The 57,079-nt window shown below is 64.2% G+C and carries 48 protein-coding genes (2 of these 48 cut by a window edge); 27 read left to right on the top strand and 21 right to left on the bottom strand.

Going from position 1 to position 57,079, the window contains the following annotated elements; all coding sequences use genetic code 11:
• Together FSY59_RS14530 and FSY59_RS14525 are read left to right on the top strand one after the other, a co-directional pair.
• On the top strand, positions 1-765 hold the final stretch of the coding sequence (locus tag FSY59_RS14530) for a ligand-gated channel protein (RefSeq protein WP_148729201.1). The gene continues 1,257 nt to the left of window position 1, outside the view; 765 of the gene's 2,022 nt are visible here — the last part of the coding sequence; its start codon lies off the left edge, out of view; the stop codon is at positions 763-765.
• Between the two features lie 81 nt (positions 766-846).
• Positions 847-1,815, top strand: coding sequence for a siderophore ABC transporter substrate-binding protein (locus FSY59_RS14525; RefSeq protein WP_148729200.1), 969 nt, complete (start codon positions 847-849; stop codon positions 1,813-1,815).
• A 112-nt stretch (positions 1,816-1,927) separates the two neighbouring features.
• Here FSY59_RS14525 and FSY59_RS14520 read toward each other — a convergent pair whose 3' ends face one another.
• From FSY59_RS14520 to FSY59_RS14510, 3 genes are all read right to left on the bottom strand, one after another.
• Entirely contained in the window at positions 1,928-2,359 is a 432-nt protein-coding gene (locus FSY59_RS14520; protein WP_003050626.1) for a hypothetical protein, read from the bottom strand.
• Between the two features lie 100 nt (positions 2,360-2,459).
• The gene (locus tag FSY59_RS14515) at positions 2,460-2,864 is read right to left on the bottom strand and encodes a hypothetical protein (protein ID WP_003050630.1); all 405 of its coding nucleotides are present in this window, start codon (positions 2,862-2,864) and stop codon (positions 2,460-2,462) included.
• Between the two features lie 99 nt (positions 2,865-2,963).
• Positions 2,964-4,385: a heavy metal sensor histidine kinase gene (locus tag FSY59_RS14510; RefSeq protein ID WP_148729199.1), complete on the bottom strand. Its 1,422-nt coding sequence runs from the start codon at positions 4,383-4,385 to the stop codon at positions 2,964-2,966.
• Positions 4,386-4,431: 46 nt separating this feature from the next.
• Here FSY59_RS14510 and FSY59_RS14505 point away from each other — a divergent pair, with 46 nt between their 5' ends.
• Entirely contained in the window at positions 4,432-4,773 is a 342-nt protein-coding gene (locus FSY59_RS14505; RefSeq protein ID WP_034377416.1) for a DUF5713 family protein, read from the top strand.
• 10 nt (positions 4,774-4,783) lie between these two features.
• On the opposite strand, the gene FSY59_RS14500 is transcribed toward FSY59_RS14505, so the two are convergent.
• Positions 4,784-5,473, bottom strand: coding sequence for a heavy metal response regulator transcription factor (locus tag FSY59_RS14500; RefSeq protein WP_003050636.1), 690 nt, complete (start codon positions 5,471-5,473; stop codon positions 4,784-4,786).
• A 148-nt stretch (positions 5,474-5,621) separates the two neighbouring features.
• Here FSY59_RS14500 and FSY59_RS14495 point away from each other — a divergent pair, with 148 nt between their 5' ends.
• The 6 genes from FSY59_RS14495 (at position 5,622) to FSY59_RS14470 (ending at position 15,520) form a co-directional block, all read left to right on the top strand.
• A complete protein-coding gene (locus FSY59_RS14495) occupies positions 5,622-6,884 on the top strand; it encodes a TolC family protein (RefSeq protein ID WP_148729198.1) in 1,263 nt (420 codons plus the stop codon).
• Positions 6,885-6,895: 11 nt separating this feature from the next.
• Complete coding sequence (locus FSY59_RS14490; RefSeq protein WP_148729197.1) at positions 6,896-8,191, top strand: efflux RND transporter periplasmic adaptor subunit; 1,296 nt, start codon at positions 6,896-6,898, stop codon at positions 8,189-8,191.
• Positions 8,192-8,324: 133 nt separating this feature from the next.
• Positions 8,325-11,447 (top strand): efflux RND transporter permease subunit, encoded by a 3,123-nt coding sequence (locus FSY59_RS14485; RefSeq protein ID WP_148729196.1) that lies wholly within the window; start codon positions 8,325-8,327, stop codon positions 11,445-11,447.
• 228 nt (positions 11,448-11,675) lie between these two features.
• Positions 11,676-11,858, top strand: coding sequence for a hypothetical protein (locus tag FSY59_RS14480; protein WP_043375463.1), 183 nt, complete (start codon positions 11,676-11,678; stop codon positions 11,856-11,858).
• Positions 11,859-11,883: 25 nt separating this feature from the next.
• Positions 11,884-14,118: a phosphocholine-specific phospholipase C gene (locus FSY59_RS14475; RefSeq protein WP_187427921.1), complete on the top strand. Its 2,235-nt coding sequence runs from the start codon at positions 11,884-11,886 to the stop codon at positions 14,116-14,118.
• A gap of 70 nt (positions 14,119-14,188) precedes the next feature.
• Entirely contained in the window at positions 14,189-15,520 is a 1,332-nt protein-coding gene (locus FSY59_RS14470) for a D-serine ammonia-lyase (RefSeq protein WP_148729194.1), read from the top strand.
• Between the two features lie 13 nt (positions 15,521-15,533).
• On the opposite strand, the gene FSY59_RS14465 is transcribed toward FSY59_RS14470, so the two are convergent.
• The 6 genes from FSY59_RS14465 to purU all read right to left on the bottom strand — a co-directional run bounded on the left by FSY59_RS14465 (position 15,534) and on the right by purU (position 23,594).
• The gene (locus FSY59_RS14465; RefSeq protein WP_148729193.1) at positions 15,534-16,805 is read right to left on the bottom strand and encodes a sorbosone dehydrogenase family protein; all 1,272 of its coding nucleotides are present in this window, start codon (positions 16,803-16,805) and stop codon (positions 15,534-15,536) included.
• Between the two features lie 52 nt (positions 16,806-16,857).
• Positions 16,858-18,405 carry an FAD-linked oxidase C-terminal domain-containing protein gene (locus tag FSY59_RS14460; RefSeq protein ID WP_003050665.1) on the bottom strand — a complete coding sequence of 516 codons (1,548 nt, stop codon included), beginning with the start codon at positions 18,403-18,405 and terminating at the stop codon, positions 16,858-16,860.
• Between the two features lie 138 nt (positions 18,406-18,543).
• Positions 18,544-19,662 (bottom strand): ABC transporter substrate-binding protein, encoded by a 1,119-nt coding sequence (locus FSY59_RS14455; protein WP_148729192.1) that lies wholly within the window; start codon positions 19,660-19,662, stop codon positions 18,544-18,546.
• A gap of 156 nt (positions 19,663-19,818) precedes the next feature.
• The gene (locus FSY59_RS14450; protein ID WP_034377304.1) at positions 19,819-21,738 is read right to left on the bottom strand and encodes a UvrD-helicase domain-containing protein; all 1,920 of its coding nucleotides are present in this window, start codon (positions 21,736-21,738) and stop codon (positions 19,819-19,821) included.
• 80 nt (positions 21,739-21,818) lie between these two features.
• Positions 21,819-22,721, bottom strand: coding sequence for a LysR substrate-binding domain-containing protein (locus tag FSY59_RS14445; RefSeq protein ID WP_003050675.1), 903 nt, complete (start codon positions 22,719-22,721; stop codon positions 21,819-21,821).
• Between the two features lie 24 nt (positions 22,722-22,745).
• Complete coding sequence (purU, locus tag FSY59_RS14440) at positions 22,746-23,594, bottom strand: formyltetrahydrofolate deformylase (RefSeq protein ID WP_003050678.1); 849 nt, start codon at positions 23,592-23,594, stop codon at positions 22,746-22,748.
• Positions 23,595-23,645: 51 nt separating this feature from the next.
• Between purU and FSY59_RS14435 the strand changes: the two genes are divergently transcribed.
• A complete protein-coding gene (locus FSY59_RS14435) occupies positions 23,646-26,348 on the top strand; it encodes a GGDEF and EAL domain-containing protein (RefSeq protein WP_003050681.1) in 2,703 nt (900 codons plus the stop codon).
• A gap of 24 nt (positions 26,349-26,372) precedes the next feature.
• Here FSY59_RS14435 and FSY59_RS14430 read toward each other — a convergent pair whose 3' ends face one another.
• On the bottom strand, positions 26,373-27,269 hold the full coding sequence (locus FSY59_RS14430; RefSeq protein ID WP_050874045.1) for a ChaN family lipoprotein: 897 nt from the start codon (positions 27,267-27,269) through the stop codon (positions 26,373-26,375).
• 147 nt (positions 27,270-27,416) lie between these two features.
• Between FSY59_RS14430 and FSY59_RS14425 the strand changes: the two genes are divergently transcribed.
• Positions 27,417-28,517 (top strand): AbrB family transcriptional regulator, encoded by a 1,101-nt coding sequence (locus tag FSY59_RS14425; protein ID WP_003050686.1) that lies wholly within the window; start codon positions 27,417-27,419, stop codon positions 28,515-28,517.
• Positions 28,518-28,525: 8 nt separating this feature from the next.
• Positions 28,526-28,759 carry a hypothetical protein gene (locus FSY59_RS14420; protein ID WP_148729191.1) on the top strand — a complete coding sequence of 78 codons (234 nt, stop codon included), beginning with the start codon at positions 28,526-28,528 and terminating at the stop codon, positions 28,757-28,759.
• 84 nt (positions 28,760-28,843) lie between these two features.
• Here the strand turns inward: FSY59_RS14420 and FSY59_RS14415 are convergent, their stop codons facing one another.
• From FSY59_RS14415 to FSY59_RS14405, 3 genes are all read right to left on the bottom strand, one after another.
• Positions 28,844-29,143, bottom strand: a complete 300-nt coding sequence (locus FSY59_RS14415) for a DUF3567 domain-containing protein (protein ID WP_003050692.1) — start codon at positions 29,141-29,143, stop codon at positions 28,844-28,846.
• Positions 29,144-29,428: 285 nt separating this feature from the next.
• Positions 29,429-30,577, bottom strand: a complete 1,149-nt coding sequence (locus tag FSY59_RS14410) for a DUF3108 domain-containing protein (protein WP_148729190.1) — start codon at positions 30,575-30,577, stop codon at positions 29,429-29,431.
• Between the two features lie 25 nt (positions 30,578-30,602).
• A complete protein-coding gene (locus FSY59_RS14405) occupies positions 30,603-31,394 on the bottom strand; it encodes an IclR family transcriptional regulator (RefSeq protein ID WP_003050698.1) in 792 nt (263 codons plus the stop codon).
• A gap of 109 nt (positions 31,395-31,503) precedes the next feature.
• Here FSY59_RS14405 and FSY59_RS14400 point away from each other — a divergent pair, with 109 nt between their 5' ends.
• The 3 genes from FSY59_RS14400 (at position 31,504) to FSY59_RS14390 (ending at position 34,696) form a co-directional block, all read left to right on the top strand.
• Positions 31,504-32,574 (top strand): fumarylacetoacetate hydrolase family protein, encoded by a 1,071-nt coding sequence (locus tag FSY59_RS14400; protein ID WP_003050700.1) that lies wholly within the window; start codon positions 31,504-31,506, stop codon positions 32,572-32,574.
• A 24-nt stretch (positions 32,575-32,598) separates the two neighbouring features.
• Entirely contained in the window at positions 32,599-33,621 is a 1,023-nt protein-coding gene (locus FSY59_RS14395) for a TraB/GumN family protein (RefSeq protein WP_255439451.1), read from the top strand.
• Between the two features lie 100 nt (positions 33,622-33,721).
• Positions 33,722-34,696, top strand: a complete 975-nt coding sequence (locus tag FSY59_RS14390) for a tripartite tricarboxylate transporter substrate binding protein (RefSeq protein ID WP_003050706.1) — start codon at positions 33,722-33,724, stop codon at positions 34,694-34,696.
• 110 nt (positions 34,697-34,806) lie between these two features.
• Here the strand turns inward: FSY59_RS14390 and FSY59_RS14385 are convergent, their stop codons facing one another.
• Positions 34,807-35,709 (bottom strand): LysR family transcriptional regulator, encoded by a 903-nt coding sequence (locus tag FSY59_RS14385; protein ID WP_003050708.1) that lies wholly within the window; start codon positions 35,707-35,709, stop codon positions 34,807-34,809.
• A 178-nt stretch (positions 35,710-35,887) separates the two neighbouring features.
• Between FSY59_RS14385 and FSY59_RS14380 the strand changes: the two genes are divergently transcribed.
• The 5 genes from FSY59_RS14380 to FSY59_RS14360 all read left to right on the top strand — a co-directional run bounded on the left by FSY59_RS14380 (position 35,888) and on the right by FSY59_RS14360 (position 41,442).
• A complete protein-coding gene (locus tag FSY59_RS14380) occupies positions 35,888-36,607 on the top strand; it encodes a pirin family protein (protein WP_148729188.1) in 720 nt (239 codons plus the stop codon).
• A gap of 85 nt (positions 36,608-36,692) precedes the next feature.
• Positions 36,693-37,370, top strand: a complete 678-nt coding sequence (locus tag FSY59_RS14375) for an isochorismatase family protein (protein ID WP_003050713.1) — start codon at positions 36,693-36,695, stop codon at positions 37,368-37,370.
• 157 nt (positions 37,371-37,527) lie between these two features.
• Positions 37,528-39,417, top strand: coding sequence for an amidohydrolase (locus FSY59_RS14370; protein ID WP_148729187.1), 1,890 nt, complete (start codon positions 37,528-37,530; stop codon positions 39,415-39,417).
• A gap of 2 nt (positions 39,418-39,419) precedes the next feature.
• Positions 39,420-39,827 carry a DoxX family protein gene (locus FSY59_RS14365; protein ID WP_148729186.1) on the top strand — a complete coding sequence of 136 codons (408 nt, stop codon included), beginning with the start codon at positions 39,420-39,422 and terminating at the stop codon, positions 39,825-39,827.
• Positions 39,817-41,442, top strand: coding sequence for an MFS transporter (locus FSY59_RS14360; RefSeq protein WP_148729185.1), 1,626 nt, complete (start codon positions 39,817-39,819; stop codon positions 41,440-41,442). The genes FSY59_RS14365 and FSY59_RS14360 overlap by 11 nt, the downstream gene beginning before the upstream one ends.
• 64 nt (positions 41,443-41,506) lie before the next feature.
• On the opposite strand, the gene FSY59_RS14355 is transcribed toward FSY59_RS14360, so the two are convergent.
• The 5 genes from FSY59_RS14355 to FSY59_RS14335 form a co-directional block, all read right to left on the bottom strand.
• Entirely contained in the window at positions 41,507-42,052 is a 546-nt protein-coding gene (locus FSY59_RS14355) for a RidA family protein (protein WP_019043123.1), read from the bottom strand.
• Between the two features lie 18 nt (positions 42,053-42,070).
• On the bottom strand, positions 42,071-42,568 hold the full coding sequence (locus FSY59_RS14350; RefSeq protein WP_003050729.1) for a cytochrome c: 498 nt from the start codon (positions 42,566-42,568) through the stop codon (positions 42,071-42,073).
• 30 nt (positions 42,569-42,598) lie between these two features.
• Entirely contained in the window at positions 42,599-44,194 is a 1,596-nt protein-coding gene (locus FSY59_RS14345; protein ID WP_148729184.1) for a flavin monoamine oxidase family protein, read from the bottom strand.
• Between the two features lie 298 nt (positions 44,195-44,492).
• Positions 44,493-46,103, bottom strand: coding sequence for a sensor domain-containing diguanylate cyclase (locus FSY59_RS14340; RefSeq protein ID WP_148729183.1), 1,611 nt, complete (start codon positions 46,101-46,103; stop codon positions 44,493-44,495).
• A 144-nt stretch (positions 46,104-46,247) separates the two neighbouring features.
• Entirely contained in the window at positions 46,248-48,311 is a 2,064-nt protein-coding gene (locus FSY59_RS14335; protein ID WP_043375424.1) for a molybdopterin-dependent oxidoreductase, read from the bottom strand.
• Positions 48,312-48,473: 162 nt separating this feature from the next.
• Between FSY59_RS14335 and FSY59_RS14330 the strand changes: the two genes are divergently transcribed.
• Entirely contained in the window at positions 48,474-49,634 is a 1,161-nt protein-coding gene (locus FSY59_RS14330) for an ABC transporter substrate-binding protein (protein ID WP_003050740.1), read from the top strand.
• A gap of 84 nt (positions 49,635-49,718) precedes the next feature.
• The gene (locus tag FSY59_RS14325; protein ID WP_003050742.1) at positions 49,719-50,930 is read left to right on the top strand and encodes a M20 aminoacylase family protein; all 1,212 of its coding nucleotides are present in this window, start codon (positions 49,719-49,721) and stop codon (positions 50,928-50,930) included.
• Here FSY59_RS14325 and FSY59_RS14320 read toward each other — a convergent pair.
• Positions 50,917-51,951: an AraC family transcriptional regulator gene (locus FSY59_RS14320; protein WP_019043623.1), complete on the bottom strand. Its 1,035-nt coding sequence runs from the start codon at positions 51,949-51,951 to the stop codon at positions 50,917-50,919. The two genes, FSY59_RS14325 and FSY59_RS14320, sit on opposite strands and share 14 nt — an antisense overlap.
• A 157-nt stretch (positions 51,952-52,108) precedes the next feature.
• On the opposite strand from FSY59_RS14320, the gene FSY59_RS14315 reads away from it, so the two are divergent.
• From FSY59_RS14315 to FSY59_RS14295, 5 genes are all read left to right on the top strand, one after another.
• Entirely contained in the window at positions 52,109-52,957 is an 849-nt protein-coding gene (locus FSY59_RS14315) for a TauD/TfdA family dioxygenase (protein WP_148729182.1), read from the top strand.
• 118 nt (positions 52,958-53,075) lie between these two features.
• Positions 53,076-54,134 (top strand): 3-keto-5-aminohexanoate cleavage protein, encoded by a 1,059-nt coding sequence (locus tag FSY59_RS14310; protein ID WP_019043622.1) that lies wholly within the window; start codon positions 53,076-53,078, stop codon positions 54,132-54,134.
• Between the two features lie 17 nt (positions 54,135-54,151).
• On the top strand, positions 54,152-55,120 hold the full coding sequence (locus FSY59_RS14305; RefSeq protein WP_148729181.1) for a tripartite tricarboxylate transporter substrate binding protein: 969 nt from the start codon (positions 54,152-54,154) through the stop codon (positions 55,118-55,120).
• A gap of 107 nt (positions 55,121-55,227) precedes the next feature.
• Positions 55,228-56,199: a quinone oxidoreductase gene (locus FSY59_RS14300; protein ID WP_148729180.1), complete on the top strand. Its 972-nt coding sequence runs from the start codon at positions 55,228-55,230 to the stop codon at positions 56,197-56,199.
• A 250-nt stretch (positions 56,200-56,449) separates the two neighbouring features.
• Positions 56,450-57,079 carry the 5' portion of a porin gene (locus tag FSY59_RS14295; protein ID WP_148729179.1) on the top strand. 576 nt of this gene lie beyond the right edge of the window, so only the first 630 of its 1,206 coding nucleotides appear in the window; the start codon lies at positions 56,450-56,452; its stop codon lies beyond the right edge, outside the window.

Below are 57,079 nucleotides of genomic sequence, written 5' to 3'. Positions count from 1 at the left end.
CCGCGCCTGTATGGCGTGTGGAATCTGGCCCCGCAGTGGACGGTCAAGGGCGGTGTCTCCACGGGCTTTCGTGCGCCGTCGCTGCGTCAGACCGTGGGTGACTGGGGCCAGAGCAGCCGTGGCGGCAATATCTACGGCAACCCCGACCTGAAGCCCGAAACCTCGCTGACCAAGGAAATCGGCGTGCTCTACGACAGCGGCGCCGGCACCACGGCAGGGCTGACGGTGTTCGACAACGAGTTCGAGGACAAGATCACCCGCGTGGCCTGCCCCAGCTGCGGCCCGCTCAACAGCTCGGGCCGCGTGCCCACCACGAACATCAATGTGGACAACGCCATCACGCGCGGCCTGGAGGCTTCGCTGGGCACCCAGCTGAGCCGGGCGCTGCGCCTGAAGACCAACTACACCTTCACCAAATCCGAGCAAAAGAGCGGCGAGTTTGCCGGCATGCCGCTGAACCAGCTGCCACGCCATCTGTTCAATGTCTCGCTGGACTGGAGCCCCACGGCCCAGCTCAACGGCTGGCTCAAGGCTTCCTACCGCGGCGAGGAAAGCGCCCCCACGGGCGGAGCGTCCTCGGGCAGCTTCACCCAGAAGAGCTACACCATGCTGGATCTGGGCGGCTCCTACAAGCTCAACAAGACTGTCACGCTGTACGCGGGCATCTACAACCTGCTGGACAAGCAGGTCATCTATGACGGCGTCAATTACGACACCGTGCTTGATGGCCGCCGCTACTGGCTGGGCATGAACGTCAAGTTCTGATCCTGGTCATCGCAGCCCGTTGCCGCAATCCGCGGCAAGGGCTGCCGGTCTTTCCTCTGTTTCCGCTTTTCAAGGTACTTCATGCAACCACTAACCAGCCGTCGCGCCACCATCGTGGCCCTGCTGATGATGGCCGGCGCCGCCTGGGCGCAAACGCCGCAGGCCCTGTCGTCTGCGACCCTGCCCGCCCGAATCCAGGTCCAGCATGCCCGGGGCGTGACCGAGCTGCCCCAGGCTCCCCGGCGCGTGGTGGTGTACGACCTGGCTTCGCTGGACACCATGCAGGCGCTCAAGCTGCCGGTGACGGGCGTGCCCAGGGCCCATTTCCCCACCTATCTGGCCAGCTATGCCGATGCCCGTTACCAGGTGGCGGGCTCGCTGTTCGAGCCGGACTACGAGGCGCTGAGCCGCATCCGCCCCGATCTGATCGTGGTGGCCGGCCGCTCGGCCGGCAAATACGAAACGCTGAGCCGTATCGCGCCCACGCTGGACCTGAGCACCTCGGGTCATGACTTGCTGGGCGATATGCAGCGCAATGTGACCGCACTGGCCAGCCTGTGGGGCAAGCAGGTGCAGGGCGCGCAGCTCATGCAGCAGGTGCGCAGCGACGTGGACGCCACCCGCGCTGCCGCGGCCAAGGCCGCGCCAGGCCTGCTGGTGCTGGCCGTCAACCGGAATATGAGCGGACAGACGCCGGGTTCGCGCTTCGGTCTGCTGCATGACGTGCTGGGCATCAAGCCTGCCCTGCCCGCAGATCCGGCGCAGGCGCGCGGCATTGCGCTGAAGATGGAAGATATCGCCAGGATTGACCCCGAATGGCTGTTCGTGATCGACCGCAATGCGGGCACGGGCAGCACCAAGGACAAGGACGGCAAGCCGGTCGTGCCGTCGCGTGAGCTGTTCGACAACGACACCATCAAGAACACCCGTGCAGGCCGCAAGCAGCAACTGGTGTTTGTCGATCCGCAGCTTTGGTATTTGCTGGGCAGCAGCGGCCCCCAGGCCATGCAGGCCAATGCGCAGCAGATTCGCGCCGCGCTCGAACGCTAGGCTTTTTGAGAGAGCATCAATTTAATAGCTGCTTTGGCCAATAAACAAAGGGTTTCAATGCATAAAAGCATTGAAACCCTTTGTTTTCATGCGCAGCAAGCTATCAAAAGTATCAGGCAGCGGGCTCCGAAGGCTCGGGCGGCAGCAGCTGCTTGCCAATCAACTGCCAGGCCTTGGCGGCATCGGCCTGGCCTGCGAACAGATGGCAGCTGGCGGCAGTCATGGCGATGCGGCCATTTTCGGGCTCCAGGTCAAAGGCCAGCTCGCATTGCGCTGCGGCGTTGGCCCACATCAGCAATGCGCTGCGGTTTTCTTCCTTCTGCAAGGCATGGGCCTCGGCCATCCAGGCCTGTGCCAGACGAAAGGCGGCTTCCGGCTCGTTCATATCGGCCTTGTGCGCCAGATAGAACTCCTTGCCGGCGGCCTGCCAGAATGCGCGGGCCTGCTCGAAGTCCTGTGTGGCAATCTTCTGGGCCTGCTGCACCAGCGCGTTGCCGGCCTGCAGATGGGCCTGATAGGTGGATGCGTCTTGATCTTGGGACATGGCGCTTATTGTCCTCATTGCCTGGCCTTGCGGAGCGCGACCGTGCGCATCTCCCCTGAACGGCCCCGGGGCATTGCCGCCGCCTGCCAGCGGCTTGCCGCTAGTAGCGGAAGTCCAGCTGATGCGGGCCCTTGCCGATCTCTGCCGCCTGGGTCTTGCTTACGCCCTCCCTGGTGGTGGCGGTGATCTTATAGCTGCCGGCAGGCAGCTGTACTAGGCAGACCGGGCCGTTGGCCGTGAAGCGGCTGCTGTCCTTGCCGGAGCTGACCTCGACCGCCACATTGGCCAGATAGGCGCCGTCCTTTTGCGCAAACAGCAGCGACAGCGGGTAATCCTTCATCGCGGCGCGCATGAGCGTGGATTCGTCCTCGCCGATGCCGCCGCAGCTGTAGCGCAGCGCGCCGGCCTGCTGCATATCGGGAATCCGGCCTTGAGCCAGAGCGGGCAGGCCGAGACCGGCACTGGCGGCCAGAACCAGGCAGGCAGCGTTTCTCAAGCAATGCATGGTGTTTCCTTTCAGCGATACACGGGCGGCCATCTTGCGGCCTGACCGCGCAGCTCCATGTCATCCCTGCTCGGCGCTGCGTGTGGGCCTCATCGGCTTTTACGCCCGGTTGCCGGATGAAACAGGCGCCGGTGCTTGTGCATCCTGGCCCGCAGGCAGGCTCAGCCCGATGCTGGTGACAGAGCGGTCGGAGTACGCAAACGCCTGTCCGCCATGCATGCGCGCGATCGCGGCCACGATGGACAGGCCCAGGCCGTGGTTGCGATCGGCCTGGCTGCGGGCTGCGTCCGAGCGGTAGAAGCGGTCAAACAGTCTGGGCAGATGTTCTGCGGCAATGGCCTGGCCCTGGTTCTGCACCGCCAGCGTGACCTGGCCGGCCTGCGGCATGCTGATCTGAATCTCTATGCAGCTGCCCGGCGTGGCATAGCGCGTGGCATTGCCCAGCAGATTGGACAGTGCCCGGCGCAGCAATCGCGCATCGACCTGAGCCTGCGCATCGCCCTGCACCCGCACCTGCAGATCGGCCTCCTGCAGCGCGGCCTCGTGGTACTCCACCACTTCGTCCGCGAGGCTGGCCAGGCTGGCCACCTGGATGCGGTGCGCGCTTTCGCCGCGATCGGCGTGAGAGAGAAACAGCATGTCCGCCACGATGCCGGCCATGCGCTGCAGATCCTCCAGATTGGAAGCCAGGATGTCGCGCAGCTCGCCCGCATCGCGGGGCTTGCGCAGAGCCAGCTCGCAGCTGCTGATGAGCGTGGTCAGCGGGGTGTTGAGCTCATGGGCCACATCGGCGTTGAAGGCTTCCATCTGGCGGTAGGCCACGGCCAGTCGCTCCAGCAGCGCGTTGAACTGGGCAATCAGCGGACGCAGCTCCTGGGGCTGGTTACTGTCGTCGAGTCTGGTCTGCCAGTCACGGCTCAGATCCTTGGCGCCCAGTTGCCGGGTCTGCTCCACCAGCGAATGCAGAGGCGCCAGCCCGCGGCGCACCAGCCAGGCGCTGAACATCGACACCAGCAGCGCACCGCTGACGGCAGCCAGGCCCAGAATCCAGGCCAGCTGGCGCAGCAGGGCATCGTCGGGGCGGCGGTCCAGCATCAGCAGTACCTGCACGACCTGCTGCTCCTGCTGATCCACATGGGCTGGCAGCACGACGCTGAAGCTGCGCCGGGCGCTGTGAACATCGTCGAGGGGCTGGTGCAGTTTCTCGAACAGCAGCGTGCCGTCGGCATAGCTGACACGGATCGACATATCCTCGTGGCCTGTGAGGAAGTCGGACAGCATGTGCTGCATGCTGGAGGCGGAGCGATTGGCACGCGCCTGTTGCAGAAGATGGGTGACCGTGACCTGCTTTTGCTCCAGGCTTTCCTGCTGGCGCTGTGCCAGGGCCAGCCAGCTGCCCCAGTACACGGCCACGCAGACCAGACCCAGGCCCAGCATGGTCTGCAGGGCCAGCGAGCGTGACAGCCGCCGGCTCAGGTTCGGGATCCGGGCTGCGCAGGAAGGAGTGGAATCAGTGGTCATGGTGGCTGCTATGCTGGACGATTGATTGTTTGCGGAGGAAGAAACCATGAGTCCTGCCAATGCCATCCTGAACCACCATGCCTTCTTGCAGGAGATGTACGAGGACAGCTATTTCCCCGAGGAGCTGGTGCGCAAGGGGGAGGATATTCTGCGAGAACTGTGTCTGCAGATCGATCAGCAAAAGCCGCAGAATCTGGAGCAGCTGTATCGCTTGAGCCATGCGGCGACCGAGCGCTTCAACGATCTGCAGCAGGCGTTCGAAGAGCAGGGCAGCGAGATGGAGACGGCGGCACGTGAATGCATTGCGGCTGATTTCGAGGCCATTGCCAGGGCTTATGGATTTGCAGATGCGGATGTGCAAGAGCTGATCGCCCCACGCGAATGGTAGGCGCCGGGGCTCAGGCCTCGGGGCGCAGCTCCAGCACATAGCCCATGCCGCGCACCGTGTGCAGCAGGGGCTGCTCGAAGGGCGCGTCGAGCTTGAGGCGCAGGCGGCGCACGGCGACCTCGACGACATTGGTTTCGCTGTCGAAGTTCATGTCCCAGACCTGGGAAGCCAGTTCGGTGCGCGACAGCACTTCGCCCTGGCGCCGCAGCAGCAGGCTCAGCAGATTGAACTCCTTGGCCGTCAGGTCCAGCCTCTGTCCCGCACGCGTGGCGCGGTGGCGCAGCAGATCCAGCTCCAGATCGGCCATGCGCAGCACCGTGGCCTCGGGCGTGGCCTGGGCCTGAAGGCCGCGGCGCAGCAACGCATGAATGCGGGCCACCAGTTCCGAAAATGCGAAAGGCTTGACCAGATAGTCGTCGGCGCCTGCCTGCAGGCCTCTGACGCGGTCTTCCACCTGGGCGCGAGCCGTGAGCATGAGCACCGGCGTCTGGCGCGACTGGCGCAGGGCGGCCAGCACGGCCAGACCATCGATGCCGGGCAGCATGCCGTCCAGAATGATGAGATCGTAGGGCTGCTCCGTGGCCAGGTGCAGGCCGTCGATGCCGTTGTGCGCGGCATCGACCACAAAGCCTTCCTCGCCCAGGCCTTTTTGCAGGTACTCGGCGAGCTTGGTTTCGTCTTCGATGACTAGAAGCTTCATGCCGCAGATTGTCGAGCAAGTCGGCCGCTGGCGAAGATGACAAATTTGTCATCTTGAGGTCAGAACCCTGTGGGGGCCGCCACGCTAGATTTGCCCCGCCTGTACAGGACTGCCAACCGAGGGGCTGGCATGCAGGCGGAGCATCACCATGACATTCATCACCAAGGCGGCCGCTGCGTTGCTGGGCAGCGGCCTGGGCCTTTTCGTGCCCTGCAGCTGGGCGCAACAGCCTGCGCCCGTCACGGCAGTGGCTGCCGCCCCCATCAGCCTGCAGGCCGCGCTGGCACTGGCCATGGAGCGCAACCCCGGTCTGCGGGCGGCGGCCCAGGCCCTGGCGGCCAGCGAAGGGGCATTGATTCAGAGCCGTGCCAGACCCAATCCCGAGCTGGCCTATTCGCAGGAAGACACGCGCCGCGAAACCCGCTCCATGACGCTGCAGTGGAACCAGTCCATAGAAATCGGCGGCAAGCGCGAGGCCCGCATGAAGGCGGCCGAACATGGCCGCGAGCTGGCCCGGGCCGAGCTGGAGGCCGCCCAGGCTGGCCTGCGTGCCGATGTGCGCACGGCTTTTGCCAATGTGCTGGCTGGCCAGCAACGCGTGCAGCTGCATCAGAAGACGCTGGAGATCGCCAGCAGTGCCCGCGATGCCGCGGCCAAGCGCGTGCAGGCGGGCAAGGTGGCGCCGCTGGAGGAAACCAAGGCCCGTGTGGCCGAGAGCAGTGCCGAGCTGGCGCTGGCCCAGGCGCGCTCCGGTCTGCGTGTGGCGCGTCAGCAACTGGCAGCGCTGTGGGGAGCGCAGCCTGCGGCATTTGGCAGCGCGGTGGGTGAGCTGGCGCAGCTGCCGGTACTGCCCGATGAAGGCCCGATGCTGCAAAGGCTGGAGCATTCGCCGCAGATGCTGCGTGCGCAGCAGGCCGTCTTTCAGGCCAGGTCCGTCGCAGAGCTCGAGCGTGCCAAGCGTCTGCCCGATCCCAGCGTGAGTCTGGGCATGAAGCGTGCGCAGGAAGTGGGCCGCAATCAGCTGGTGGTGGGTATCTCTGTGCCGCTGCCGATTCTGGACAGCAACCGCGGCAATCAGTTGCAGGCGCTGCGTCTGGCCGACAAGGCCGAGGACGAACTGCTGGCCACCCGCCAGCAGATGCATGCGCTGCTGCAGCAGCAGCGCGAGCAGCTGCAGACCAGCCGGGCCCAGGCCGAGCAGCTCGCGCAGCAGGTCTTGCCGGCCGCCGAATCCGCTTACGAAGTCGCTGCCAAGGGCTTTGCCCTGGGCAAGTTCAGCTATCTGGAAGTGCTGGATGCCCAGCGCACGCTGGCCGAGGCACGCAGCCTCTATCTGGAGCAACTGGTGGCCACCCACCAGGCGGCCGCCGACATCACCCGCCAGCTGGGCGATGTGCCCGGTCTTGAGTAAGAACACGCATCATGAATTCCACCTCCCCAAAGCCCCGTCGCACGGCGATTGCGATTGCCATCATTCTGGCGCTGGGCGCGGCAGCTGCCGCCGCCATCGTCTACGGCACCCGGCCAGCGGCCGTGGAAGGCCAAGGCCATGAACATGGCGCTGCAGAAAAAGGCCATTCCCATGAAGAAAAAGAGCATGACCATGGCAGCGAAGCCGGGCATGCCGAGCAGAGCCCGGGCAAGGGCAAAGCCGCTGCCGAGGCCGACCATGCCGATGAGGAGGAAGGCCTGCTCAAGCTCGATGCCGAGCGGGCCAGGGCGGCGGGCGTGAGCCTGGCCGAGGCCAGCCCTGCATTGATTGCCGGCACGCTGCAGCTGCCCGGCGAGATTCGCTTCAACGAGGACCGGACGGCCCATGTGGTGCCCCGTGTGGCGGGCGTGGCCGAAAGCGTGGCGGCCAATCTGGGACAGCTGGTGAAAAAGGGCCAGTTGCTGGCCACTTTGACCAGCCCTGCGATATCCGAGCAGCGCAGCGAGCTGATGGCGGCGCAAAAGCGCCTGGCGCTGGCACGCACCACCTATCAGCGCGAAAAGCAGCTGTGGCAGGAAAAGATCTCGGCTGAGCAGGACTATCTGCAGGCTCAGCAGGCATTGCGCGAGGCCGAGATCGCATCCGCCAATGCGCAGCAGAAGCTGGCTGCGATCGGTGCCGGATCGGGCACTGCCGGGGCTTTGAACCGCTTCGAGCTGCGCGCGCCCTTCGATGGCGTGGTGGTGGAAAAGCACCTTGCCGTGGGCGAAGCCGTGCAGGACAGCACGGCCGTGTTCACCATCTCCGATCTGCGCTCGGTCTGGGCCGAAATGAAGGTCGCGGCCGGCGATCTGCCGTTTGTGCGCGTGGGCGAAAAGGCCACCGTGCACGCAACGGCCTTCGAATCCCGGGCCACGGGAGTCGTGGCCTATGTGGGCGCGTTGATCGGGCAGGAAACCCGCACCGCCCCTGCGCGCATCACGCTGGACAACCCGGACGGCATCTGGCGCCCGGGCCTGTTTGTGAATGTGGAACTGACGGCAGCGGGCCAGCAGGCGGCGGTGGCGGTGGCCAATGCGGCCATCCAGAAGATCGACGGCGACAAGCCCGTGGTGTTTGTGCCGGTAGCCGGCGGCTTCAAGGCTCAGGCTGTGAAGCTGGGCAAGGCCGACGGCCAGAGCACCGAAGTGCTGCAGGGCCTTAGCACAGGCCAGCGCTATGTGAAGGACGGGGCTTTCGTGCTCAAGTCCGAGCTGGGCAAGGCTACGGCCGAGCATGTGCACTGATTAGCCACCCCCTGAGGCGCGGCGCGCCTTCCCCCAAGGGGGACGAGGCCCCGCTGCGAGGCGGCTCTTGCTCGGTGTCTCTGGTTTGGATTGCGCCAGTGTGACAGGGCAGATGAAGATATTTGGAGTTTGAATGTTTGAGCGCATCATCCGCTTTGCCATTGCCCAGCGCTGGCTGGTCATGCTGGCCACGCTTGCCCTGGTGGGCCTGGGTATCTACAACTACCAGCGCCTGCCCATCGATGCCGTGCCCGACATCACCAATGTGCAGGTGCAGATCAATACCTCGGCGCCCGGCTATTCACCGCTGGAGACCGAGCAGCGCGTCACCTTCCCCATCGAGACTCTGATGGCCGGCCTGCCGGGGCTGGACCAGACGCGCTCGCTCTCGCGCTACGGCCTGTCCCAGGTGACCGTGGTGTTCAAGGACGGCACGGACATCTACTTCGCGCGCCAGTTGGTGAACGAGCGCATGCAGCAGGCACGCGATGCGCTGCCGGCGGGTGTGGCTCCCGCGCTGGGGCCTATTTCCACGGGACTGGGCGAGATCTACCTGTGGACCGTGGAGGCCGATGACGGTGCCACCAAGCCCGACGGATCGCCCTATACGCCCATGGATTTGCGCGAGATCCAGGACTGGGTCATCAAGCCCCAGCTGCGCAATGTTGCGGGCGTGACCGAGATCAACTCCATTGGCGGCTTTGCCAAGGAATACCTGGTGGCACCCCAGCCGCAGAAGCTCGCGGCCTATGGTTTCACGCTGGCCGATATCGTTGCAGCGCTGGAGCGCAACAACGCCAATGTGGGCGCCGGCTATATAGAGCGCCAGGGCGAGCAGTATCTGATCCGCGCACCGGGACAGGTGGGCGGCATTGCCGATATTCGCGAAGTCATCGTGGGCTCGGCGCAAGGCCAGCCCATCCGCGTGCGCGATCTGGCCGACGTGGGCCTGGGCCGCGAGCTGCGCACCGGTGCAGCCACGGACAACGGCCGCGAAGTGGTGCTGGGTACGGTGTTCATGCTGATTGGCGAGAACAGCCGTGCCGTGGCCCAGGCCGTTCACGAGCGCATGCAGGTGATCAACAAAAGCCTGCCGCCCGGCGTGAAGGCCGTGACGGTCTACGACCGCACGAATCTGGTGGACAAGGCGATTGCCACGGTCAAGAAGAACCTGATCGAAGGCGCGGCGCTGGTGGTGGCGATCCTGTTCCTGTTCCTGGGCAATCTGCGCGCCGCACTGATCACGGCGCTCATCATTCCGCTTTCCATGCTGTTCACCTTCACGGGCATGGTGCAGATGCGCGTCAGCGCCAATCTGATGAGTCTGGGGGCGCTGGACTTCGGCATCATCATCGACGGCGCGGTGGTGATCGTGGAGAACTGCGTGCGCCGTCTGGCCCATGCACAGGCGGCAGCAGGCCGGCCGCTGAGCCGCAGCGAACGCTTCGAGGAGGTATTTGCGGCAGCCCGCGAGGCCCGGCGCCCGCTGCTGTTCGGCCAGCTCATCATCATGGTGGTCTATCTGCCCATTTTTGCGCTCACCGGCGTGGAAGGAAAGATGTTCCACCCGATGGCGCTGACGGTGGTGATTGCGCTGCTGTGTGCCATGCTGCTGTCCATCACCTTCATTCCCGCCGCGATTGCGCTGTTCATGGGCGACAAGGTGGCCGAGAAGGAAAACCGCCTCATGGGCTGGGCACGCCGTGCCTATGCACCGGTGCTCGAAAAAGTCATGCATGCGCCAGCCGTGGTGCTGACGGCGGCAGGTGTCATCGTCGCGCTGAGCCTCCTGCTGGCCACACGCATGGGCAGCGAATTCGCGCCCAATCTCAACGAAGGCGACTTCGCGATCCAGGCGCTGCGCATACCGGGCACCAGCCTCACGCAATCGGTGCAGATGCAGATGCAGCTCGAGAGCGAGCTCAAGAAGCAGTTCCCCGAAATCGAGCGCGTGTTCGCGCGGACTGGAACGGCCGAGATCGCATCGGACCCGATGCCGCCCAATATCTCGGATGGCTACATCATGCTCAAGCCGCGCGAGCAATGGCCGAATCCGGCGCGCTCGCGCGACGATCTGCTGAGCGCCGTGCAGGAGACCGTGGAAGGGATTCCGGGCAGCAACTACGAGTTCTCGCAGCCGATCCAGCTGCGCTTCAACGAGCTGATCTCTGGCGTGCGCAGCGATGTGGCCGTCAAGATCTTCGGCGATGACATGGCCCAGCTGGAGAAGTCTGCGCAGGCCGTGGCCGCGATGCTGCAGAAGATCCCCGGTGCCTCCGAGGTCAAGGTCGAGCAGACCACGGGCCTGCCCATGCTCACGGTGCAGATTGATCGCGAGAAAGCCTCACGCTACGGCCTGAACATGGGGGATGTGCAAGACGCCATCAGCACGGCTTTTGGCGGACGCGAGGCCGGCACGGTATTCGAGGGCGACAGACGTTTCGCCATCCAGGTGCGCCTGCCAGAGGCCATGCGCAGCGATGTGGACGGCATAGGCCGCCTGCCGATTGCGCTGCCGCGCGGCGGCGACGGGCGTCTGGGCTTTGTGCCCCTGTCATCCGTGGCGACGGTGGAGCTGGCGCCGGGGCCCAACCAGGTCAGCCGCGAGGACGGCAAGCGCCGCATCGTGGTCAGCGCCAATGTGCGCGGTCGCGATATCGGCTCCTTCGTGGCCCAGGCCCAGCAGGAGCTCGAAGGCATTGCGCTGCCGGCCGGCTACTGGACGCGCTGGGGCGGAACCTTCGAGAACCTGGAGTCCGCACGCAAGCGCCTGATGATCGTGGTGCCCGTGGCGCTGGCGCTGGTGTTCACGCTGCTGTTTGTCATGTTCGGCAACGTGCGCGACGGTCTCATCGTCTTTACCGGCATTCCGTTTGCCTTGACGGGCGGTATTGCAGCGCTGTGGCTGCGCGGCATTCCACTGTCCATTTCGGCGGCCATCGGCTTTATCGCCCTATGCGGTGTGGCCGTGCTCAACGGCCTGGTCATGATCTCCTACATTCGCAGCTTGCGCGAGCAGGGCATGGATCTGGAACAGGCTGTGACCGAAGGGGCGCTCACGCGCCTGCGTCCCGTACTGATGACGGCCCTGGTGGCGTCGCTGGGCTTTGTGCCCATGGCGATTGCCACGGGCACAGGGGCCGAGGTGCAGCGCCCGCTTGCCACGGTGGTGATCGGCGGCATTCTCTCGTCCACCGTGCTGACCTTGCTGGTGCTGCCGTTGCTGTATCGGCTGGGATACGGAAAGCGGCAATAGCCGCGCAAGCGCCAGCGTTCTGACTGGCGTTGCGATGTTTCTTGCAGAGGGCCGACGTGGGTGCGTCGGCCCTTTTTGCATGGGGCTTCGCGCTGAAGAGGGCTCGCGAGCTTCGAACGCCGGAGCCATGCGAGCAAAAGGACTGAAACACGGACGTCATCGGGATGACATGAGCTTTTCCTAGATTCTTGCCGGTCGAAACCTGTCGACATCCAAGCGAAAGACTCCATGCAAAACAAGCGTTTGATCAAGGCGCTGGCGCTCGTCTGCCTGACGGCCGCCACGCTGGCCGCCTGTGGTGGCAGCGATGACAGCCCGCCTGCTCCCACGAACCCGACCAATCCCACGAACCCCACGAACCCCACGAACCCCACCGAGCCGGCCAAGCCGGAGATGCGCTGTGCTCCCTGAGCACGGTGACAGACAAGGCTTCAACATGATTTCGCGACGCAATCTTCTGCAGGCCGGCAAGAACGCTGCCTTTTCAGCTGCCGCACTGGCCGCCTTTCCTCCCAGCATCCGCCGTGCGCTGGCCATTCCCGCCAACAATGTCACGGGCACGGTCATGGACGTGCAGCATGTGGTGATCCTGATGCAGGAAAACCGCTCCTTCGATCAGTACTTCGGCACGCTCAAGGGGGTGCGCGGCTTTGGCGACCGCATGACCATTCCCGTTCCCAATGGCCGCAAGGTCTGGCAGCAGGAGCGAGCCAACGGCACGGTGATCACCCCCTATCACCTGGACGGTACGGCCAACAATGCGCAGCGCGTTTCCGGCACCCCCCATTCCTGGCTGGACAGTCAGCAGGCCTGGGACAACGGCCGCATGTCGCGCTGGCCCGTGGCCAAGACGGACACCTCCATGGGCTATTTCAAGGAGCAGGAGCTGCCCTATCAGTTCGCGCTGGCCAATGCCTTCACGATCTGCGATGCCTACCACTGTGCCATGCACACCGGCACCGACGCCAACCGGTCCTTCCACATGACGGGCACCAACGGGGCCATGCCCCAGAACGTGGCTTTCGTGAATAACGAGTGGGATGCCATCAATGGCGTGACCAGCGATGCCACCACCGGCTATACATGGAAGACCTATGCGGAGCGGCTGCAGGAAGCCGGAGTGAGCTGGATCAGCTACCAGAACATGCCTGACGAGTGGGGCGACAACATGCTGGGCGCGTTCCAGAGCTTTCGTCGCGCCAATCTGGCTTCGGGCTTTCCTGTCTCCAGTGGCGGCGCGCCCAATGCACCGTATACCAGCACCGGCCAGGCTTTGCCCTACCATGCCTATGACGCGGCCAGCGACGACGCTGCCAACCCGCTGTACAAAGGCGTGGCCAACACCTTGCCCGGCAATCAGCCCGAGGAGTATCTGGACGCCTTCAAGCGCGATATCCGCGAAGGCAAGCTGCCCCAGGTGTCCTGGGTCAACGCGCCGTCCATCTATTGCGAGCACCCCGGCCCATCCAGCCCGGTGCAGGGCGCCTGGTTTCTGCAGGAAGTGCTGGATGCGCTGACGGCCAATCCCGAGGTCTGGAGCAAGACCGTGCTGCTTGTCAACTTCGATGAGAACGATGGCTACTTCGACCATATGCCTTCGCCCTCGGCACCATCGCAGAACGCCGACAAGAGCTATGCAGGCAAGACCACGCTGCCGGAGGCCGATCTGCAGGCCGAATACTTCACGCATGGCGCACCGGCCGGCAGCCGTAGCCAGCCTGCCCCCGATGGCCGTGTCTACGGCCCCGGGCCGCGCGTTCCGCTGTATGTGATCTCGCCCTGGAGCCGCGGCGGCTGGGTCAACTCGCAGGTGTTCGACCATACGTCGGTGCTGCGCTTCCTGGAGGCCCGCTTTGGCGTGAAGGAGCCCAACATCAGCCCGTTCCGCCGGGCGGTTTGCGGCGATCTGCTGAGCAGCTTCAATTTCAAGACGCCGAACAACGAGACCCTGCCCGTGCTGGCCGGCCGCTCCACGCGCGATGTTGCCGACAAGCTGCGTGCCGATCAGCAAAAGCTGCCCGCCGTGCCCGTGCCTCGCGATATGCAGCTGCCTTTGCAGGCCGGCGGTACACGTCCGTCGCGGGCCTTGCCCTACGAGCTGCATGCCAGTGCGCGCTGCCAGAGCAACGGCCCGGTGGAGCTGGTGTTTGCGAACACCGGCACGCAGGCAGCCGTCTTCCATGTCTATGACCGTTACAAGCTGGACCACACGCCTCGCCGCTACATGGTCGAAGCGGGCAAGATGCTGTCCGATACCTGGGATGCCGTGCGCGACAACTTCGGCAAGTACGACCTCTGGGTGCTGGGCCCCAACGGATTCCATCGCCACTTCAAGGGCGACCTGAATCGCCTGGGCAGTGTGCAGGCCGCCCCCGAGGTGCGGGTCTGCTACGACATCGCCAACGGCAATGTCTATGTGGATCTGATGAACAAGGGCGCGCAGGCTGCGGTGTTCACCATCACGCCCATGGCCTACCGCAGCGACGGCCCGTGGACGGTCGAAGTTGGCGCCGCCGCCAGTGCCGAGAGGCACTGGGAGCTGAAGGCCAGCGGCCAGTGGTATGACTTCGCGGTGACCTGCGACAGCGATCCGGCGTACTACCGGCGCTTTGCGGGCCGCGTGGAAACCGGTCAGCACACGGTCAGCGACCCTGCCATGGGAGAGGCATAGCAGCCACGCCTTGGCCGTCCCGTCCGGCATGCTCCATTGGCCCTAATATGGCTGTCTTGTATGACGATGGATGCATGCCATGACTTTCTCCGTGCTGCACAACCTGGTTGAAGATCTGCGCCATGCCCGGCCCACGCTGTGGGCCGGGCGCAGCGATGCAGAACAGTCCTCGCAGGTCATAGACGCGGCCCAGGTTCAGCAGGCCGTAGAGCGCTTCGAGCGTTTTGCGCCCCTGCTGGCGCGGCTGTTTCCCGAGCTGCAGGTGGCTGGCGGGCGCATTGAATCAGCGCTGCAGCCGGTGCCGCAGATGCAGCGGGCGTTGCAACTGCCCGAGCAGATGGGCCGACTCTGGCTCAAGGCCGATCACAGCCTGCCGGTGGCGGGCTCCATCAAGGCGCGCGGTGGCGTGCACGAGGTGCTGGAGTACGCGGAGCGGATCGCCTTGCAGCACGGCCTGCTGGCTGATGGCGACTATCTGCAACTGGCCGCCGATGCCGCGCGTGCGGTGTTTGCCCGCTACCAGGTGGCGGTAGGCTCCACGGGCAACCTGGGCCTGTCGATCGGCATCATGGCCTCGGCACTGGGCTTCGAGGCGGTGGTCCATATGTCAGCCGATGCCAAGGAATGGAAAAAGCAGCGCCTGCGTGCGCGTGGCGTGCAGGTGGTGGAGCATGCCGGCGACTATGCCCAGGCCGTGGCTGCGGGCCGCGCGCTGGCCGACCGGGACCCTCACTGTCACTTTGTGGATGACGAGCATTCGCTCTCGCTGCTGCTGGGCTATGCGGCGGCGGCTCCATACCTGGTCGCGCAGCTTGCACAGCACCAGCTTGCAGTGGACGAGACGCATCCCTTGTTTGTCTACCTCCCCTGCGGCGTGGGAGGTGCGCCTGGCGGCGTGGCGCTGGGTCTGCAGCAGGCATTCGGGCCGCATGTGCATTGTTTTTTTGCCGAACCCGTGCAGTCGCCCTGCTTCATGGTGGAGATGCTGGCCGGTGCCTCGGCCCTGCCGGGTCTGGGCGCCCATCCCTCGGTCTATGCGCTGGGCCTGAACAACCGGACCGAGGCCGACGGCCTGGCCGTGCCGCGTGCGTCGGAGCTGGCTGCCGACGTGGTGCGTGGCTTTCTCGGCGGCGTGTTCACGGTGGCGGACGAGACCCTGTTTCGGCATCTGTACCTGTTGCAGGACAGCGAGGGGCTGCAGATCGAGCCATCGGCTGCAGCGGGCTTTGGCGGTCCGCGTGCCCTTCTTGAAAGTGCTGCGGGTCAGGACTATCTGCAGCGCCAGAAGCTGCAGGCGCATATGGCGAACGCCACACATATCGTCTGGACCACGGGCGGCCTGTTTGTTCCGGGCGATGAGTACGCCCGGTTTCTGGCGCGCGGGCGCGATGTGACAAACTGAGCGCCTTACTGGGTTATTTGGGCCTTGGCGCCATGCCTGCTTCGCTCATCAGCACCAGCAGGCTGCGGTTGAAGTCCTCCACCACGAGCAGCCGGCCCGCATGGTCGATACCCATGCCCGTGGGGCGCCCGGCGGGGCGCAGACCGGGTTTGGCATCCCAGTTGCTCAGCCACTGAATGGGCTGGCCCGAGGGCCGGCCCTTGCCGTCGCGTGCAAAGCCCACGAGGCGCTGGCCCTCGGCCCGCTGTCCATGCCAGGCCACCAGCAATTGCCCTCCAAATGCACTGCCGATCGGTGTCGCCAGCATTTGCAGCGGAGCCACATGGGCAGGCCAGAGCATGTGCGGTGCTTCGGTCTTGCTGCAGTCGAAGCGCTTTTCATAGCCTTGCGCGCTCTGGCGTGCGCCTATGCAATAAGGCCAGCCATAGTCGGCACCTGCGCGCAGCAGGTTGAGCTCCTCGGGCGGCTGCTTGGGATCGCGGTAGTCGATATTGTTCTCGCCCTGCCAGATCGTGCCCGCCGCCGGGCCATCGGGCATCACGGCCAGTGCCATGGAATTGCGCAAGCCGCTGGCAAATGGCTTGAATTCCTTGACGCTCTGCGGGCCAGGCTGCAGCACCATGCGCCAGACCGCAGCGCGCGGCATGGCCGCGCTGCGCTCGGGGCAGGGAACGGGTTGCTTCTGGTCCTCACTCCGGCAGGCGTCGGTGGCCGAGCCCATGTTCACGTAGAGGCTGCCGTCCGGCGCAAACGCCAGCTCCTTGAGCAGATGGGCGCCGTCGGCTGGCAGGCCGCTGGCCAGCATCTCGGGCTGCGGCGTCTGGCCGAGAGCGGGCACTGCAGCCCGCCATATCTTGTCGGCCTCGCCGATATAGACCTTGCCGTCAGGTCCGCGCACCATGCCCGAAGGATAGTTGAGCCTGCTCAGCAGCACCCGGGCTTCCACGGCCTTGGCCGTGGTGTTGGCATTGGCGGCAGTGGCGGAGTCAGGAGGCAGCCGAAGCTCGATCAGCTGGCCCGCATGGGGCATCCAGTTGCCCATGTCCAGCACCCAGATGCGGCCAGGCGCAATTTCCAGCACGCGACGCGGAAAGCGCAGGCCGTGGGCTTCGTCGGCAATCAGGCCCACGCAGGTGCCGGCGGGGCTGGTGATGGCCAGGCGCGGATAGATGCCGCATTTGCCGGTGGAGGTGTAGCCACGCGCCTGTGCGGGCTGGGGCGCAGCCAGCGTCAGCAGTGCCGGGGCCAGCAGCAGGCCCAGCGTCTTACCGATGGAAGAGATCATCGAACGGCTCCACAAATGCATTCAGCAGCCGTGATCTTGCCATGGCCGGACTTCAGAATCGCGGCAGCTCGGGATGGGCGATCTGGCCGCCGCGCACCAGCATCTTGCCGTACTCTGCGCAGCGGTTGAGCGTTGGAATCACCTTGCCGGGGTTGAGCAGGGACTGCGGATCAAACGCTGCCTTGAGCGCGAACATCTGGGCGTTCTCGGCCGTGGTGAACTGGGTGCACATGCTGTTGAGCTTTTCCACTCCGACACCATGCTCGCCTGTCACCGTGCCGCCCATGGCCACGCTGGTTTCCAGAATGTCGGCACCGAACAGCTCGCAGCGGTGCAGCTCGTCGGGGTTGTTGGCATCGAACAGGATCAGGGGATGCAGATTGCCGTCGCCCGCGTGGAACACATTGGCGCAGCGCAGCTGGTACTTCTTCTCCATCTCCTGGATCGCGAGCAGGATGTCGGCCAGGCGCTTGCGTGGAATGGTTGAGTCCATGCACATGTAGTCGGGGCTGATGCGGCCGCTGGCGGGAAAGGCATTCTTGCGCCCGCTCCAGAAGCGCAGGCGCTCTTCCTCGCTCTCGCTCACGGTGATGGCTGTGGCTCCGGCGTGGCGCAGCACTTCGCTCATGCGGGCGATCTCTTCTTCCACCTCCTCGGGCGTGCCGTCGCTCTCGCACAGCAAGATGGCTTCCGCCGTGAGGTCATAGCCGGCACGCACAAAATCCTCCACGGCGGCCGTCATGGGCTTGTCCATCATTTCCAGCCCGGCCGGAATGATGCCGGCCGCGATCACTGCGGCCACTGCGTCGCCGGCTTTGCGCACATCGTCGAAGCTGGCCATGATGCAGCGCGCCAGCTGGGGCTTGGGCACGAGCTTGACCGTGACCTCGGTTACCACGGCCAGCATGCCTTCGCTGCCTATCATGACGGCCAGCAAGTCCAGTCCGGGGGTGTCGAGTGCATCCGAGCCGAATTCGACGGGCTCGCCTTCGATGCTGAAGCCCTTGACCTTGAGCACGTTGTGCACCGTGAGTCCGTATTTGAGGCAGTGCACGCCGCCCGAGTTCTCGGCCACATTGCCACCGATGGTGCAGGCGATCTGGCTGCTGGGGTCGGGCGCATAGTACAGACCGTAGGGGGCAGCGGCTTCGCTGATGGCAAGGTTGCGAACGCCGCATTGAACCAGGGCCGTGCGGCTGTAGGCATCGACGCCGAGGATTTTGTTGAACTTGGCCAGCGACAGCGTCACGCCCATGGGGTGGGGCATGGCGCCGCCCGAAAGTCCGGTGCCCGCGCCGCGCGCAATGACGGGAGCCGCGATGGCATGGCAGGCCTTGAGCACGGCCTGCACCTGTGCATAAGTCTCGGGCAGGCAGACCAGCAGCGGGCGCTGGCGGTAGGCCGTCAGTCCGTCGCATTCATAGGGCGTGGTGTCTTCGCTCTGATAGAGCAGGGCATGCGCCGGCACATGGGGGCGCAGTGCCGCCAGCACCTCGGCCTGGCGCCTGGCGCGCTCGGACGGCTCGGGCAGGTGATGTGCTGCGTTGGCCGCCGTGCTGGAGGTGGCGACGAGATCGGTGAATGTGCTGGCGGACGTCATGCCTGCAAATGTAGGGGATGCGCCCGCGCCTTGGTGTGAGCTTTATTGCAAAGCTGCTTGAAATGCTTTGCGATGACAGTCATGAAAGCTTTTGAAATGAGAGCATTAAACGCTTTATGGGTAAGCGATTGAGTCGATTTATTCTCTGAAATGGCCGCCTGCGTCGATCATGGTCAACCCGACATAGCTGGAGCCGCTGCGTGGCGGCATGAAGCGCAGGTGCATGGCGCCGTAGCGAACCTCCCCCATGGCGTCGAGTGCGGCAGTCAGGCTCGCACGCTGATTGGAGGGCGTGGCCTTGCGCAGCGCATCGAGCAGGGTGCGGGTGTTGAGAAAGACTTCCAGCCCCAGGTAGGAGGCTGGCGGCATGCCTGGCTGGCCGACGAGTTGCTGGTAGTCCCTGATGGCCGGGATCGCGCCCTTCCAGGGACTGGGCACCAGGGTGGTGAAGGCGATGCCGCGCGTATACGGCCCCAGCCCTTGCACCACGGCGCGATTGGCCTGAGCGGCCAGGTTGTAGAACGGTGCGGTGACATGGGCCTGCCTGGCCATGCTGATCAGACCTATGGTGGCCGGAGCGCCCGCCAGCACGATGACGCCCTGGAGATCGGGCTGGGCGGCCAGCTGCCTGGCCAGCTCCGGGGTATTGGCGCCCGATGCTTCCACGGCCAGTGTGATGACGGGTTTGAGGTCCTTGGCGGCAAAGGCGGTCAGGGCAATCTGCAGACTGTCTTTGCCGAAGCCGTCGTTCTGATGAACGATGGCGACTCGTCGCAGACCTATGGTCTGCATTTGCTGCAACATGGCCGCAATTTCGGCCTGAGTGCTGGCGCGCAGCGGGTAGACGAATCGGCTTGGCTGCTGGCGCATGCTGCCGGCCCCTGCAATCACCCCCACCAGGGCGGTCTGGCCCTGCTGTATCTCGGGCTGCATGGCGGCGCAGCTGGCCGTTCCCCAGCAGTTGAGCAGGGCCACGGCCCCTTCCTGGATCAGCTGGCGTGCATTGCCGGCGGCGCGCTGCGGTTCGTAGCCATCGTCCAGTACTCTGAGCGTCAGAGGCTTGCCCCCCAGTCCGCCGAGCTTGTTGAAAGCCTCCACCTGGGCCTGCATGATGCTCAGCCCTTCCTTGCCGGCCTCGGCCTGTGCACCGGACAGCGGCAGGCTGGCACCGATGGTGACGGGGCTGTCCTGCGCATGCAGGGGCAGGGCGGCAATGCCGGCGGCCAGAAGCCAGGCGCAGCGCATTGGGGTTGGCATAGGTCTCCTCCTCGTTGTTGTGAGCCCATGGTGGGAGGGGGAGCAGGCCGGCGATAGAGGGCAACTGCGGCAATGTCTGCACGCAGCGACGTTACGCAGTTTTGACTCGCATGCGGGATACAGGCTTGACCTGTATCAGCCCACGGCCTTGCGTCGTCAGCTGCTTTCCAGTACCCACAGCCGCTTGCTGGCGCGGGTCATGGCGACATAGAGCAGATTGCGCTGCGGGTCGTTCGCATCGGAGGAGAAATGCCTGGCATGGACGAAGGGCACGGCCACATAGTCGTATTCATGGCCTTTGCTGCGCTCCACCGTGAGCAGCTGCAGGCTGGGTTTTTCCTGGCGCTGATGCTGTGCGATGCTCGACTGGACCATGAGGCTGAGACGGCCCAGGAATTCATCGACGGTAAGCCCGGCGCAGATCTGCGACAGCGCTTGCAGGCTGGCCAGGCATTGGCGCAGCTCCTCCCGGCTGATGGCGGCCTGGGCAAAGAACTGCTGCAGCAGCGGATGGCGGCACAGCTGTCCAGCATCGGCGCACTGCTCGGCGGGAAGGGCCAGCAAGCGGGCAGCGGCAGAGTCCGGTGCGATCTGGACGGCAAGGAAACGGCGCATGGCACTCTGCCGTCCCATCAGTTCGGCTGCGATGCGCAGCGTGTCGGACTCCGGCGGGGCTTCGCCCAATGCACTCATGTCGAACAGGCCGTTGGCCAGCAGATCCCGGTCAGGTGGACTGGCATGGCGCACATAGCGCATCAGGCCTTCGGCGGCGCTGTTCAGAATGCCTTGCGAGAGCCGGGCGGTACCGCTGCAGCCGGGCATGGCCCACAGCATGGCCAGCACCAGGGCGATTTCACGGCGCTGGTAGAAACGCTGCATGCCTTTGCAGGCATAGTGCACGCCTTCGTGGGCGAACAGCCATTCAAGCCGTATCGAATCTTCGGGCGAGCGCAGGATGACGCGCAGCACGGCGGGCGGGTCCTGCGGTTTGCGGGGCAGACGGGCCACGGTGGCATGGATGTCCAGCAACTGCCGCGCGCAGTCCTCATCATCGCCACGGCGATGTTCGAACCAGGCCGAGGCATTGCGGTAATGGGCTTCGAACTCCACGCCGAAGAGACGGTTCAGTTCCTGGCAGATGAGGGGGCCGAAGCGATAGGTTGTGTTTAGCGTGGCCTGGCCGGTGCCTGCGGGCAGCTCCTGCAGTATGCGTTGGGCGCTGTCGCCAAAGATGGAGGAAGCGCCCGGCAGAATGTGCTGGTTGAAGTCGCCGACACCGATGAAGCGGCCGTTGCCGCGTGCCAGATGCCGCAGCACCAGCAGCGCTGCCTCGTCCAGGTCCTGCAGCTCGTCGAACAGCACGGCCTCGAAGCGGCCCTGCAGCAGCGTAAAGCCGGCATCGAAGTCCAGTGCGGCCAGCTGGCAGGCCAGCGCGTAGGTGCAGTCGCCGGGTGCATAGAACAGCGGCTCCTGGGTGGGGCCCGAGCGCAGCCGCTCATAGCTGCGCAGCAGCCGGTACAGGCCGTAGTCCAGAGCGTTGTCGCGGCAATATGCCAGCGCTGCGAGGCCGCTGGCATCGATGTCGAGTTCCAGCATGCGCTGCTTGGCCTGGGCCTCGAAGGCGAGGAAGGCACTGATGTCCAGGGGGCGGGCAAAGTAGTCCGTGAGCTCGGGCAGCTCGAGCTCCTTATGTCTCTCGACCTCTTGCCGCAGCGCCTCATGGGCTTGCTCGATGAGCATATTCTTTTCGAGGCCCGAGCTGAGCAGGGGGACAGGGTCGCCCTGCTCTTCGAGTAGGCGGGCGCAAAACTGCTCCAGAGTGAGCAGGTGCAGGCCTTCGAGGTGGACGGCGGTGAGCCGGTCCAGGCGTGCCTGAATGGCCTTGATGCCGGCCTCGGAGTAGGCCAGCATCAGCACCTTGCGCGCGCCCTGGGTGCGGATCAGGTCGACGGCCTTGATGGCCAGCGTGGTCGTCTTGCCCGTACCGGCCAGGGCGCGGATGAGCAGCGACGACGCTTCGCTGTTGAGTGCCTGGTTCTGGTCAAGGCCGGGGTACAGCCTGGGCTGCAGGTTCATGCCGTGAGTGCTCCATCTTCGTTATCCATCGCGCGGCCTGTGCAACGGGCTGCGCCGCAGCGCAGCCGACGGGTCGCCGCTCAGCCCATGGCCTTGCGCAGCCACTCTGCGAAGGCTGCGCATTCCCAGCGATCCATGATGCCGGTCTTCCAGCACAGATAGTGTGCGTGGGGGCTGGGAGCATCGACATCGAACAGGCGCACCAGTGTGCCGTTTTCCAGCCAGGGGGCTCCGAGCTTGTGTCGTACCAGGGCAATCCCCATGCTGGCCGATGCGGCGTCGCACATCAGGCCGATGTCGTTGAACTGAGAGCCTTCGTTGGGTTCGGCCATGTCGAGGCCGGTCGCGGCGAACCAGGTGCGCCAGGGCTCCAGCGGGCTGCGCAGCAGCGGCATGCCTTCCAGGTCGTCCGGGCGCTCGAACGGTCCGTGCTCGCGGATGAAGCTGGGTGAGGCCAGCGGTGTGACGGTGTCGCGGGCCAGTTCGATATGCTCCACGTCGGCATAGTGGCCGGCGCCGAAGCGCACCATCAGGTCGGCGTCCTCACCGATCACATCCAGCAGCGGAATCGAAACCTGCAGCGCAATGTCGATTTCGGGATAGGCCTCGGTGAACTGGCGCAGGCGTGGAATCAGGATCACGCGCGCAAATGTGGGGGTGACGGCCAGTTTCAGGCGTCTGCGTCCGGGCGAGGCCGATGCTCCGGGGAAGCGCTGCAAGGCGCCCAGGCCTTCGCGCACATGGGCCAGATAGGAGCTGCCGTCCGTGGTCAGCGAGAAATCCGTGCGGCCAAACAGGCGCGCGCCCAGAATCTGCTCCAGCTGCTTGACCCGGTGGCTGACGGCGCTGGGCGTGACACACAGCTCCTCCGCCGTCAACGTGACCGAGCGCAGCCGCGCCAGCGCCTCGAAAGTGAGCAGGCACTGTATTGGCGGAATCCGCCTGGCCGTAATGCTGTTCAAGGAGCCGGGGCTGCGGGTCATATGGTCAATCCCAAGCCCAGGGATTTAGCGGAACACCACGGTCTTGTGACCGTTGAGAATGACGCGTCGCTCGCTATGCCATTTCACGGCACGTGCCAGTACCTGGCTCTCGGTGTCGCGGCCGCGGGCCGTCAGGTCTTCGACGGTGTCGGTATGGTCGGCGCGCGCCACGTCCTGTTCGATGATCGGGCCTTCGTCGAGGTCGGCGGTCACATAGTGGGCGGTGGCACCGATCAGCTTCACGCCGCGGTCATGCGCCTGGTAGTAAGGCTTGGCACCCTTGAAGCTGGGCAGGAAGCTGTGGTGGATATTGATGGCGCGACCGGCCAGCTTTTTGCACAGATCGTTGGACAGCACCTGCATGTAGCGGGCCAGCACTACCAGCTCGGCGCCTTCTTCCTCGATGATCTCGTACTGGCGCTCTTCGGCCTGGGCCTTGGTCGCGGCAGTCACGGGAATGTGATGGAAGGGAATGTTGTAGCTGGCCGCCAGCTGATAGAACTCGCGGTGGTTGCTGATGATGGCCTTGATCTCGATGGGCAGCAGACCCGACTTCCAGCGGAACAGCAGGTCGTTGAGGCAGTGGCCTTCCTTGCTGACCATGATCACGGTCTTGATGCGCTCGGCTTTGGAGTGCAAACTCCACTGCATTTGATATTGATCAGCTAATTGAGCAACGGATGCCTTTAGAGAGGCGGCGTCTTTGCCATCGCAGGCAAACTGCACGCGCATGAAGAACAGGCCGGTTACCGGGTCGTTGTACTGCGCTGCTTCTTCAATATTGCCGCCTTGCTCAAGCAAGAATCCGGAAACGGCATGCACCAGGCCCAGTCGGTCTGGGCAGGATAAAGTCAAAATATAGGCTTGGGTCATAGCTGGGCAATTGTCGCAGCAAGGCGAGGACCCTGCGGACAAAGGAAATTCATGAAAAGCGAGGAGGGGCATTCTGCGCTCACACCCAGGGTGATTGTCGCCCTCTATCTGTGTGCCGGGATGCTGTGGTTGGGGGCACAGGCAGGTGTGCTCAACTATTTTGATGTATCGCTGAATCGACAGTCGCTGCGTTGGCAGATAGGCCTGTTCATTGTTTGGTTGCTGGCGACCGCGCTGGTTGCACTCTGGTTCATGCAGCGCAAGACGCGCGCTGACCAGCGTGGCCGGGAGACTGCACAGGAGCTGGAGCTGGTGGTGCGCCACGCACCGGCCGGCATGGCCCGCGTGCACGTGGGCGGGGCCGAGATTGTCTGGGCCAATGCCAAGCTGGCGGGTTGGCTGGGCCGAAGCGTGGAATCGCTGCGCGGCCAGGATTTTCGGGTGCTGGTGCCGGTCCATGACCGGGACGAGGTGGTTCTGCAGCTGCAGCGCCTGCTCGACGGCAGCACTGACTACTTTCAGGTGCTGCGCCAGTGCGTGAATGCCGAAACCGGCAAGGTCACGCCCGTGCTGTGCACCACCAGCCGCGTGGCGGCGTCGGGGGTGGGAGGGCCGGTAGCCCTGGTCTGCGTGCTGCAGGACCTGAGCGAGATGGTCAGCGCGCGCAATGCCATGATGCGCAGCGAGACCATGCTGCGTCTGGCGCTGGAAGGCAGCGGCAATGGCGTGTGGGAATGGGATGCGCTGGAGCGGCGGCTGAACTTCTCCACGGGCATGAGCGCCTTGCTGCGCTACCAGGGTCAGGATCTGGCCCGCGAATTCGATTTCCACCAGCGCCTGCATCCCGAAGATGCGGCAACGGCGCGCGCCCAGGCCGAGCAGGCGCTGGAGCAGGGCAGCATGCTGGTGCTGACGGCGCGTCTGCTGTGCTTCGACGGTCTGTACCGCTGGTTCCGCGCACGCGGTCAGGCACACAGGGATGCGAGCGGACGTCTGATACGTATCTCGGGCCTGCTCTCCGACCAGACCGCGAGTCGCGAAGCCGATGAGCGCAGCCGTCTGGCTTCCACCGTGGTGGATAACACCATCGAGGGCGTGGTGGTGACTGATGCAAACAGCCGCATTCTCTCGGTCAACCATGCTTTCACGCGGCTGCTGGGCTTTTCCGAGGCCGAAATGCTGGGCAAGACGCCGCGCATGTTCAAGTCTGGCCGGCATGACAAGGCCTTCTACGATGCCATGTGGGCCAGCATGCATGCCACCGGGCACTGGCAGGGTGAAATCTGGAACAGGCGCAAGAACGGAGAGGTCTTTCCCGAACGCATGTCGCTGAGCGCGGTCAGGGACGCGAACGACAAGGTGACGCATTACGTCTGCATGTTTACCGACATCTCGGCCGAGAAGGCGCGCGAGCAGCAGCTGGATTTCCTCGCCCATCGCGACACCTTGACCGGTTTGCCAAACCGTGCGCAGTTCACGCGCATGCTGGGCGAGGCGGTGGCGCTGAGCCAGAGCAACAACCTCCGCATGGCCGTTCTGCTGTTCAATATCGACCGCTTCAAGGACGTGAACGACAGCTATGGCCACTCCATCGGCGACGAGGTGCTCAGGCATGTGGCTGTGCAGATGCAGGGCGCTTTGCGCCACGGCGACATCATTGGCCGCCTGGCGGGCGATGAAATCTGCGTGGTGGCCCAATCCATATGCGGTCGTGACAGTGCGGTGGAGGTGGCCGAGCGCCTGATGGCAGCTGCCGGCCAGCCCTGGACCACGCCGGACGGGCTGTCCGTGGTGGTGAGTGTCAGTGCCGGCATCTGTCTGTACCCCGAGCATGCGCTGACGGCCGGCGATCTGCTGCAGGGTGCCCATGCGGCGGTTTATGGGGCCAAGGCCAGGGGCTCCAATGCCTGGTGCTTCTTCCATGAAAACATGACTCAGGCCGCCCGCGAGCGCCTGGCCATGGAGGCGCGTCTGCGCCGTGCGCTGGATCTCGGTCATATGCGCTTGCACTACCAGCCGCAGATCGATCTGGCGACGGGACGCCTGATGGGGGCGGAAGCCCTGGTGCGCTGGCTGGACCCCGAGGACGGCCTGATCTCTCCGGCCCGCTTCATCACCGTGGCGGAAAACTCGGGCGTCATCGGTCCGCTGGGCCTGTGGGTGCTGGGCGAGGCCTGTCGTCAGGGCCAGCAATGGCGTGCCGCAGGCCTGCCCGATCTGACGATTGCGGTCAATGTCTCGCTGCATCAGTTTTTGCTGACCGATATTGCCGGTGCCACGGCCAGGGCGCTGGCCGAGTCGGGCTTTCCGGCCAGTCTGCTGGAGCTGGAAATCACCGAAAGCGCACTGGCCGAAAAGCCCGAGGAGGCACTGGCCGTGCTCAACCGCCTGCGCGAGCTGGGCCTTCGCCTGGCCATTGATGACTTTGGCACCGGCTATTCGTCGCTGGCGCACCTCAAGCGCTTCCCGCTCGATCTGCTCAAGATCGATCAGGGCTTTATCCGCGACATTCCGCACAGCGCGGACGATATGACCATCAGCAGCTCGGTCATTGCCCTCGGTCATGCCATGGGCCTGAAGGTCCTGGCCGAAGGCGTGGAAACCCAGGAGCAACTGAGCTTCCTGCAGCAAAAGGGTTGCGACTACTTTCAGGGCTATTTCTGCAGCCGGCCCTTGCCGGCCGAAGACTTCACGCGCCTGCTGGAACAGACCCGCGAGGGGCAGCCGCTGGTGGCTGTCGCGACTGCGGACTGAGGATCACCAGCCCGGCAGCAGCCGTCAAGGCTTGGGCGCGGGCCTGTTTTTCCATTGATCGCGCAGTTGCTGGCATTGATCCTCGGAGGCATTGCCTTCAAGTGTCAGCTGCTTGTCTGCTTTCATTGCGGTAGCAGTCTGTGCTTTGTCTGATTGGGCTATGGCCACTTTTTGCTTGAAGTCGGCAGGCAGCCAGGTCGGCACGCCGATATCGCTGCGCACATGACCACGGCCCGCTACCAGCAGCACGCTTTTGCCGGGCTGGCCCAGCTCGCGCACCGCTGTTTCCGTCACCCTGGCCATGGCTTCGTCGCGGGCCAGCTGAATGCGGGCCATGGGCGCTAACTGCGATTCGGGCAGCAGGCCGCAGTGGCCATCCTTGATGGCGTCGAGTTGCAACTGCCAGCCTGCGGCCGGCAGGTGTGCGTCGTAGCGGGACTCGCCCATGGCCTGCTTCATGCGGGTGCGCGGCAGATTGCCGCCAAGCACGGGCACGCCTGCCTTCACGGCAGCCATCACCACCGGACCATAGTCCTGCCATGGCCAGCCGCCCGGGCCGCCGCCCTGGGCCCATTGCAGCGCGGCCTTCACCTCCTCGTCGCTGGCCGATGCCGGCAGGCTCCGGGTGCTGCCGCCTGCGGGCGCCATCTCGACCACCAGGGCCGCGAGCCTGTCTTGCGCTGCCAGGTGGCGCACGGTAGCGGCTTCCCACTGGTGATGGGCGATCTGGTCATGCTGCTCGCCGAGCAGGATGAGCGGTGTTCCCGCCCACTGGCCCAGTGTCTGCTGCCACTCGGCATCGCTGGTTCGCTGAGCGCTTTGATGGGCGCAGCCGCCCAGCAGCAGGGCGCCGGCAAGAGCCGTCAGGGCCAAAGGATTGAGACGCTGGCGCGGCTGCGCCGCAGAAATGAAAGTCCACATATGAGCTGATTGCATTCGTCTAAGACGGGGCATGGCTTCGTAGCTGTAGATTTCGTACCGGCTTTGCCCACCGAGTTTTGCCGCGATACTGCGGGGCATTGCCCCTGTCGCGCGTCCATTGTCGTGCCTTGCCGGATTCCCGTGCACATGTCCGTATTGCTTCCCCCCGCGTTTCTGGCCCGTGTGGCCGTCACCCTGCTGCTGGCCTGGCTGGCCGCCCAGCTCTGTCTGATGCTGCATACGCCGCTGCCGTGGATGCTGGGGCCGCTGATTTCCATCTCCCTGCTATCGATGGGTGGAGCGCCCACCCAAAGCTGGGCCAGGCTGCGCGATCTTGGGCAGTGGACGATAGGCGGCGCACTGGGCCTGTATTTCACGCCTGCCGTGACCGAGCTGGTGGCCGGCCTGTGGTGGGCGATTGCGTTGGCCATTGCCTGGGCCTTGCTGCTGGGCTGGGGCTTCGGGCGCTGGCTGTATCGGGTGCAGGCAGCTTCCATGCTGGGGCAACGGGGCATGGACGAAAAGCGCTTGCGTGCCACGACCTACTTCTCTGGCGCGATAGGCGCGGCCTCGGAGATGACGTTGCTGGCCGAGCGCGAGCATGCACGCACCGATCTGGTGGCAGCGGCGCACAGCCTGCGGCTGGTGATAGTCACGGTGAGCATTCCCTTTGCCCTGCAATGGGCGGGTCTGCAGGGTGACCCTAGCCTGACGCTGCCCAGCGTGCGCAATGTGCAATGGCCGGGCTTTGCCTGGCTGGTTCTGGCCACTGGCGCGGGGGCGCTGCTGATGCTCAAGCTCAGGCGTGCCAACCCCTGGTTTCTCGGCGCGCTGGCCGTATCCATGGGCTTGACCATGGCAGGCCTGGAGCTGTCCGCCGTGCCCCAATGGCTGATGAATGCCGCCCAGCTGGTGATCGGCGTCAGCCTGGGGGTGCGCTTTCGCCGTGAGTTCCTGCACACGGCGCCGCGCTGGCTGGGCATGGTGGCGCTCGGTACCGTGGGTCTGATGGCAGTTTGCGCGGGCTTCGCCTGGCTGCTGCACGGTGCCACAGGCCTGCCCTGGGTGACCTTGCTGCTGGGCACATCGCCGGGCGGCATTACCGAGATGGCCATCACCGCCAAGGTGCTGCAGCTGGGCGTGCCCGTGGTCACGGCCTTCCAGGTCTGCCGGCTGATTGCCGTGCTGTTGCTGGTGGCGCCGCTTTACCGCTGGCTGAGCAGTGCGCCGCCGAGGACGCAGTCATAACCCGCAGCATGCAAAAGCGCTGGTGGCTCTGTCTGATCATCAGTGTCTGTGCGGGCCTGCTGCTGGCCGGACTTCTGATGTGGATGGCCTGGGACCACAATCCCCAATGCGAGATTCACTGCGCAGAGCAAGGCATTGACTGGGGTCACTGGCTGGCGCTGGGCGCGGCAGGGTGGCTGCTGGGTTTTTTCGGCTGCATGCTGCCTGCCAGCATGTTGATGCTGCTGTGCAGAAAGTCATAGCGACTCGTGCTTTCCTGATAAGCACTAAGGCGTGTTTTCAGGCATTAAAAAAGCCACTCTTCCGAGTGGCTTTTTGTAAGGTCTTCAGTGAATGATGACCGGCTGCTGGGCCAGGCCCGTATAGGTGTCGAGAATTTCCTCCACCTCCTCTTCGGTGGGGGCATCCTGCTGCCAGGCGAGGATCTGTTTCTGGAACATTTCGGCCCAGGAGCCGTCCAGATACACCTCCTTGCCCGAGCGCTTGTCCACGATCTCGAAGCCGTGGCGCGGCAGTTGATGGGCCTGCTGGATCTCGGCCTTGGCTGTGCCTGCCGGAACGTCTGCCTCCATATCGGGACGCAGATGGAGCACCGCAAAGGATTCAGAGTCGTAAAGCATTTGCATGGTGTTCCTCCTTTCACTTCCGTTATGAGCATGCCTGCCATGGATATGGCGGCAGGGTGCCGCATTTCAAGGTGGAAATGCCTGCTCTTGGCACTTGAGCACAGTATTCCATGGATTTGACATGGCTGTGGGCAACTGGTTTTCCCAAGCTGTAGTAGGCAAGTCCTTGAGCGCTGCGACAGCGTTCAGCCCGAGCCGGTGCAGGTTGCAGGCCTTGGCTGGAAGGTAAGTGAGCGCTTTTGATGCGGTAGCCCTGGGGTTTACGCCAGGAGGCGACACTCCGGGCTATTGCGGGGCGGGCTGATATTTCTTGAGCTGCAGATCGACAAAGTCATCCTGGCCCTGGCTGAGCTTGATGCGCACGGGCAGGTATTGCATGGTAGGAGCCAGCCAGACCGAGCCGCGCTGGTCGCTGCTGCTTTTGCCGGGCAGTTTGTCCAGGCGCAGCGCCATGACGCTGCCAAACGGCAGCTCCAGCGCCTCGCTGGCACCTACGCGGAACTGCCAGCGCACTGCCGAGCGTGCGCTGCTGGTGGTCAGCTCTATCAGTGTGCCTGGCGGGTATTTTTCGGGGCCGGCAGCCATCAGGGCCGAAAGCTGCAGAAAGACGCTGAGGCGGTCCTGCACGCCGTCGCCAATGGCTGCATCGGTCTGCCCGCCGCTGTAGTGCGCCTTGCCGCTGGCCACGTCAAAGGCTGCAGACTGGGTTCTGCGCCCCTTGTCGCTGAAATTGAGTGGTTGCAGGCCCTTGGGCGTGATCAGCCCTTCGCTGGTCTGGGCGCGTTCGCCCAACAGGAACATGCTGATCGACTGCCTGGCCTGGTAGTACTGACCGTCATGCTGCCACTGCAGCTGGGCGCCGGCCGAGTATTGAAAACCCTTGACCTGACCCGAGGCATTGAACTCCAGCGTGGCGGAGTTGGGCAGGGTGACGGGCAGCACGGCGCCAGGCGGCAGCGGCGCGCTGCCTGCGGGCGTGACCGTAATGGGGCGGGCCGTGTCTGCGCCATGCGCCTCGGCTTGCTCGGTTGCAGGCTCTGGTGCCGGTTCTGCAGCAGCGGGCTGCTCCGTATTGGCAACTGCTTCTGTTTCAGGAACTGCTTGCGCTTGTGCCTCCTGAGCTGGATGCGGATTTGGTGCGGAATCCTGCTCGCCCGGTATGGGCGTGGGCACGGGGGCCGGCGCTGGCGCCCGGGGCGCAACCCGGGGCTTGGACGCCGGCGGCGCAGCCGGTTTGGGTGCCGCAGGCGGTGGCGGGGGAGGAGGGGGCGCCTGCAGCATGCGCGTCTCCATCACGATCTGGGCGTCGGCAGGCCTGTTCGCAGGGCTAGGCTCCGGCAGTCCCCAGAGCAGCAGCCCGTGGGCTGCCAGCACCACACCGGTGATGGGCAGCAGCGCTTTGCGTGCCTGGCTTGCCTGAGGAGTGCGGCCCATGAACGTGGATCGGAGATTGCGGGTTTCAGTGGCTGGAATCGGCGCGCCAGCCCAGGTCGCTGGAGAGCTGGCGGGCAGCCGCCTGCAGCGGCGCGTCTATGGCTCCACCATAGTCGGGGTCGAAAGTCGCCAGCGAGCCCAGGGTCATCAGGCCCAGCACGATATGGCCGGATGCGTCGAAGACCGGCACGCAAAAGGCCACAATGCCCGGCAGCACGGTATCGACCACGCGGGCCGTGCCGCGCTCGCGCACTTCGGCCAGCATGTCCGCCACGGCCTCCTCGGTCTGGGGCAGATCCTGGCGTTTGGCCTTGCGGGCGCGCTCGATTTCGGGCTCCAGCAGCGGCGCCGTCATTTCGCGCGGCAGCCAGGCACCAAAGCAGCGGCCCGTGGCCGAGGCCAGCATGGGCATGACGTCGCCCAGGCGCAGATTGGCGGTGACGGATTGCGCCGACTCCTCCCAATGCACGATGGTCGGGCCATGGTTGCCCCAGACGGCGATGGCCAGCGTGTGGTTCAGGGTCTCGAGCAGCGCCGGAATGCGCTCACGCGCCAGACGCACGGGGTCGAGGCGGGCCAGCGATGCCAGGCCGATCTTCAGCGCCGCAGGGCCCAGGTCGTAGCGCGAATTGCGCTCGTCCTGCGCCACCAGACCGATGCGCTGAAAGCTCACCAGATAGCGGTGAGCCTTGGCGGCACTCATGCCGGCGGCAGCGGCGACATCCTTGAGCATCAGCGGTCCGCTGGCCTGTGCCAGCGCCTCAATGAGGGAGAAACCCACTTCGACCGACTGAATCCCTGCGCGTTCCTTTTCCATTGCAATAGAATCGTGTTTTGTTTAGTTAAATCAATTTAACCAATCGTAATTTTGGCTAGCGTTGTCAGGCATTGTGCCAGCACCGCTGCCGCGAGCAGAGGGACAGAGAATGAAACTGGCAACGTACAAGGATGGCTCGCGTGATGGGCAACTGGTCGTGGTCTCGCGTGACCTGAGCCAGGCCTGCTATGCCACCGGCATTGCCAACCGTATGCAGCAGGTGCTGGACGACTGGAGCTATATGGCGCCCCAGCTGCAGGATCTGTCCCACGAGCTCAATCATGGCAAGGCCCGCCATGCCTTCCCCTTCGATCCCCGGCGCTGCATGGCCCCGCTGCCGCGAGCTTATCAGTGGGCCGATGGCTCGGCCTACATCAACCATGTGGAGCTGGTGCGCAAGGCGCGCAATGCCGAGGTGCCCGCCAACTTCTACACCGATCCGCTGATGTACCAGGGCGGCAGCGATGACTTCATCGGCCCCTGCGACGATGTGATCGTGCCCAGCACGGCCATGGGCATTGACTTCGAGGCCGAGATTGCCGTCGTCACCGGCGATGTGCCCATGGGCACGGACGCGAGAGATGCGCTGGACGGCATCCGTCTGGTCATGCTGGCCAACGACGTGAGTCTGCGCAATCTGATTCCCGGCGAACTGGCCAAGGGCTTCGGTTTCTTCCAGAGCAAGCCCGCCACGGCTTTCAGCCCCGTGGCCGTGACACTGGACGAACTGGGCGATGCCTGGAAGAGCGGCCGTCTGCATCTGACGCTGCAGAGCACCTGGAACGGCCGCAAGGTCGGCATGTGCGATGCGGGCGAGGAGATGACTTTTCACTTCGGCCAGCTGATCGCCCATATCGCCAAGACCCGCAATGTACGTGCCGGCTCCATCGTGGGCAGCGGCACGGTGAGCAACAAGGGCGTGGAGACCGGCAGCGGCAAGAACAAGCGCACGGAATGGCCCAAGGGCTATAGCTGCATCGCCGAAAAGCGCTGCATAGAAACCATTCAGGACGGCGCGCCCAAGACCGAGTTCATGCAGTTCGGCGACACCATCCGCATCGAGATGAAGGGCAAGGATGGGCAGAGCATCTTCGGCGCCATCGATCAGAACATTGCGCCGCCCGGCAGCAGCAGGGATGACGAGCCGCAGGGCCAGTCCTTGAATGCCTCCGAGGACTGAAGCCGCGACGCAGCAGCCATGCCCATGCCAAGTCTGAATCTGCCTCGCCGCAGGCCATCGCTGAAGGCCGTGCCGGCCGCGTTGCTCGCACTGTGTGCGGGCCTGTGCATGGCGGCCGAGCCCGAAGCAGGCTGCCCGCCGCCCTTCAGCCCGCCTACACAGGCCGAAGTGCAGGCCATGGCTGCCCATATGCAGGACAGGGGTCTGCTCTGGCGCGTGCAGGATGGCGAGCGCACCAGCTGGCTGTACGGCACCTTGCATGTGGGCAAGCGGGAATGGATGCTGCCCGGCCGCACCATTGTGCGCTCCATGTATGGGGCAGACCTGCTGGCGCTGGAGCTGGATTTGCTGAATCCGCAGGTCATGCAGCAGTTGAGCGAGGGTTTCAAGGCCCGTGCCGACGCCCCCGCACTGCCCGCAGATCTGGAGGCCCGGCTGGCGCTGCAGCGAAAGCGAGCCTGTGCCGAACACCTGAGCGCGGAGCGCCCGGATGCCCAGTTGCTGGGGCTGGTCAGTCAACTGGGGCGCAAGCAGGGGCTGATGGCCGAGTTTGGCGCCGACCTTTTGCTGGCGGGCATGGCCCAGGCGCTGCACAAGCCCGTGCTGGGGCTGGAGTCGGTCCAGACCCAGCTCCGGGAGCTGCTTTCCGACGACCCCGCAGAGGTCCGGGAAAGTGTGCGTGACGGGCTTGAGCAGCTCGAAGATCCCAAGTCCCCGCAAACCCTGCAACAGCTGGCGAACATCTGGGCCAGCGGCAATGAGGAAACGCTGGAGAACTATGCCGATTGGTGTGACTGCATCAAGACCGAGCGTGACCGGCTCAAATACGCGCGCCTGATGGAGGGACGCAATCCCGGCATGGCGCAAGGCATTGCGAACCAGCTCAAGCAGGGCAAGACGGTGTTTGCTGCCGTGGGCGCGCTGCATATGGTCGGGCCCATGGGCTTGCCCGAGTTGCTGCGGCAAAAAGGCTATCAGGTCGAGCGTGTGAGATTCAAGTCGCCAGCCAAACAGGAATCGAAGTCAAAAGCACTTCAAACCGAATAGAGACAAGCGCAAGCTGCTATCAATTCTAAAAAAGCAGGCAGCTTGGCGGGGTCCAAAAATCATTCCACAACCCCCTACATCACCCTCAAGGAGACAAACGATGGATCGTCGTCAATTCCTGGCTGCCATGGCAGCCAGCTCGGCTGCTGCCGCATCCCCCTTTGCCATGGCGCAGGATTGGCCCGCCAACCCCGTGCGCTGGGTCGTTCCCTACCCACCCGGAGGCGGCACCGATGTGCTGGCCCGTACCGTGGCGGAGTCCATGCGCAAGACGCTGAACCAGACCATCGTGGTGGACAACCGTCCCGGTGCCTCGACCAATATCGGAGGCCAGCTCGTTGCCTCGGCCAAGCCCGATGGCTACACCATCATGTCGGCCGACAACGCCATCCTGGCCTTCAACGAACACCTGTTCAGCAAGCTTCCCTTCAGCCCCGACAAGGATTTCACCTATGTGGGCGGCATCAGCCGCTTCCCCATGGCGCTGGTGGTCAACCCCGCATTCGAAGCCAAGGACTTCAAGGAATTCCTGGCCTATGCCAAGGCCAACCCCGGCAAGCTCAACTACGCCTCACCCGGCAATGGCTCGCCCCACCATCTGGCCATGGAGCTGTTCAAGAACCGCACCGGCACCAGCCTGACCCATATTCCCTACAAGGGCGCTGCGCCCGCGCTGGCCGATGTGATGGGCGGTCAGGTGCCTTGCATGTTCCTGGATCTGGCATCGGGCCTGCCCGTGATTCAGTCCGGCAAGGTGCGAGCCCTGGCCATAGGCACGGCCAAGCGCGTGCCCAATCTTCCCAACGTGCCTACGCTGGCCGAGCTGGGTCTCAAGGATTCCGAGGTCTACGCCTTCCAGGGCATTCTGGGTCCCAAGGGATTGCCGCCAGCCATCGTGCAGCGCCTCAATGCAGACCTGCAAAAAGCGTTCAAGGATCCCGACGTGGTCAAGCGCATGGCCGACTTCGGCATGGAAGCCCTGCCCGGCACGCCCGAGCAGTTCCACCAGCTGGCACGCACCGAAGCCAAGCGTTGGGGTGAGGTCATCAAGACGGCTGGCGTGAAGCTGGACTGATCGTTCCTTCCCTGAGCTTCGCGAGGTCCTGGGCATGGCGTGAGCCGTTGCCGCAGACCTCGTCGGCTCGCATCACCACGGCCCTGCCTCCTTGAGTTGCAGGGCCGTTTTCAATAGGGCAGTATGCCCGGCAGCAGTGGACGGCTGAGGCGCTCGCGCCACCATTGCTGGGCCCGGCCGCGGGCATCGCTGCGCCAGGCCAGCCAGAAGGTTTCGGGCGGACGCGGCTCTTCCACCGCCAGTTCCACCAGCACGCCGGTCTCCAGTTCCACACGCACGCAGGCGCGCGGCACAAAGCCGTGGCCCAGCCCGGCTGCCTGGCATTCGATCTTGGCCTGCATGCTCGGCACGGTGATGCGCCGCTGGCCGGTGAGCAGGCCCACGGTGCGGTCGGTCAGCGAGCGCGCGCCGTCCCCCACCACCACGGCGGTGTGTTCCAGCAGGTCGCTGCGCGCCAGTGGGCGGCCCAAGCGCGCCAGCGGATGGCTGGCCGTCACGCAGAACACGAAATCGAGCTGGCCCACGGCCACGGCCTTGTGGCCGCCGCCGGCAGGGCCTTCGCCTGCCGCCACGATCAGGTCGGCCCGGCCTTCGCGCAAGGCTTCCCAGGTACCGGTCAGCGTCTCGCTGCCGATGCGCAGACGCGTGCCGCTGTTCAGCGCCTCGAAGGCCTGAATGTCGGCGCCGAAGGCGCTGGTGGGGATCAACGAGTCATGCACCAAGCGCACCTCGGTCTCGAATCCCGTGGCGATCTGGCGCAGCCGAGATTCGAGCTGACGCGCGGCTGCCAGCAGCCAGCGCCCTTCCTTGAGCAGTTCCTCGCCTGCTGGCGTGAGACTGACGCGCGGGCCGTTGCGCACAAACAGGTTCAGGCCCAGTTGTTCCTCGAGCTTGGACACGGCATAGGAGATGGTCGACGGTACTTTGTGCAGGCGCTCTGCCGCACCGGCGAACGAGCCGTGGCGCGCAATGGTGTCCACCAGTTCGATGGCTTCCAGAGAGAGTTTGAGCATATTGGATGTGCCTGAAAAACAATCATCGAAATTATCGATGATTGAGAAGATTTTCTTTCAGCATAACCGCATATCAGGCCGCGGATACTTCATTCATCGCCACACGGATTGCAGCAAAACAAGGCAGGCAGGCCAGCAGCAGGAAGTGTGAATGCCATCGATTGTTTAGGAGATAGAAATGCTTGAAGTTCGCCCATCCAACCACCGCGGTCGCGCCAACCATGGCTGGCTGCAATCGCGTCACACCTTCTCCTTCGGCCACTACCGCGACGCCAATCAGCAAGGCTTTTCGGATCTGCTGGTCATCAATGACGACCATGTGTCCCCCGGTCAGGGCTTCGGCACCCACGGCCACCGCGACATGGAAATCTTCTCCTATGTGCTCGACGGCGCCCTGGAGCACAAGGACTCCATGGGCACGGGCTCGGTGATCCGTCCCGGCGATGTGCAGATGATGAGCGCCGGCACCGGCGTGGAGCACAGCGAATTCAACCACTCGGCCCAGGACCCGGTGCACTTTCTGCAGATCTGGATCGTGCCCGCCGAACGCGGCGCCGCCCCACGCTATCAGCAGGTCCATGTGGATGATGCCGACAAGCGCGGCCGCCTGCGCCTGATCATCGCCCCCGAAGGCGCAGACGGCACCCTGGCCGTGCGCCAGGACGCCCGGGTCTATGCCGGCCTGTTCGATGGCGCTGAATCCGCCGAACTCGATGTGGGTCCCGACCGCCATGTCTATGTGCATGTGGCACGCGGCAGCATCAGCGTGAACGGTGAGCGCCTGTCCGAAGGCGACGGCGCCCGCATCCGCAACGCCGGGGCTCTGCGCTTCGACCACGGTGAAGGCGCCGAGGTGCTGGTCTTTGATCTGCGACCCCGCGAACTGCCCACCTTGTAAGCAACAGTTTTCACACCCCGGTTTTCATCCTGCTTTCTTGTTTTCCCTGCAGCCTCTCGCTCACCTTTTACCCAGAAGTTTCACCATGACCAATGCCAACGCTTCCATCGCCCGTCCCGTCGCCGTCGCCAAGCCCGGTGCCAAGCTGCTCAACCCCCATGACCACACGCTGATCATGATCGACTTCCAGTCGCAGATGGCCTTTGCCACGCACTCCATCGATCCCGTGCAGCTGCGCTCCAACGCCGCCCTGGTCGCTTCGGCCGCAGCAGGCTTCGGTGCTTCCACCATCCTGACCACCGTGGCCGAAAAAAGCTTCTCCGGCCCCATGTTCGAGGAAGTGACCGCGCCTTTCCCTGGCCAGGCCCTGCTGGATCGCACTTCCATGAACACCTGGGAAGACCAGGCCGTGATCAACAAGGTCAACGAGATCGGCAAGCCCCGCATCGTGCTGGCCGGCCTGTGGACCAGCGTGTGCATCGTCGGCCCGGCCCTGTCGGCCCTGGACCAGGGTTTCGAGGTCTTTGTGATCGCCGATGCCTGTGGCGACATCTCCACCGAAGCGCACAACCGCGCCATGGACCGCATGGTGCAGGCCGGCGCCCAGCCCATCACGTCGCTGCAGTACCTGCTGGAAATGCAGCGCGACTGGGCCCGCACCGAGACCTATGACATGACCACGGGCATCGCCAAGAAGCTGGGCGGCGGCTACGGCATCGGCATCACCTACGCCAAGACCATGTTCGGCGCCCACGAAGGCTGAAAAAAGCGGCAGGGGCCTGCTGCGCGGCCGTCTCCTGCGCCTGTGGTCCTCGCCGTACGCAAGTACGGCTGAGGTCCTCGGCCCCAGTCTTCTTTTTTTGCGCTCTCGTCGGCCTTTTCCTCCCTTCTTTGCGTTGCTGACACCCCCTAGGCACACCATGACCCAGCCCACCACCCCCGACCTGATCCTGTTCAACGGCCGCTTCACCACCTTGGACCGCAGCAACCCCACGGCCACGGCCGTGGCCGTGAGCCAGGGCCGCTTCAGCGCCGTCGGCAGCGACCGCGAGGTCCTGCCCCTGGCCGGCCCGCAGACCAAGCGCATCGATCTGGGCGGGCGCAGTGCGCTGCCCGGGCTCATCGACAACCACCTGCACCTGATCCGCGGCGGCCTGAACTTCAACATGGAGCTGCGCTGGGACGGCGTAAAGAGCCTGACCGACGCCATGGCCATGCTCAAGGCCCAGGTGGACGTGACCCCTGCGCCCCAGTGGGTGCGCGTGGTGGGCGGTTTCACCGAGCACCAGTTCGTGGAAAAGCGCCTGCCCACGCTGGCCGAGCTGAATGCCGTGGCACCCGACACCCCGGTCTTCATCCTGCATCTGTACGACCGAGCCCTGCTCAACGCCGCCGCCCTGCGCGCCGTGGGCTACACCAAGGACACGCCCGAGCCGCCCGGTGGCCAGATCCTGCGCGACAGCGCCGGCAACCCCACGGGCCTGCTGCTGGCCAAGCCCAATGCGTCCATCCTCTACGCCACGCTGGCCAAGGGCCCCAAGCTGCCGCGCGACTACCAGGTCAATTCCACGCGCCACTTCATGCGTGAACTCAACCGCCTGGGCGTGACCGGCGCCATCGACGCAGGTGGTGGCATGCAGAACTACCCCGACGATTACGACGTGATCCAGGAGCTGGCCGATGCCGACCAGCTCACCATCCGCCTGGCCTACAACCTGTTCACACAAAAGCCCAAGGAAGAGAAGGACGACTTTCTGCGCTGGACCTCCAGCTCGCAGTACAAGCAGGGCACGGACTACTTCCGCCACAACGGCGCGGGCGAGATGCTGGTTTTCTCGGCCGCCGACTTCGAGGACTTCCGCCAGCCCCAGCCGGAGCTGGCTCCCGGCATGGAAGGCGAGCTCGAAGAAGTGGTGCGCATCCTGGCCCAGAACCGCTGGCCCTGGCGCATGCACGCCACCTACGACGAGACCATCGACCGCGCCCTCAATGTGTTCGAGAAGGTCAATGAAGACATCCCCCTGGCCGGCCTGAACTGGTTCTTCGACCACGCCGAAACCATCTCCGAAAAGTCCATCGACCGCATCGCGGCCCTGGGCGGCGGTGTGGCCGTGCAGCACCGCATGGCCTACCAGGGCGAGTATTTCGTCGAGCGCTACGGCGCTGCCGCGGCCGAGGCCACGCCTCCGGTCAAGCGCATGCTGGAAAAGGGCGTCAACGTGTCCGCCGGCACCGATGCCACCCGTGTCGCCAGCTACAACCCCTGGGTCTCGCTGTCCTGGCTCGTCACAGGCAAGACCGTGGGCGGCCTGCAGCTTACGCCTGAGCGCAATTGCCTGACCCGCGACCAGGCCCTGAGCATGTGGACCGAAAACGTCACCTGGTTCAGCAACGAACAGGGCAAGAAGGGCCGTATCCAGGTGGGCCAGCTGGCCGACCTCATCGTGCCCGACCGTGACTTCTTCGCCTGCCCAGAGTCCGACATCGCCGACACCTCGGCCCTGCTCACCGTGGTGGGCGGCAAGGTGGTCTACGGCGCTGGTACCTTCGCCGACTTCGATGAATCGGCCCCGCCCCTGGCCATGCCCGACTGGTCGCCCGTGCGCACCTTCAAGGGCTATGGCGCCTGGGGTGTGCAGGAAGGTGCGCCGCTGCAGTCCGTGATTCGCAACGCGGCAGCAAACTGCGGGTGCGCCAGCAGCTGCAACATGCACGGCCATGCCCACGCCACGGCCTGGAGCAGCAAGCTGCCCGTGGCTGATCTCAAGGGCTTCTGGGGCGCCCTGGGCTGCGCCTGCTGGGCGGTCTGAGCATGGACGCGCTGCGTTCCGCTGCCACCGCACCCTGGGTGCAGTCGCTGTCCCTGTTGTGCCTGTGCGCGGCCTACCTGCAGGGGGGCTGGCGCAAGGCGCGGGATTTTCGCGGCGCTGTAGCCGAGGTGAAGGCTCTGGGTCTGACCCCGGCCGCCCCCATCGCAGCGACCACCCTGGTGCTGCAGCTAGCGGGCTCGGTCCTGATCATCACGGGCTGGTACCGCTGGCTGGGGGCCCTGGCCCTGGCCGGATTCACCGTGCTGGCAGCCTTGCTGGCCGACCGTTTCTGGGCAGCGTCGCAGGCCGATCGCCAGCGTGCTGCCAATGCATTTTTTGAACACTGGGGCCTGGTCGGCGGCATGTTGCTCGTCGCCTGGCACGATCTCGGAGGCTCCCATGCCGGATAGCCCGAAAACCGCCTCGGGCAGCTTTGCGCCCCTGGCCATCCCCGTCTTTGCTGTGCTGTGGGCCGCCACGGTGCTGGGCAATATCGGCAGCTTCATGCGCGATGTGGCCAGCGCCTGGATGGTGACGGAACTCTCTTCCAGCCCCACGGCCGTCGCGCTGATCCAGACGGCGGCCACGCTGCCCGTCTTCCTGCTGGCCATTCCCGCCGGTGTCCTGTCCGACATCCTGGACCGGCGCCGTTTCCTCATCGGCGTGCAGGTGCTGCTGGGCGCCGTCAGCGGCACGCTGCTGGTGCTGGCCCAGACGAACACGCTGACCGTGGAGTATCTCGTGGCCCTGACCTTTGTAGGCGGCATCGGTGCCGCCCTCATGGGCCCGACCTGGCAGTCCATCGTGCCCGAGCTGGTGCCGCGCAGCGAGCTCAAGAGCGCCGTGGCGCTGAACTCCCTGGGCATCAACATCGCCCGTGCCATCGGTCCGGCGGCCGGCGGCCTGCTGCTGGCCAGTTTCGGCGCCGCTGCGGCCTACGGTCTCGACGTGCTCAGCTATGTGTTCGTGATTGCCGCCCTCATCTGGTGGAAACGTCCCAAGGCCGAGGCCTCGGCGCTCAACGAGCAGTTCTTCGGCGCCTTCCGGGCCGGTGTGCGCTATGCCCGTGCCAGTCGCGAGCTGCATGTGGTGCTGCTGCGCGCTGCGGTCTTTTTCCTGTTCGCCAGTTCGGTCTGGGCCTTGCTTCCCCTGGTGGCACGCCGCATGCTGGGTGGCACGGCCGGTTTCTACGGTGTGATGCTGGGCGCCGTAGGTGCCGGTGCCATCCTGGGTGCCGTGCTGCTGCCCAAGCTGCGCAAGCGCCTCGACACCGACGGTCTGGTGTTGCTGGCTTCTGTGGTGACAGCCTTGGTCATGGGCGCGCTGACCCTGGCGCCGCCCCAGTGGGCTGCCGTGGGGCTGATGCTGGTGCTGGGTCTTGGCTGGATTGTTGCGCTGACCACGCTCAACGGCGTGGCCCAGGCGGTGTTGCCCAACTGGGTACGTGGCCGGGGTCTTGCCATCTACCTCATGGTGTTCAACGGCGCCATGGCCCTGGGCAGCCTGGGCTGGGGCCTGATCGCCGGCCAGCTGGGACTGCCGGTCACGCTGCTGATCGGAGCCGTGGGCCTGGTGCTGGTGTCCCTGGTCTTCCACCGCGTCAAGCTGCCCACCGGCGAAGCCGATCTGCAGCCGTCCAACCACTGGCCCGAGCCTTTGCTGGCCGACCCCCTGGCCCACGACCGTGGTCCGGTCATGATTCAGATCGAGTACCGGATTGCCAATCAAGACCTGGTCGCCTTTTTCCAAGCCATGCAGCAGGTAGCCCAGGAGCGCCGTCGTGACGGTGCCTATGCCTGGGGCGTGGCCGAGCACACTGGTGAGCCGGGCCGGGTGATCGAGTGGTTCCTGGTTGAATCCTGGGCCGAGCATCTGCGCCAGCATGGTCGTGTGTCCAAGGCCGACGCCGATCTGCAGGCCGCCGCTTTGCGCTACCACCAGGGGCCGGACAAGCCCGTGGTCCACCACTTCCTGGCGCTCGATGCGCGCAGCGCCCAGCAGGCAACGGTGTCCCCCGCCCACTGAGCGGCGCTGGCATCGGCATTCATCGCTGACGGGGCAGGCGATGAATGCAGGGCCGGCGCGTTGCTTACTTGACGGGCTTGGCGGCGCGCACGGCCACGACCTCGATTTCCACATACCAGGCCGGGTTGGCCAGGGCAGCAATCTGGAAGGCCGAGCGTGCGGGCAGGTTGGGTTGGGCGGCCGTGCCAAAGAACTGGGTGTAGCCACGCATGAAGCCGGCAAAGTCCATCTTGTTGCCCTTGGCGGGGTCGGCCACCAGGAAGACCTGCATTTTCACCACATCGCTCATGGTGAGATTCATGCTCTTGAGCTGCTCTTCCAGGCCCTTGAGGATGGCGACGGTCTGGCCCTCGGTATCGCCGCCGTAGGCCGCAGGATCAGTGGCGGTCCTGGACTTGTCCACCACGGGCGGCACCTTGCCGGAGAGGTAGACGGTGCGGGCATCGGTGGGGATTTCCACGGCTGCGGCGATGGGGAAGGTCGAGCCCGGTGTCTTGTAGCGCAGCACATCGCCGCTGCCGGAGGTGGTGGCAGCGCAGCCGGTGATCAATGCTGCCGTACCCAGCAGGGCGGCGGTGGTGGCGGTCTTGAAGAGGGAGGGGAAGCTCATGTGATCTCCTGAATGGATTTATGGGGTGACGCGAAAGGGTTTGACATCGGCAGCAGACAGTTTGTCCGGGTACTGATTGCCGAAGCTGCTGCGCACATAGTTCACGACGTCTGCAATCTGCTCGTCGGACAGCTTGCTGGCAAAGGACGGCATGCCGTGCAGGCCGTTCATGACGACCGAGGCCGGGTAGGCTGCGGCCGCCAGCTTGGGGTTGGAGGCCAGCGCTGGGTAGAAGCCCGCGCCCTTGGCACCTTCGCCCTTGACCATGTGGCAGCCCTGGCAGATGGCCTGGTACAGGGTTTCTCCGCCGCTCTGGCTGAAGCGTGGGCGGACTGTCGAGAAGTTCTGCATCAGTGCCTGGGTGTCGGCGGGCGAGATGGACAGGACTGCCGCAGACTGCAGCGTTTGCAGGTTTTTCACATCCTGGGTTTTCACGCCATGTGATTGGGCCAGGACGGCGCCGGAGAGACCCAGGGCCAGGGCGCCAGCGGCGCAAAGACGGTGCAAGGTGTGCATGGTGAAGTTCCTTGTGGCAGACATGGACGATCAGAGGCTGGATGCCTTGGCGTGCAGACGCTGGATTGCATCCAGCGAGGACAGCACGGCACCTTCCTGCCAGGCGGGGATGTACGAGACATGCTCGCCCGCCAGCACCAGGCGCCCGTCGACCTGGGCCAGGTCCTTGTAGTGCTGCTCGCGCATTGCGTCGGTCCAGTTGCCGAAGCAGCCGTTGATCCAGGGCATGCGATGCCAGGCGACCGATACGCCATTGAGGAACTCCTGCTTGTATTGCGGATGGATCTGCGCGCCGTACTCCAGCGCCAGGCGAACGCGCTCGGCCGGTTTGAGCGAGGAGAAGCGATAGCTGTTGGAGTTCTCGAAGGAATAGGCGCCCAGCAGCACGGCGGGGCCGCGGCCCATATAGCCGGTGGAGGGGTAGGAGATCTGCTGGATCGGCAGATCGGTGTAGCTGATGCCGCCATAGATGCGCTCGTCCTCTTCCCAGAAGCGGCGCTTGAACTCCAGGCCCACCTTCATGGAGCTGCCATAGGGCACGGCAGCAATCGCGTTCTGCATGGCGCTGCCGGCCTGCACCTCGATCTGGCTCAGGATGGACAGCGGAATCGTGCAAACGCACCAGTCGGCACGGGCCTGCAGCGTGGCACCGGGCTTGAGGGTGTCCACATAGTCGACGGTCACGCCCTTGTCGTTCTGGGCGATCCTGGTGACCTTGGCGTTGTAGCGGATGGCCGAGCCCAGAGCGCGCGCCATGGCCTGGGCCAGCATGTCCATGCCGCCCTCGGGCTGGAAGATGGCGCTGTGGAACTCGTAGATATTGCCCACGCCCATCTGGCGCCACAGATTGGATTCCAGCAGCTCGTGCAGGCCCATCGGCGTCGAAGGTTTGGCCAGCGCCATCAGGCCGCCGCCGGGGTCGATGTCGTAGCCGCGGAAATCGCTGACCGCGTTGCTGGCGCGGTAGCGGTACTCCTTGTCCAGCACGCCCCAGGCCTTCAGGCTCTCCAGCAGGCGCTCTTTGTCTTCCTGGCTGACGCTCTGGTCCAGTGCGCCCTGGTTGGTGGCCTTGGCGAGCAGCTCGGCTACATGGCCATAGACATCGGTCTGCACATGGCGAAAGCGCTGGGGTTTGCCGGCCAGGGCCTTGCTGTTGTGCAGATAGGCGTTGTAGTTGACCTGGTTGAAGGCTTCGAGCTTGATGCCGAAGCGCTTGTAGTAGTCCAGCATCGCATGGTGGTGGTAGGGCACGCGCCAGGGGCCGGGGTTGAAATAGTTGCCCTTGGCAAAGCCCACTGTCTGGCGCGTGCCGTCCAGTTCGCTGAACTCGTCGCCGCCGCGCAGCGTCCAGCAGCGGCCTCCGGCGCGGCTCTGGTATTCAAGCAACTGCACCTTGTAGCCCGCAGCGCGCAACTCATGAGCGGCCACCATGCCTGCCAGGCCTGCGCCCAGCACCAGAACCGATGCGCCCGGCCTGGCGTTGCCGAGCTTGACCGGACCGTTGTAATGCGATTCGGCTGCATAACCCAGTGAACTCATGGCCTGGTACATGGCACTGCCGCCCGCGACCTTTCCGATCATCGAGAGCAGTTGTCTGCGGCTGACATGCTTGCTTGGCTCTGGCATCTGAAATTCCTTTGCTGTTGTGTATTCCGCTGTCCATCCGGGGTTGCGGGGCAAGGGTTTTCAGCAAGAGCTATGCCAGGGACGGGCCGCCAAGCATTACTCCAATGAAATCAGTGGCTTGTTATGTAATTCAGAGCGGTTGGCATCCTGCCCTTTTGACGCTTGTGGTGCATGCTCACTAATTTGAAGCATCAATGGCCAAATTGGTGCAATGGAGTCACACAATGAGGCGGAAAAAAGGCGTATCCGCTGTGATTGCGGATACGCCTTTGAGGGGGGGGCTACGGTGCTGCCGGGCTCAGAGTTCGCCGGGAGGCACGCTGGCTTCGCTGACCATGACGCGATTGCGTCCGCCACGCTTGGCTGCATAAAGCATGGCATCGGCCTGCTGGAAGACGGCCTTGATATCGGGAGCGCTGTCGGGCCAGTGGGCCACGCCCAGCGAAATGGTGATGTGGCCCACCGGTGGCATCTCCATCTTCTCGACCAGCTGACGCAGTCGCTCGGCGGCATGCGCGGCCGCCTCCGGCACCGTGCCGGGCAGCAGCAGCAGAAACTCCTCGCCACCCATACGGCAGGGCACGTCGTCGATACGAGAGACCTCGCGCATGGTGCGCGCGAGCTGCCTGAGTACCTCGTCGCCCGTATCGTGGCCGAAGCCGTCGTTGATGCGCTTGAAGTGATCGATGTCGATGGCAATCACCGAGAACGGCAGTGCCTGCGTCTGGAAGGCGGTGATGGCGGCTTCCAGATGGCGGCGGTTGCCCAGACCCGTCAGCGGATCGGTGTTCACGTCTTCGCGCAGCTTGGTGATGTTGCGTTGCAGCAGGTTCAGGCCCTTGAGCATGGCTTTCTTGAGTTCATAAGACTCGAAGTACCATGACTTGACGGCCTGAATGTTCTGCGCGGTTTCGGGCTTGTCCATATCGTGCGCGCCATTGGCCAGTTGGCGCAGCGGGCTGGAAATGCGGCGTGCGCTCCACCAGATGACCACCAGCATCAGCAGGGCGATGGGCAGGGTCTTGTAGAGCACGGAGCGCATCATCATGTTGAGCGGCGCCAGCGTGGCAGCCTTGGGGCGCTGGGCCACGATGCCCCAGCCCGAGGCGTGGATCACGGCATAGCCGGCCAGCATTTCCACGCCCTTGCTGTTGACGACAGGTGCCGTGCCCGACTCGCCGCGGATGACCGCGTTGATGACATCGTTGTTGATCACCTGATCGCCCACACGGTGGTTGTCGGGGTGATAGATGATGTGCTTGTTTCTGTCCACCACATAGACATAGGTGCCGTCCTGGTAGAAGTGCGAGCCCAGCAGGGTGTCGAGAATGCTGTCTTCCTTGAGGTAGATGCTGCCGCCCACCGCTCCCAGAAATTCGCCCTGAGGACCGAAAATGGGCTGCGAGACAAATACGATGTAGTTTCCGGCAGTGGACATATAGGGCTGGCTGATGACCGGGCCGCGGGTGCTCAAGGTCTGTGTCACCCCGGCACTTTGCAGCGTCTTGCCCTTGATCTGCAGGGTTTCGGGCGATGTCGCCAGCACATAGCCCGTGGGGTCGATGATGGTGACGGAGTTGAAGCTCTTGGTCTGAAGGCGCAGACGCGTGGCCTCTTTGGCCAGATAGCCCATGTCATCCATGTGCGCCCCCATCAGACTGGCGCTGTATTCCAGTTGTTGCAGGGCGGACTGCAGAAAGTCATCCGTGCTCTTGGCCAGCTTGGTCGCGTAGGCGTGGTGACCTTCCAGCGTGTTGTCTATCAGCTGCTGGCGCTGCACCAGATAGCCGGCGTAGAAGGTATTGAGAAACGGGATCAGCGCGCTGCAGATGGTCAGGACCAGAATCAGGCGGCGCAGGTCAAGTCGGGTCGGTGCGAGGCGGCGTTGCCAGGGGAGAGATTTCTTCACAGATGATGTCGCGAGAGCAGGGCGGCTCTGCACTGTACCTGTGTGCTCTGACAGGCTCAGACCCCGGCCGCATATTCATTGAATGCCTGCATTATGGTTCCTCGCGCCGGGGCCCTGCTCATGGTCAACCACCATGCAGCCGTTCTACAGCGACAAGTCCTTGAACTTTTCCACCTGCACTGCACAGTCGTAGAAGCAGGGGGCCCGGCCTATGTCGGTGAGCTGCTGATGCGTCAGCTCGTTCACGTTCGTGCCATTGGCTCCCTGCTTGCGCCACCAGATGCCCAGGCCCACCACCACGCCTGCGCGAGCACGGCCGTTGATGGCGGCATGGCAGACATGCTCGCCGCGCCGGTTGAAGACACGCAGCGGGTCGCCGTCGGCAATGCCGCGCTCAGTCGCGTCATCGGGATGCATCTCCAGCAGCGGGCGCTCTTCCATACGGGACAGACTGGCCACATTGGCAAAGCTGCTGTTGAGGAAGTTGCGTGCCGGCGGCGAGATCATGGCCAGCGGGTAGGCGGCCGTGGGCGGTTCGTAGTTGGGCAGATAGTCGGGCAGGGTGTTGACGCCCAGCCGCGCCAGGGCGGGGTTGTCGAATTCGCATTTGCCCGAAGCCGTCGCAAAGCCACCTTCGGCAAATGGCGCATCGGGCAGCGGAATATGGGCAAAGCCCTGCTGCAGAAGGTCTTCGAAATCAATCGCAGTATGTGCAACCGCTGCACGGCAAAGAGCTTCGTCGGACTCCGAGAAACATGCTGCCGCAAAAGCGGGGTCCAGCCTGGCCATATGCATGGCCAGATCGCGAAAGATCTGCGCATTGCTGCGTGCCTGGCCCTGGGGGGCAATCGCCGGGCGATTCAGCAGTACGTCGGTATGACCGTAGCTGCCGTGGATGTCCCAATGCTCTAGCTGCGTGGTGGCGGGCAGCACATAGTCGGCATGGTCTGCGGTGTCGGTCATGAAATGCTCGAGAACCACGGTGAACAGGTCTTCGCGCGCAAAGCCCGCAGCCACCTTGGCAGACTCGGGCGCCACGGCGACGGGGTTGCTGTTGTAGACCAGGACGGCTTCCACCTTGGGGCCGAAGCCGGCGCCGCCCTCATGCAGGAGCACATCGCCAATCTGGCTCATGTTCAGTGTGCGTGGGCGGCGCTCGCCCAGCAACTGTGGCAGCTGGAGCGCCGTGCGGTTGAACGGTGAGACGCCAGAGGCGGACAGCAGCAGTCCTCCCGCGCGGTGACGCCAGGCGCCGACAAGGGCCGGGAGGCAGGCGACGGCACGTACGGCATTGCCGCCGCCGCGCGCGCGCTGCATGCCGTAATTGAGGCGAATGGCCGCAGGCCTGGTCGTGCCGTATTCGCGTGCCAAGGACTGAATCTGTTCCACGCTCAGGCCGCAGACACTGGCGGCGCGCTCGGGCGGCCACTGCAAGGCTCTGGCCCTGAGTGCCTCCCAGCCCAGGGTGTGTTGCGCGATGTAGTCGTGGTCCAGCCAGTCGTGCACGATCAGCTCGTGCATCAGCGCCAATGCCAGTGCCGCATCGGTGCCGGGCAGAAGCTGCAGGTGCTCGTGGCATTTGTCGGCGGTTTCGCTCTTGCGCGGGTCTATGCAGATCAGCTTGGCGCCCTGGCGCTTGGCTTCCTGCGCATAGCGCCAGAAATGCAGATTGCTGGCAATGCTGTTGCTGCCCCAGATCAGGATCAGCTGGCTTTCGGCAAAGAACTCCACGCGCATGCCCAGTTTGCCGCCATAGGTGGCGGTAAGTGCCTCGCTGCCGGCGCTGGCGCAGATGGTGCGGTCCAGCAGGCTGGAGCCAAGCTGGTGGAAAAAGCGCCGGTCCATGCTTTCTGCCTGCACCAGACCCATGGTGCCGGCATAGCTGTAGGGCAGTATGGCTTCGGGCGCGCGCCGGGCAATCCCGTGCAGGCGCTGGGCAATATCGCTCAGGGCTTCGTCCCAGCTCACGGGAGTGAACTGGCCGCTGCCCTTGGGGCCGCTGCGTTTGAGCGGCTGCAGCACCCGCCCGGTGTGGTAGGTGCGCTCCGTGTACTTGCTGACCTTGGCACAAAGCACGCCGCCCGTGTGTCCATGGTCCGCATTGCCTTGGACCTTGGTGGCCGTGCCGTCGATCACCGTGGTGACCAGGGCGCAGGTGTCCGGACAGTCATGCGGGCAGGCGCCGCGTACTTGAACGATATGAGGCATGTCGTGGGCTCGAAAAATCTGGACCGAATTGCGGCTGAAGACCGGTTTGTGGGCCTATTATGCGGCGCGCATCCATGCCAAAAAGCCTGAGGTGCAAGACCCCAGAAGCGGGCCGATCCAGCCCGTAGCAATGAGTAGCCGTAGAGAGAGAGATCGAGAGCAATGCAAGACAAGCGAGTGGAGTGGAACCGTCGTCAATTCATGAATGCAGCAGCAGCTGTGGCGGCCGGGGGCTTGACCGGCGCCAGTTATGCACAGGATGCGGGCGGGCCCATCGTGCTCGGGCAATCCTGTGCGCTGAGCGGCCCCTCGGCACAGCTGGGGACGCAGTTCGCGCAGGGCGCCAAGCTGTACTTCGATCAGCTCAACGCCCAGGGCGGCATCGGCCGTCGCCAGGTGGAGCTGCGCACGCTGGACGACGGTTACGAGCCCGAACGCTGCGTGTCCAATACCCAGAAATTCATTGCCGACGATGTGATGGCCTTGTTCGGCTATCTGGGAACGCCCACCAGCATGGCGGCACTGCCTTTGCTGCAGAAAGCCAGGCTGCCACTGATTGCGCCGCTGACGGGGGCGGCAGGTCTGCGCGAACCCAAGCTCGCCCAGGCGGTCTTCAATCTGCGTGCCTCCTATGCCGATGAAACCGCTCTCATGGTCAGGCAGCTGGTCTCGCTGGGATTGCAGAAGATCGCGGTGTTTCACCAGAACGATGCCTATGGTCAGTCCGGTCTTGAGGGAGTGACACAGGCGCTGCAAAGTCACGGCCTCAAGCCCGTGGGCGCCGCCACGGTGGAACGCAACTCCCGGGATGTGGCCAAGGCCGTCAAGACCCTGGTGCCGCTGGGGGCCGACGTGATCGTGCAGGTCGGCACCTATGCAGCCAGTGCCGCCTTTGTGCGAGCAGCACGCCAGGCTGGCTATGGCGGGCAGTTCTACAACGTCTCCTTCGTGGGTACTTCGGCACTGGCGCAGGCACTGGGCAAGGAGGCCGAGGGGGTGGTGGTCACCCAGGTCGTGCCATCGCCGTTCAAGACCTCGCATCCGCTGGCACGCGAGTTTCAGGCCGCCCTGCAGAAAAGCGGTGCGTCGCTGCAGCCCGATTACTCGAGCATGGAGGGCTATCTGGCCGCCCGTGTCGTGGGCGAGGCGCTGAAATCCGCTGCTGCCGCTGGCCGGCTGCAGCGCGATGGCCTGGTGGCGGCGCTGGAGGCCATGAATGGCCAGCAGGTGGCGGGTTTCCCGATCGCCTTCCGCCCACAGGCCGGCAAGCCGCGTTTTGTCGAGCTGTCCATGCTCACAGGCGACGGCAAGGTCCGCGTGTGAGGCTTTGAGGCGTGCAGGGCGCAAGCTCTCTCGCTTTGGGCCATCATGGCATCTTTGCCATTGATGACCCCAAGGAGAGAGCGCATGGCCCTGCTGCCCGAACTTCAAGCAAGCGCCCCTGACATTGCCGCGCTGCGTCGCGATATCCACGCCCACCCGGAGCTGTGTTTTGAGGAAATACGGACCTCGGACCTGGTCGCGGCGAAGCTGGAGCAATGGGGCATAGCGATCCATCGCGGTCTGGGCAAGACCGGGGTGGTGGGCATCATCCATGGCCGCGACGGCGGCAGCAGCGGCCGTGCCATCGGCCTGCGTGCCGATATGGATGCCCTGCCCATGCAGGAGTTCAACACCTTTGACCATGCCAGCCGCCATGCGGGCAAGATGCATGCCTGCGGTCACGACGGCCACACGGCCATGCTGCTGGCGGCGGCGCAATATCTGGCCGCACATCGCGACAGCTTCGAGGGCACGGTCTACACCATCTTCCAGCCCGCCGAGGAAGGCGGTGGCGGCGCTCGCGAGATGGTCAACGACGGACTGTTCGAGCAGTTCCCCATGCAGGCGGTGTTTGGCATGCACAACTGGCCGGGCATGAAGGCCGGCACCATGGCCGTGGGGGCCGGGCCCGCCATGGCATCCAGCAACGAATTCAAGATCGTGGTACGCGGCAAGGGCGGCCACGCGGCCATGCCGCATATGGTGGTGGACCCGGTACCCGTGGCGGCCCAGCTCATCATGGCTTTCCAGACCATCGTCAGCCGTAACGTCAAGCCCATTGAGGCGGGCGTGGTGTCGGTCACCATGATCCATGCCGGCGAGGCTACCAACGTCGTGCCGGACAGCGTGGAGCTGCAGGGCACGGTGCGTACCTTCACCCTGGAGGTGCTGGACCTGATCGAGCAGCGCATGCAGCAGATCAGCGAGGCCGTCTGTGCCGCGCATGGCACGCAATGCACGTTCGAGTTCGTGCGCAACTACCCGCCCACCATCAACACGGCCCCCGAGGCCGAGTTTGCGCAGGCCGTGATGCGCGAGATTCTGGGCGATGCCGGTGTGGTGCCGCAAGAGCCCTCCATGGGTGCCGAGGACTTTGCCTTCATGCTGCTGGAAAGGCCCGGTGCCTACTGCTTTATCGCCAACGGCGATGGTGATCACCGCGCCCTGGGCCATGGCGGCGGTCCCTGCACCTTGCACAACCCCAGCTACGACTTCAACGATGCGCTGATTCCGCTGGGCGCGACTTTCTGGGTCAAGCTGGCCCAGCGCTGGCTGGACCAGCCTACGCGCGGCTGAAGGCTTGGGCCCGCCGTTGCGGGCTGGGTGGAGGATTTCTTTCACGCCAGACCTCGGGCGGGCAGCCAAAGAGCGTGCCGAACCAGCGTGTGAAGGCGCTGTGGCTGTTGTAGCCCAGCATGGTGGCGATCTGGCCTACAGGGTAGTCCGGGTTGCGCACATAGCGCCGGGCAAGATCTGAGCGAACCTCCTGCAGCAGCCCGGTAAAGCTCAGGCCTTCACCGTCCAGCTCGCGCTGCAGGGTCCGTACGCTGCGCCCCAGACCCTGGGCCACGCAGATGCAGGTGGCATTGCCCGAGGGCAGCATCAGATAGATGGCCTTGCGCACCTGCTGGCCGACGGAGGCCTGACGGCCCTGCTGCGTGGTGTCCACCATGGTCTTGGCATAGCGCACCAGAACCGGGTCGGCCAAGGGGTTGGGTGCATCCAGGTCCTCGGTGCGAAACACAATGCCGTTGAAGTCCGCATCAAATTCCACGCGGCAACGAAACATCTGCCTGTGCAGGCCGGTGTCGCTGGGCGCGGAGTGGCTGAAGCAGACCCGCAGCGGGCGCCATTGCTCATGCAGCAGCAGGTTGCAGGTGCGAAACAGCACGCCGATTGCCAGCTCCATGGATTGCGGCAATGCATCCGGCAGGGTGAACTCTTCGCGCAGCACCACGACGCCATTGGCGTCGTCCATATGAATCACCAGCGACTCATTGAGCATGTGCACATGCTCGATCAGCGTGCTCAGCACCTTGCGCAAGGTGGGCTGGTGCAGCAACAAAAGGCTGACGACACCGAAGTTTGAAACCTGCCGTGATTGCGCCATGCGCAGCCCGAAGTTTTCGCAACCCGTGATGCTTGCAGCTTCTTCCAGCAGGCGTCCGGCCGTCAATGCATCGATCAGCTGATCCTGCTCGCGCACCACGGCTGGGCGCAGGCCGGCACGACGCAATGCCGCATCAGGGTCTCCTCCCAGTTCGCTGAATAGTTCCGAGAAATTCGTCAGAGATGCCGCGCGCACAAAAGTGACCATGACTGCTCCACGCAAAAAGTCGGAGAAATTCTGGCATGAGATGCATAGCGTGCGGCATGAAATGCACAACCTATGTGACACAGGTTTTCTACAGTGGACTTACCGGGCGGCAGAGACCAGCAACAAGCCTGGGTTCAAAAAAGTGTAGGAGACAGTGATGCAGATAAACCCTCTGACCTGTGCCATAGGCGCGGAGTTGGTCGATGTGCAACTGGCGGATGCGCTGCGCGATGATGGGCTTTTCGCAGAGATCAAGGCGGCCTTGCTCAAGCACAAGGTGCTGTTCTTGCGTCACCAGAGAATCAGTCGCGCCGAGCATGTCGGTTTTGCCCGGCGTTTTGGCGAGCTGGAGGACCACCCGGTGGTCGACAGCGACCCCGATCATCCCGGCCTGGTGCAGATCTACAAGACGCCGGACAAGCCGCTGGACCGGTATGAAAACTCCTGGCATTGCGATGCCACCTGGCGCGAGGTGCCGCCCATGGGCTGCGTGCTGCGCTGCGTCGAATGTCCGCCGGTTGGCGGCGACACCATGTGGGCCAATATGGCGCTGGCTTACGAAATGCTTCCATCGCATATCAAGGACGTGATAGCCCCGCTGCGGGCACGTCATAGCATCGAGTGCACCTTTGGCGCCGCCATGCCTGCGCACAAGCGTCTGGCCCTCAAGGCGCAGTTTCCGGATGCGGAGCACCCGGTGGTTCGTACACATCCGGAAACTGGTGAAAAAGTGCTGTTTGTCAGCGGCTTCACCACTCATTTCACGAACTTCCACACGCCCGCCAATGTGCGTGTGGGCCAGGACTTCACCCAGGGCTCATCCAGTCTGCTGCAGTTCTTGATCAGCCAGGCCGCGATCCCCGAGTACCAGGTCCGCTGGCGCTGGGAGCCCGGCAGCATCGCCATCTGGGACAACCGCGCGACACAGCATTACGCGGTGATGGACTACCCGCCCTGCCATCGAAAGATGGAGCGCGCCGGGATCATCGGCACACCGACTTTCTGAGCATCGGAAAGCGCCCGTGGCAAGGCGCAGAACCTGACCGAGCGGTGCGATGCAGGCACAGTTGCACGCAAGGCTCCGAGCGCGGGCATGGCATTCATATAACAACGGAGACACCATCATGAATTTCCTCGACGGCCACCTGGTTGCCGAAAATCAGCAGCCTCTCATCATCACTGCAGCTCCCTATGCGCCTTCGTGGCTGCCGGAGGACTTCCCCGGCGAAATTCCCGTCACGATGGAGGAGCAGATTCAAAAAGCGGTGGACTGCTACCACGCCGGCGCCCAGGTGCTGCACTTGCATGTGCGTGAACTCGACGGTCGCGGCAGCAAGCGGCTTTCCAAGTTCAACGAGCTGATTGCCGGCGTGCGTGCCCGCGTCCCGGACATGATCATCCAGGTGGGTGGGTCGATCAGCTTTGCACCCGAAACCGATGGCGCGGCCGCCAAATGGCTGTCTGACGATACCCGCCACATGCTGGCCGAGCTGGACCCCAAGCCCGATCAGGTGACGGTGACCATCAATACCTCGCAGATGAACATTCTGGAGCAGTTCGATGCGCGGGATATCGAGGGCACTTCGATGGAGGACCCGGCGGTGTTCAATGCCTACAAGGAAATGACCGTGCCTGCACAGCCGGGCTGGGCCGAAGAGCATATACGCCGCCTGAGTGCGGCCGGCATTCAGAGTGCTTTCCAGTGCTACAACATCAACAGCTTCGAGTCGGTTGAGCGGCTGATGCGTCGCGGCATCTACAAAGGTCCGCTGGTGCTGAACTGGGTGGCCATCGGCGGCGGCATGGACCAGCCCAGTGTCTACAGCCTGGCCAATTTTGTGCGCGCCGTGCCCGACGGTGCGGTGCTCACGGTGGAGGCCTCGGTGCTGAACGTGCTGCCGATCAACCTCATGGGCATCGCCATGGGCCTGCATGTGCGCTGCGGCACCGAAGACAATCTATGGAATCAGGCCCGAACCCGAAAAATGGGCACGGTGGAGCAGATCGAGCAGCTGGTGCGCATTGCCAAGGAATGCAGCCGCCCCATCGCCACTCCTGCCCAGGCACGCGAGATCTGCCAGATCGGGGTGTTCTACGACACGGTGGAGGAGAGCCTGACAAGGAACGGCTTTGCTCCGAATCGCAACGGTGCTCAGCAGGGTTTTCTGCGCAAAGTCGCCTGAGTTCAAAGGAGCGCACGATGCAACGCATTCCAGTCCTGCTGTCCATTGCTCTGGCTGCAGCTTTGCCAACTGGCAGCGCCCTCGCGTTCACCGACAAGCCCGTCAAGCTCATTGTTCCTGCCCCGCCCGGTGGCACGATCGATGTGTTTGCACGCATCATCGGCGACCAGCTGGCGCATGAGCTCAAACAGCCTGTGATTGTGGAAAATCGCCCCGGTGCCGGTGGAGCCATGGCGGTGAAATACATGCTGTCCCAGCCCTCAGACGGCAATACCTTGCTGGTGACGGTGACCAATATCCTGACCGAGGTTCCGCATGTGCTCAAGGGGGGCTTTGATGCCATGAAGGATGTCAGACCCGTCTCGCAGATGGCACGCTCCGTCATGGTCTTCATTGCTTCGCCTCAGTTCCCGGCCAGGGATGCCAAGGAGGCTATTGCCTATATCAAGGCCCATCCGGGTCAGCTGTCCTTTGCCTCCTACAGCCAGGGGACGGCATCGCAGTACGCAGGGGCGATCCTGAATCAGAAGGCCGGCCTGGATATGCAGCATGTGCCGTTTCCAGGCTCTGCACCGGCACTGGCACAAATCATGGGCAATCAGATTCCGCTGATGTTCGACGGCTCCGTGACCACCAAACCGCTGGTTCCCAGCGGCAAGGTCAAGCTGCTGGCCGTTGCTTACAAGAGCCGCTTGTCCGATTTTCCCAATGTGCCGACGATGGCTGAGGTCGGTTATCCGGAGCTTGATTTCAGCAACTGGGCCGGCGTCTTTGCTTCGGCAAAGACGCCGCAGCCGTTGCTGGAGAAGATCAATGCCACGCTGCAGAAGGTCAACGCCAGCCAGGCGGTGCAGGCGCGCTATCTGTCCACCGGCTTCGAGCCCATCAGGCAGGAGCGCACTCTGGAGCAGCTGTCTGTCGATCTGCAGGCCGAATACCAGCGCAACGGTGAGATCGTCAGGAATTTCGGCATCAAGCTGAACTGAATCGGCTCGTCTATCGGTCCGGGCATGTCTGCGGCTGAGGATGCCCGGACTTTTGCTTTGCAGCGCTTGCTGCACCTCGCTGTGAACAATTGATACAGGAGCATTTCATGACTCAGGCCATTCGCTTTTACGAGACTGGCGGTCCAGAAGTTCTGCGACTGGAAAACGTTGCCGTGGGAGACCCGGGCCCGGGCCAGGCGCGTGTGCGACATAGCTATATCGCGCTCAACTTCATCGATGTGTACTTCCGCTCCGGGCGTTATCCGTTGGCCTTGCCCAACGGGCTGGGCTCGGATGCCGTAGGTGTGGTCGAGGCCGTCGGAACGGGTGTGACGGATATCCGGGTGGGTGACCGCGTTGGCTATCTGATCGGTCCGCAAGGCGCTTATGCGCAGGCGCGTGTGATGCCTGCAGAAGTGCTGATTCCGTTGCCCGACGGAATTTCAGACCGTACTGCAGCCACACTCATGATGAAAGGCATGACGGCCCAGTATCTGTTCCGTCAGGTCTATCCGCTGCAGGGCGGTGAAACCATTCTCTACCACGCAGCTGCCGGAGGCGTAGGCCTGATTGCCTGTCAGTGGGCCCGCGCTATGGGAGTCAACATGATTGGAACGGTCAGCACGGATGAGAAGGCCGAACTGGCCAGGGCGAACGGATGCGCGCACACCATCGTGACTTCGCGTGAAAACATCGTCGAGCGAGTGAAGGAAATCACGGCAGGCAAGGGCGTTCCCGTGGTTTATGACTCGGTAGGCAAGGACACACTGATGGACTCGCTCGATTGCCTGCAGCCGCTTGGCTCGCTGGTCAGCAACGGAACTTCTTCCGGCTCCGTGCTGGTGGACTCATCGCTGCTGGCCGCCAAAGGCTCGATCTGGATGACCAGGCCGGCCATGATGCATTACATCCAGCCTCGCTCACATATGCTGGAGATGGCTGCAGAGCTGTTCGAGCACGTGCTGGCGGGGCGCATCGTGAGCGAGCCGCAGCAGGAGTTTGCCTTGGCCGAGGCGGCACAAGCCCATCGCGCATTGGAAGCGCGCAAGACTGTGGGGGCCACAGTACTCGTGCCATGAGCTGCTGGGCGCAAATGTTGTGCGGGTAAAGCCATTGCGAAAATCTGTGCCGGTGCCTTTTCCAAGGCGCCGGCTTTTTTCTGTCGGACATTGGTCATGTGGCAGGACGACATTCCTAGGGATTTCACCTTGGGAACATGGCACCAAATAAGCAATGAATGGCATCAACTGCACAAGAACTGCAGCCGTCCTTTTCTAGAGTGATTTTGCGGATCAATACCGCGAATTCATAACGAAAAGGAGACATGACATGCCACGTATTTCACGCTACCTCTGGTGTCTTTTTGCCTTGTCCGTCAGCAGCCTGTCCAGCGCTCAGTCATCTGTGACGCTGTTCGGCGTCATGGATGCGGGCGTCAGCCGCTACATGGTGCGCAGCAATTCCTGGGATGGCTCCGGTCGCACGGCCAGCCAAGGTATCTGGGCGCTGTCACCCTCGGGTAATCTGGCCAGCCGTCTGGGTGTTCGTGCGGTTGAAGATCTGGGTGCTGGAATGTCTGCCAGCATGTGGCTGGAAGCGCCTGTGACCAACGACACGGGCGGCGGCGCGCTGAACTTTGGGCGACGCTCCACCGTCAGCCTGGCGGGCAATTGGGGCGAGCTGCGCCTTGGGCGTGATCACACGCCGTCGTTTCTGAATGACTGGGCCTTTGATCCCTATTCCGTCAACGGCGTGGGCGTCAACTTGCTGGCGGTGGTCAGCAGCAACCTGGCCATCAACCGTGCGCTGCGTACGCAGACCAGCGGCACGCTGCCCGAACGCTTGCTGGGAAACGGTTTGTCGGCAGGCACGGACAATTATCTGCGCGCCAACAACTCCATCGGCTACCACCTGCCGACCGGGCTGGGCGGAATTTATGGTCAACTGATGTACGCCTTC

This window comes from Comamonas sp. Z3 (genome assembly GCF_008121565.1).
GTDB classification, from domain to species: domain Bacteria; phylum Pseudomonadota; class Gammaproteobacteria; order Burkholderiales; family Burkholderiaceae_C; genus Comamonas; species Comamonas brasiliensis.
Note: the sequence above shows the minus strand (reverse complement) of the source record. Positions and strands in the feature narration are given on the sequence as shown.

Coding starts and splice junctions, on each gene's coding strand:
- FSY59_RS14410 (WP_148729190.1), bottom strand. CDS start 30,577: ATGGGCCGCACTCCTCAGGCAAGCCAGGCACGCAAAGCGCTGCTGCCC.
- FSY59_RS14500 (WP_003050636.1), bottom strand. CDS start 5,473: ATGAAGCTTCTAGTCATCGAAGACGAAACCAAGCTCGCCGAGTACCTG.
- FSY59_RS14370 (WP_148729187.1), top strand. CDS start 37,528: ATGACCCAGCCCACCACCCCCGACCTGATCCTGTTCAACGGCCGCTTC.
- FSY59_RS14355 (WP_019043123.1), bottom strand. CDS start 42,052: ATGAGCTTCCCCTCCCTCTTCAAGACCGCCACCACCGCCGCCCTGCTG.
- FSY59_RS14495 (WP_148729198.1), top strand. CDS start 5,622: ATGACATTCATCACCAAGGCGGCCGCTGCGTTGCTGGGCAGCGGCCTG.
- FSY59_RS14385 (WP_003050708.1), bottom strand. CDS start 35,709: ATGCTCAAACTCTCTCTGGAAGCCATCGAACTGGTGGACACCATTGCG.
- FSY59_RS14400 (WP_003050700.1), top strand. CDS start 31,504: ATGAAACTGGCAACGTACAAGGATGGCTCGCGTGATGGGCAACTGGTC.
- FSY59_RS14505 (WP_034377416.1), top strand. CDS start 4,432: ATGAGTCCTGCCAATGCCATCCTGAACCACCATGCCTTCTTGCAGGAG.
- FSY59_RS14525 (WP_148729200.1), top strand. CDS start 847: ATGCAACCACTAACCAGCCGTCGCGCCACCATCGTGGCCCTGCTGATG.
- FSY59_RS14300 (WP_148729180.1), top strand. CDS start 55,228: ATGACTCAGGCCATTCGCTTTTACGAGACTGGCGGTCCAGAAGTTCTG.
- FSY59_RS14395 (WP_255439451.1), top strand. CDS start 32,599: ATGCCAAGTCTGAATCTGCCTCGCCGCAGGCCATCGCTGAAGGCCGTG.
- FSY59_RS14415 (WP_003050692.1), bottom strand. CDS start 29,143: ATGCAAATGCTTTACGACTCTGAATCCTTTGCGGTGCTCCATCTGCGT.
- FSY59_RS14335 (WP_043375424.1), bottom strand. CDS start 48,311: ATGCCTCATATCGTTCAAGTACGCGGCGCCTGCCCGCATGACTGTCCG.
- FSY59_RS14390 (WP_003050706.1), top strand. CDS start 33,722: ATGGATCGTCGTCAATTCCTGGCTGCCATGGCAGCCAGCTCGGCTGCT.
- FSY59_RS14480 (WP_043375463.1), top strand. CDS start 11,676: ATGCAAAACAAGCGTTTGATCAAGGCGCTGGCGCTCGTCTGCCTGACG.
- FSY59_RS14465 (WP_148729193.1), bottom strand. CDS start 16,805: ATGATCTCTTCCATCGGTAAGACGCTGGGCCTGCTGCTGGCCCCGGCA.
- FSY59_RS14365 (WP_148729186.1), top strand. CDS start 39,420: ATGGACGCGCTGCGTTCCGCTGCCACCGCACCCTGGGTGCAGTCGCTG.
- FSY59_RS14435 (WP_003050681.1), top strand. CDS start 23,646: ATGAAAAGCGAGGAGGGGCATTCTGCGCTCACACCCAGGGTGATTGTC.
- FSY59_RS14325 (WP_003050742.1), top strand. CDS start 49,719: ATGGCCCTGCTGCCCGAACTTCAAGCAAGCGCCCCTGACATTGCCGCG.
- FSY59_RS14475 (WP_187427921.1), top strand. CDS start 11,884: ATGATTTCGCGACGCAATCTTCTGCAGGCCGGCAAGAACGCTGCCTTT.
- purU (WP_003050678.1), bottom strand. CDS start 23,594: ATGACCCAAGCCTATATTTTGACTTTATCCTGCCCAGACCGACTGGGC.
- FSY59_RS14405 (WP_003050698.1), bottom strand. CDS start 31,394: ATGGAAAAGGAACGCGCAGGGATTCAGTCGGTCGAAGTGGGTTTCTCC.
- FSY59_RS14375 (WP_003050713.1), top strand. CDS start 36,693: ATGACCAATGCCAACGCTTCCATCGCCCGTCCCGTCGCCGTCGCCAAG.
- FSY59_RS14510 (WP_148729199.1), bottom strand. CDS start 4,385: ATGACCACTGATTCCACTCCTTCCTGCGCAGCCCGGATCCCGAACCTG.
- FSY59_RS14425 (WP_003050686.1), top strand. CDS start 27,417: ATGTCCGTATTGCTTCCCCCCGCGTTTCTGGCCCGTGTGGCCGTCACC.
- FSY59_RS14310 (WP_019043622.1), top strand. CDS start 53,076: ATGAATTTCCTCGACGGCCACCTGGTTGCCGAAAATCAGCAGCCTCTC.
- FSY59_RS14380 (WP_148729188.1), top strand. CDS start 35,888: ATGCTTGAAGTTCGCCCATCCAACCACCGCGGTCGCGCCAACCATGGC.
- FSY59_RS14470 (WP_148729194.1), top strand. CDS start 14,189: ATGCATGCCATGACTTTCTCCGTGCTGCACAACCTGGTTGAAGATCTG.
- FSY59_RS14430 (WP_050874045.1), bottom strand. CDS start 27,269: ATGTGGACTTTCATTTCTGCGGCGCAGCCGCGCCAGCGTCTCAATCCT.
- FSY59_RS14360 (WP_148729185.1), top strand. CDS start 39,817: ATGCCGGATAGCCCGAAAACCGCCTCGGGCAGCTTTGCGCCCCTGGCC.
- FSY59_RS14445 (WP_003050675.1), bottom strand. CDS start 22,721: ATGACCCGCAGCCCCGGCTCCTTGAACAGCATTACGGCCAGGCGGATT.
- FSY59_RS14485 (WP_148729196.1), top strand. CDS start 8,325: ATGTTTGAGCGCATCATCCGCTTTGCCATTGCCCAGCGCTGGCTGGTC.
- FSY59_RS14345 (WP_148729184.1), bottom strand. CDS start 44,194: ATGCCAGAGCCAAGCAAGCATGTCAGCCGCAGACAACTGCTCTCGATG.
- FSY59_RS14305 (WP_148729181.1), top strand. CDS start 54,152: ATGCAACGCATTCCAGTCCTGCTGTCCATTGCTCTGGCTGCAGCTTTG.
- FSY59_RS14315 (WP_148729182.1), top strand. CDS start 52,109: ATGCAGATAAACCCTCTGACCTGTGCCATAGGCGCGGAGTTGGTCGAT.
- FSY59_RS14450 (WP_034377304.1), bottom strand. CDS start 21,738: ATGAACCTGCAGCCCAGGCTGTACCCCGGCCTTGACCAGAACCAGGCA.
- FSY59_RS14515 (WP_003050630.1), bottom strand. CDS start 2,864: ATGCATTGCTTGAGAAACGCTGCCTGCCTGGTTCTGGCCGCCAGTGCC.
- FSY59_RS14520 (WP_003050626.1), bottom strand. CDS start 2,359: ATGTCCCAAGATCAAGACGCATCCACCTATCAGGCCCATCTGCAGGCC.
- FSY59_RS14490 (WP_148729197.1), top strand. CDS start 6,896: ATGAATTCCACCTCCCCAAAGCCCCGTCGCACGGCGATTGCGATTGCC.
- FSY59_RS14330 (WP_003050740.1), top strand. CDS start 48,474: ATGCAAGACAAGCGAGTGGAGTGGAACCGTCGTCAATTCATGAATGCA.
- FSY59_RS14460 (WP_003050665.1), bottom strand. CDS start 18,405: ATGACGTCCGCCAGCACATTCACCGATCTCGTCGCCACCTCCAGCACG.
- FSY59_RS14455 (WP_148729192.1), bottom strand. CDS start 19,662: ATGCCAACCCCAATGCGCTGCGCCTGGCTTCTGGCCGCCGGCATTGCC.
- FSY59_RS14420 (WP_148729191.1), top strand. CDS start 28,526: ATGCAAAAGCGCTGGTGGCTCTGTCTGATCATCAGTGTCTGTGCGGGC.
- FSY59_RS14320 (WP_019043623.1), bottom strand. CDS start 51,951: ATGGTCACTTTTGTGCGCGCGGCATCTCTGACGAATTTCTCGGAACTA.
- FSY59_RS14350 (WP_003050729.1), bottom strand. CDS start 42,568: ATGCACACCTTGCACCGTCTTTGCGCCGCTGGCGCCCTGGCCCTGGGT.